At 73.3% G+C, this 57,671-nt stretch carries 34 protein-coding genes (2 of these 34 cut by a window edge); 17 read left to right on the top strand and 17 right to left on the bottom strand.

Annotated elements, in window-relative coordinates:
• The 3 genes in view from H5965_RS12510 to H5965_RS12500 are tightly spaced (at most 30 nt apart) and all read right to left on the bottom strand, a layout consistent with a single transcriptional unit that may run on beyond the window.
• On the bottom strand, nt 1–635 hold the beginning of the coding sequence (locus H5965_RS12510) for an endo-1,4-beta-xylanase (protein WP_310969818.1). 793 nt of this gene lie to the left of the window's left edge; only the first 635 of its 1,428 coding nucleotides appear in the window; it begins with the start codon at nt 633–635; the stop codon falls past the left edge of the window.
• Nucleotides 636–665: 30 nt separating this feature from the next.
• Nucleotides 666–2,108 (bottom strand): arabinofuranosidase catalytic domain-containing protein, encoded by a 1,443-nt coding sequence (locus H5965_RS12505; protein ID WP_396136896.1) that lies wholly within the window; start codon nt 2,106–2,108, stop codon nt 666–668.
• A gap of 24 nt (nt 2,109–2,132) precedes the next feature.
• Nucleotides 2,133–4,511 carry a ricin-type beta-trefoil lectin domain protein gene (locus H5965_RS12500; protein ID WP_310969817.1) on the bottom strand — a complete coding sequence of 793 codons (2,379 nt, stop codon included), beginning with the start codon at nt 4,509–4,511 and terminating at the stop codon, nt 2,133–2,135.
• Between the two features lie 361 nt (nt 4,512–4,872).
• On the opposite strand from H5965_RS12500, the gene H5965_RS12495 reads away from it, so the two are divergent.
• A complete protein-coding gene (locus H5965_RS12495) occupies nt 4,873–6,210 on the top strand; it encodes a glycoside hydrolase family 6 protein (protein ID WP_310970580.1) in 1,338 nt (445 codons plus the stop codon).
• On the opposite strand, the gene H5965_RS12490 is transcribed toward H5965_RS12495, so the two are convergent.
• A complete protein-coding gene (locus H5965_RS12490) occupies nt 6,188–6,745 on the bottom strand; it encodes a hypothetical protein (RefSeq protein ID WP_310969816.1) in 558 nt (185 codons plus the stop codon). The genes H5965_RS12495 and H5965_RS12490 overlap by 23 nt on opposite strands.
• A gap of 119 nt (nt 6,746–6,864) precedes the next feature.
• Between H5965_RS12490 and H5965_RS12485 the strand changes: the two genes are divergently transcribed.
• The gene (locus tag H5965_RS12485; protein WP_310969815.1) at nt 6,865–7,458 is read left to right on the top strand and encodes a TetR/AcrR family transcriptional regulator; all 594 of its coding nucleotides are present in this window, start codon (nt 6,865–6,867) and stop codon (nt 7,456–7,458) included.
• Here H5965_RS12485 and H5965_RS12480 read toward each other — a convergent pair.
• Nucleotides 7,455–7,601 carry a hypothetical protein gene (locus H5965_RS12480; protein ID WP_310969814.1) on the bottom strand — a complete coding sequence of 49 codons (147 nt, stop codon included), beginning with the start codon at nt 7,599–7,601 and terminating at the stop codon, nt 7,455–7,457. The two genes, H5965_RS12485 and H5965_RS12480, sit on opposite strands and share 4 nt — an antisense overlap.
• 175 nt (nt 7,602–7,776) lie before the next feature.
• Here H5965_RS12480 and H5965_RS12475 point away from each other — a divergent pair, with 175 nt between their 5' ends.
• The 6 genes from H5965_RS12475 (at nt 7,777) to H5965_RS12450 (ending at nt 18,075) form a co-directional block, all read left to right on the top strand.
• Nucleotides 7,777–8,328: a DUF4230 domain-containing protein gene (locus tag H5965_RS12475; RefSeq protein WP_310969813.1), complete on the top strand. Its 552-nt coding sequence runs from the start codon at nt 7,777–7,779 to the stop codon at nt 8,326–8,328.
• An 83-nt stretch (nt 8,329–8,411) separates the two neighbouring features.
• The gene (locus H5965_RS12470) at nt 8,412–11,729 is read left to right on the top strand and encodes a DUF4132 domain-containing protein (protein WP_310969812.1); all 3,318 of its coding nucleotides are present in this window, start codon (nt 8,412–8,414) and stop codon (nt 11,727–11,729) included.
• The gene (locus H5965_RS12465; RefSeq protein WP_310969811.1) at nt 11,726–12,796 is read left to right on the top strand and encodes an AAA family ATPase; all 1,071 of its coding nucleotides are present in this window, start codon (nt 11,726–11,728) and stop codon (nt 12,794–12,796) included. The genes H5965_RS12470 and H5965_RS12465 overlap by 4 nt, the downstream gene beginning before the upstream one ends.
• An 11-nt stretch (nt 12,797–12,807) precedes the next feature.
• On the top strand, nt 12,808–15,057 hold the full coding sequence (locus tag H5965_RS12460) for a DUF5682 family protein (RefSeq protein ID WP_310969810.1): 2,250 nt from the start codon (nt 12,808–12,810) through the stop codon (nt 15,055–15,057).
• Nucleotides 15,058–15,097: 40 nt separating this feature from the next.
• Complete coding sequence (locus H5965_RS12455; protein ID WP_310969809.1) at nt 15,098–16,195, top strand: VWA domain-containing protein; 1,098 nt, start codon at nt 15,098–15,100, stop codon at nt 16,193–16,195.
• Complete coding sequence (locus tag H5965_RS12450) at nt 16,195–18,075, top strand: hypothetical protein (protein WP_310969808.1); 1,881 nt, start codon at nt 16,195–16,197, stop codon at nt 18,073–18,075. Before H5965_RS12455 ends, H5965_RS12450 begins: the two co-directional genes overlap by 1 nt.
• Nucleotides 18,076–18,669: 594 nt before the next feature.
• Here H5965_RS12450 and H5965_RS12445 read toward each other — a convergent pair.
• On the bottom strand, nt 18,670–21,009 hold the full coding sequence (locus H5965_RS12445; RefSeq protein WP_310969807.1) for a beta-L-arabinofuranosidase domain-containing protein: 2,340 nt from the start codon (nt 21,007–21,009) through the stop codon (nt 18,670–18,672).
• Nucleotides 21,010–21,275: 266 nt separating this feature from the next.
• Between H5965_RS12445 and H5965_RS12440 the strand changes: the two genes are divergently transcribed.
• The gene (locus tag H5965_RS12440) at nt 21,276–22,628 is read left to right on the top strand and encodes an RICIN domain-containing protein (protein ID WP_310969806.1); all 1,353 of its coding nucleotides are present in this window, start codon (nt 21,276–21,278) and stop codon (nt 22,626–22,628) included.
• 11 nt (nt 22,629–22,639) lie between these two features.
• Nucleotides 22,640–25,486, top strand: a complete 2,847-nt coding sequence (locus H5965_RS12435; protein WP_310969805.1) for a glycosyl hydrolase family 95 catalytic domain-containing protein — start codon at nt 22,640–22,642, stop codon at nt 25,484–25,486.
• On the opposite strand, the gene H5965_RS12430 is transcribed toward H5965_RS12435, so the two are convergent.
• Genes H5965_RS12430 through H5965_RS12420 form a run of 3 tightly spaced genes read right to left on the bottom strand, consistent with a single transcriptional unit; the run spans nt 25,481 to nt 27,421 of the window.
• Nucleotides 25,481–26,062 carry a TetR/AcrR family transcriptional regulator gene (locus H5965_RS12430; RefSeq protein WP_310969804.1) on the bottom strand — a complete coding sequence of 194 codons (582 nt, stop codon included), beginning with the start codon at nt 26,060–26,062 and terminating at the stop codon, nt 25,481–25,483. The two genes, H5965_RS12435 and H5965_RS12430, sit on opposite strands and share 6 nt — an antisense overlap.
• Nucleotides 26,059–26,796, bottom strand: coding sequence for an alpha/beta hydrolase (locus tag H5965_RS12425; RefSeq protein WP_310969803.1), 738 nt, complete (start codon nt 26,794–26,796; stop codon nt 26,059–26,061). Before H5965_RS12425 ends, H5965_RS12430 begins: the two co-directional genes overlap by 4 nt.
• Before the next feature lie 58 nt (nt 26,797–26,854).
• Entirely contained in the window at nt 26,855–27,421 is a 567-nt protein-coding gene (locus H5965_RS12420; RefSeq protein WP_396136905.1) for a TetR/AcrR family transcriptional regulator, read from the bottom strand.
• A 78-nt stretch (nt 27,422–27,499) separates the two neighbouring features.
• Here H5965_RS12420 and H5965_RS12415 point away from each other — a divergent pair, with 78 nt between their 5' ends.
• Nucleotides 27,500–28,453, top strand: coding sequence for a zinc-binding dehydrogenase (locus H5965_RS12415; RefSeq protein WP_310969801.1), 954 nt, complete (start codon nt 27,500–27,502; stop codon nt 28,451–28,453).
• A gap of 2 nt (nt 28,454–28,455) precedes the next feature.
• On the opposite strand, the gene sfnG is transcribed toward H5965_RS12415, so the two are convergent.
• Genes sfnG through H5965_RS12390 form a run of 5 tightly spaced genes read right to left on the bottom strand, consistent with a single transcriptional unit; the run spans nt 28,456 to nt 34,550 of the window.
• The gene (sfnG, locus tag H5965_RS12410) at nt 28,456–29,586 is read right to left on the bottom strand and encodes a dimethylsulfone monooxygenase SfnG (protein WP_310969800.1); all 1,131 of its coding nucleotides are present in this window, start codon (nt 29,584–29,586) and stop codon (nt 28,456–28,458) included.
• Between the two features lie 21 nt (nt 29,587–29,607).
• Nucleotides 29,608–31,179, bottom strand: a complete 1,572-nt coding sequence (locus H5965_RS12405; protein WP_310969799.1) for an ABC transporter ATP-binding protein — start codon at nt 31,177–31,179, stop codon at nt 29,608–29,610.
• Nucleotides 31,176–31,997 (bottom strand): ABC transporter permease, encoded by an 822-nt coding sequence (locus tag H5965_RS12400; protein ID WP_310969798.1) that lies wholly within the window; start codon nt 31,995–31,997, stop codon nt 31,176–31,178. The genes H5965_RS12405 and H5965_RS12400 overlap by 4 nt, the downstream gene beginning before the upstream one ends.
• Nucleotides 31,990–32,943: an ABC transporter permease gene (locus tag H5965_RS12395; RefSeq protein WP_310970579.1), complete on the bottom strand. Its 954-nt coding sequence runs from the start codon at nt 32,941–32,943 to the stop codon at nt 31,990–31,992. The genes H5965_RS12400 and H5965_RS12395 overlap by 8 nt, the downstream gene beginning before the upstream one ends.
• Complete coding sequence (locus H5965_RS12390; RefSeq protein ID WP_310969797.1) at nt 32,940–34,550, bottom strand: ABC transporter substrate-binding protein; 1,611 nt, start codon at nt 34,548–34,550, stop codon at nt 32,940–32,942. Before H5965_RS12390 ends, H5965_RS12395 begins: the two co-directional genes overlap by 4 nt.
• Nucleotides 34,551–34,748: 198 nt before the next feature.
• On the opposite strand from H5965_RS12390, the gene H5965_RS12385 reads away from it, so the two are divergent.
• From H5965_RS12385 to H5965_RS12375, 3 genes are all read left to right on the top strand, one after another.
• On the top strand, nt 34,749–35,723 hold the full coding sequence (locus H5965_RS12385; protein ID WP_310969796.1) for an LLM class flavin-dependent oxidoreductase: 975 nt from the start codon (nt 34,749–34,751) through the stop codon (nt 35,721–35,723).
• Nucleotides 35,720–36,991 (top strand): LLM class flavin-dependent oxidoreductase, encoded by a 1,272-nt coding sequence (locus H5965_RS12380; protein WP_310969795.1) that lies wholly within the window; start codon nt 35,720–35,722, stop codon nt 36,989–36,991. The genes H5965_RS12385 and H5965_RS12380 overlap by 4 nt, the downstream gene beginning before the upstream one ends.
• Nucleotides 36,992–37,183: 192 nt before the next feature.
• Nucleotides 37,184–37,672 (top strand): carbonic anhydrase, encoded by a 489-nt coding sequence (locus H5965_RS12375; RefSeq protein ID WP_310969794.1) that lies wholly within the window; start codon nt 37,184–37,186, stop codon nt 37,670–37,672.
• Here H5965_RS12375 and H5965_RS12370 read toward each other — a convergent pair.
• The 3 genes from H5965_RS12370 to H5965_RS12360 are packed head-to-tail and all read right to left on the bottom strand — an operon-like array spanning nt 37,665 to nt 42,334.
• On the bottom strand, nt 37,665–38,591 hold the full coding sequence (locus H5965_RS12370) for a TIGR03564 family F420-dependent LLM class oxidoreductase (RefSeq protein WP_310969793.1): 927 nt from the start codon (nt 38,589–38,591) through the stop codon (nt 37,665–37,667). The two genes, H5965_RS12375 and H5965_RS12370, sit on opposite strands and share 8 nt — an antisense overlap.
• 40 nt (nt 38,592–38,631) lie before the next feature.
• The gene (locus tag H5965_RS12365) at nt 38,632–41,088 is read right to left on the bottom strand and encodes a BTAD domain-containing putative transcriptional regulator (RefSeq protein WP_310969792.1); all 2,457 of its coding nucleotides are present in this window, start codon (nt 41,086–41,088) and stop codon (nt 38,632–38,634) included.
• 16 nt (nt 41,089–41,104) lie between these two features.
• Entirely contained in the window at nt 41,105–42,334 is a 1,230-nt protein-coding gene (locus tag H5965_RS12360) for a pyridoxal-dependent decarboxylase, exosortase A system-associated (RefSeq protein WP_310969791.1), read from the bottom strand.
• A 484-nt stretch (nt 42,335–42,818) separates the two neighbouring features.
• Between H5965_RS12360 and H5965_RS12355 the strand changes: the two genes are divergently transcribed.
• The 3 genes in view from H5965_RS12355 to H5965_RS12345 are tightly spaced (at most 28 nt apart) and all read left to right on the top strand, a layout consistent with a single transcriptional unit that may run on beyond the window.
• The gene (locus H5965_RS12355) at nt 42,819–50,684 is read left to right on the top strand and encodes a type I polyketide synthase (RefSeq protein WP_310969790.1); all 7,866 of its coding nucleotides are present in this window, start codon (nt 42,819–42,821) and stop codon (nt 50,682–50,684) included.
• A 28-nt stretch (nt 50,685–50,712) separates the two neighbouring features.
• The gene (locus H5965_RS12350; RefSeq protein ID WP_310969789.1) at nt 50,713–55,089 is read left to right on the top strand and encodes an SDR family NAD(P)-dependent oxidoreductase; all 4,377 of its coding nucleotides are present in this window, start codon (nt 50,713–50,715) and stop codon (nt 55,087–55,089) included.
• Nucleotides 55,090–55,097: 8 nt separating this feature from the next.
• Nucleotides 55,098–57,671, top strand: the beginning of a protein-coding gene (locus H5965_RS12345) for an SDR family NAD(P)-dependent oxidoreductase (RefSeq protein ID WP_310969788.1). The gene runs 6,312 nt beyond the window's last position; only the first 2,574 of its 8,886 coding nucleotides appear in the window; the start codon lies at nt 55,098–55,100; the stop codon falls past the right edge of the window.

Below are 57,671 nucleotides of genomic sequence, written 5' to 3'. Positions count from 1 at the left end.
ATGCCGTCGGTGTTGTAGTCGTTGTAGCAGAGCTTCGCGCTGGGGTCGGCCGTGCGGGCCGCGCGGAACGCGTCCTCGATGTAGCCGTCACCGAGCTTCTGCTGGAAGGTCGCCTGCCGGCGGGTGCCGTTCTCCTCGAACGCCTCGTTGACCACGTCCCAGGCGATGACCTGGCCCTTCCAGTGGCCGGCGACGTTGCTGATGTGGTTGAGCATGGCCGAGCGCAGGTTGTTCGCGTCCAGCCCGCCGACCCAGGGCGCCAGCTGCTGGTACCACACCAGCGTGTGCCCGCGGATCTTCATGCCCTGGCTCTTCGCCTGGCTCACGATCCGGTCGGCGGGCGCGAAGTTGAACTGGTTGCGGTTCGGCTCGACCGTGTCCCACTTCATCTCGTTCTCCGGCGTGACGCCGTTGAACTCCGCCGTCCACGTGTTCACGTAGGCGGTTTCACCCAGGTGGCTCGTCGAGATCGCGGCGCCGAAGTACCGGCCGGTCTGCGCCGCCGCGGCGCCGAGTGTGCTCGCCGCCCCGGCGACGCCGGGTGAGAGCACCAGTGCGGTGGCCGACAGACCGGCCGCCGCGAGGACGGTGACGGCGGTCCGCAAACGCCGCCGTGGGGGTGAACCGGTGATCATCGGAAGTCCTCGATTCGTCTCGGGCCGGGGTCAGCCGAACGTCCACTGCTGGTTGCTGCCGCCGTTGCACGTCCACAGCTCGACCGGCGCGCCCTCGGCCGTGGAAGCGCCGGTGACGTCGAGGCAGAGCCCGGATTGGGCCCCGGTGACCGTGCCGTTCGAGTTGACGTTCCACTGCTGGTTGCCCTGCCCGTTGCACGGCCAGGTCACCACCTTCGTGCCCGCGCTGGTGCCCTGGCCGGACGCGTCCAGGCACAGCGTCGCCCCGCCGATCGCGGCCGTCAGGCGGCCGTCCGAAGTGCGCGTCCAGGCCTGGTTCGCCTGGCCGCTGCAGCCCGCGATCTGCAGCTGCGTGCCCTGGGCGGCGCCGGACAGGCACTTGCCCGCGCCGACCGCGTGCACCGGCCCGGTTCCGGTGTTGCTGCCGCCGGTGCCGTACCCGGCCGCGACGATGTTGGCCTGCACCGCGTTCTCGGTGGCGTCCGAGGGATAACCGGACGTCATGACGCCCTCGTAGAACGTGCCGGCCGAGCCGATGCTGTTGTCCCCGCCGGTGCCGAGGATGATGGCGCCTTCCTTGCGCATCGGGTTGTAGCCCGCGACGTTGGGCCGCACGCCGTCGTAGAAGGTGGACACCCCACCGGACTGGGCGTTGCCGCCGCGGATCGCCCACCGGTTGGGCCCACCCTTGACGATCGCCGTCAGGTACCGGTGGCTGATGCTCGGGTCGTTGGCGTTGTAGCGCTGGTTGACCCCGGAGAACAGCCCGTTCTCCAGGTCCGCCATGATCCACGGCCCGTTCCCGGCGCCGTAGCCCCAGACCTTGATGTTGCCGAAGTAGATGGCTTCCATCGTGCCGTTGCCGTTGTCGCGGCTGTTGCGCTCGGCGTTGCCGTAGTCGAAGCAGCAGCCACCGTTGTAGTGCGTGCCGTCGAAGATCGCGTACATGCCTTCGGGCTGGTCACCGGTCGCCGTGCCGGTGGCGTTGTTGTTGCGGTAGCCCGTCCCCGGTGCCACGAACACGCCGTACGCCTTCTGCCCGCCGACGGTGGTCGGCGCGGCCGTCGCGCTGGCCAGGTTGTCGTAGCCGCCGGGCGCCGGGCCGGGGAAGCCGCCCGGCGGGGCCTGGGTCAGGTGGTTGTTCCGGCCGGACTGGTCGTAGATGACCGTGATCAGGCAGGACGTCCCGGCGCAGAACGAGTCCTGGGCCGCGGCGTTCGCGACGCCGCCGGCGCTCAGGACGCCGATGTCCCGCGTCGTGTTGTCCGACGCCCGCCGCACCTGGTACAGCGAGCCGCTGTACGCGCCGTAGAGCGCCCGGGTGGTCGAATGCGCGGCCACACAAGGCGTTCCACCGGCCGCGTAGATGTCACACGGCCCCTGGGCGGCCGCCTCCGACGTCGTCGCCGTTCCGGCCAGCGCGCCCGCGGCGATCACCACGGCCGGCCACATCCTCGTCCAACGCTTCTTCATCGCGAACTCCTCCGTCCGGACGGCCTAGCCCCGGGTCCACTTCTGGGCGTTGCCGCCCGTGCAGGTCTGCAGCGTCACCGGCGTGCTGTTCCCCGTGCCGTTGCCGTTCGGCGTCAGGCACAGTCCCGATTGGACACCGGTGATCGTGCCGTCGGCGGCCGCCGTCCACTGCTGGTTGGCGCCGGTCGAGCAGTCCCAGATGATCGCCCGGGTGCCCGCGGTGGTGCCCGCGCCTTCGGCGTCCAGGCACTTGTTGCCGTACACCAGGAGCTGCTTGCCCGACGTCAGCGTCCACTGCTGGTTGCTGCCGCCGTTGCAGTCCCACAGCGTCACCTGGGTGCCGTTGGTCTGGGACACGTTCGGCACGTCGAGGCACCGCCCGGCGGCGGTGTTGCGCAGCACCGACGTCGACCCGCCGCCCGAACCGGCCACGGCGAAGTTGTCGAACTGCGCGGTTTCGCCGACGCTCGTGCCGATCCCGACCTGGCCGGCCGGGAAGGTGCCGTCGGTGACCGTGCCGAGCACCGTGCCGTCGACGGACGCGGTGATGGTGCTGCCGGAGAAGCCCAGCGACAGCTTGTGCCAGCTGCCGGTGCCGAGCGCGGCCGTCGTGCCGGTGCGCAGCGTCGTGTTCTGCTGGCTGGTGTTGTTGCGCCGGATCGACCAGGCGCCGTTGTCGCCGATCCGGAAGTAGTACGCGTTCAGCGCGCCCTGGTTGCCGGTGTCCTGCGAGCCGGCCCGGCCGAGCAGCTCGACGTAGCCGGACTTCTCCAGCAGCACGTCCGTGCTGAGCGTGTAGTTGCTCCAGGCGACGTTGCCCAGGAGCGCGTACGGGTCGACGAACTTCTTCCAGGGGATCGTCTTCTGCGTCGCGGACTGGCGGACGCAGGTGCCCGCGCGGCCGGCGCCGCAGGGGGCGGTCTCGAACGCGCCCTCCATGTCCATCAGGTACTTGGCTTCCTTGCCCTTCGCGTACGCCTCGAAGTCGTCGCTGTAGGGCAGGTTCAGCGAGCCCTGCGGCGGGCTGGTCGCGGTGCCCTTGCCCTGCCCGGTGGTGGTCGTGATCGTGTACAGGTACCCGGGCTGGACGGTCAGCGAGTAGGCGCCGCCGGACGGCGTGAGGTCGGTGCTGTGGACGAAGTGGTCGGCCGGGTTGTTCGAGTTGAGGTTGGTCGCCCACACGTGCACCTGGCCCGTGGACAGCCCGCCGGTGACGTTCAGGTTCAGCGTCTGGGCCGAGGTCGCGTCCATCGTCTCGATGACCGTGCTGTAGTCGGTGTTGTTCGGCGACTTCAGCGAGACGTAGCTGCCGTTGGACCGGTTGCCGCCCAGGTAGCCGCTGGACGAATCGAGGTACTTCCAGCCGGGCGCGGTGAACTGCGTCGTGTGCGCCAGCGCCCACGCGTCCTTGCCGACCGAGTAGTAACCCGACCACGGCTGGTTGGCGAGGATCAGCCCGACCGTCGGCCACGGGATGTTCGGCGTGGTGGCGGCGATCAGGTCCCAGTTGAGGTACGCGGTCATCTTGCCGTCGAGGTAGACGCGGTTGATCCCGCGGGCCAGCGGCTTGGCGCCGTCGTTGTAGTCCTGTGAGCCGTTTTCACTGGACCACAACGTCTTCCCGGTGTTGACCACGTTCGCCGGCACGCTGCAGGACGTCTGCGCGCTGAGGTAGCCGCAGGTGTAGTGGGCGCTGAGCACGTCGGTGGCGTTGCGGTAGGCCGTGTTCGTCGAGATCGCGCTCGCCGGGCCCCAGTCCCCCGGCCACGAGTCGCCGGAGATGACCTTGACCGCGCTGTACCCGTTGGCGTTGAGGGCGTTGCGCAGGGTCACGGTCCAGTCGGCGCTCCACTGCTTCTCGTTCTGGACGCTGGTGAGGTAGTCGATGGTCAGCCCGTGCTGCTTGGCGCACCCCAGCCACGACAGGTAGTAGTCGGTGAGGTCGTTGGAGAAGAACGTCCCGTTGCCGATCCAGCCCGGCGCGCCCCAGGGCAGGCCCACGAGCTTGATGCCGGGGTTGCGCGCCTTGGCCTGTTCCATGATCCACCACTCGTACCCGCGGTTGCAGTCGAGGTCGCCGCGGAAGTGGGCGTGGCTCGGTTCCGCGCCGCTGGTGGAGTTGGTGTCCCCGCCCATTTCCACCTTGAGGATCTGCAGGGCGGCCCCGTAGCCGGGCTTGAACAGGTAGTCGAGGATCTGGCCGCGCTGCGGCTCGGGGTAGTCGATTAGCAGGCGGCTGTTGCCCCCGCCGCCGCTGACCGCGCCGACGCCGTCGAACGTGCGTCCGCCGGAGCTGCCGTTGATCGTGATCGAGGTGGCGGCCTGGGCCGGCGCCGCGGCGACGACGCTGCCGGCCACGGCCAGGACGACCGCGGTGACCACCGCAATCGCGCTCCGGAACATGGTAGTCCTCACTTCCGACGCAGGGCGGCACCCGGCGAAAGTTCCGGGCTTGCCGGCGAAACAGTCGAACGATCGGCGAAGGGGGAAAACGCCCTCGTCCGGCCGGGAATCGGCCCAGGAGAACCCCATCTTCGTCGATGGCGAACACGCGCTGCGTTAACGCTAACAGTCGCCTTGCCGCCGAACAACTGTCGTTCTTCGCACCGGTGTAATTTTCGCGGCGGCGATCGAAAACGGCGATGCACCCCCTTTCCCGCACCGCTTTCCCCGGCTACAGTCTCGGACTGCTGGGAGCGCTCCCAGTCGACGTTTCCGGCGCCACCCCGTCGTTCGAAGGAGAACGTGCATGCGAAGCAGGACAGTGGCCGCCGGCGGGCTCGCCGCCGTGGTCGTGACCGGCGTCGTCGCCACGACCACGTGGGCCGGCGCGCAGGCCGCCGCCTCGGCGTACTACGTCGACCCGGGCACCAACGCGGCCAAGTGGGTCGCGGCGAACCCCGGCGACTCGCGCGCCGCGGTCATCCGCGACCGGATCGCCGCGGTACCGCAGGCGCGGTGGTTCACCACCACGAACACGTCCACCGTGCGCGGCGAAGTGGACGCCTACGTCGGCGCCGCGGCCGCCGCCGGGAAGATCCCGATCATGGTCGTCTACGACATCCCCAACCGCGACTGCGGCGGGGCGAGCAGCGGCGGCGCGCCGTCCCACGACGCCTACCGGGCCTGGATCGACCAAGTGGCGGCCGGTCTCGCCGGACGTCCGGCGGCGATCGTGCTCGAGCCGGACGTGCTCCCGCAGATGACGAACTGCCAGAACAGCGACCAGCAGCGCCAGACCACGGCGTCGATGGCGTACGCGGGCAAGAAGCTGAAGGCCGGCTCGTCCCAGGCGAAGGTGTACTTCGACATCGGGCACTCCGCGTGGCTCTCCCCCGGTGACGCCGCCTCGCGGCTGCGGGCCGCCGACATCTCCAACAGCGCCGACGGCATCTCCACCAACGTGTCCAACTACCGCTCGACCTCCGACGAGGTCGCCTACGACAAGGCGATCCTCGGCCAGCTCGGCGATTCGCGGCTGAAGGCCGTGGTCGACACGAGCCGCAACGGCAACGGGCCGCAGGGCAGCGAGTGGTGCGACCCCGGCGGGCGCGCCATCGGCACCCCGAGCACCAACCAGACCGGCGACGGCCAGATCGACGCGTTCCTGTGGGTCAAGCCGCCGGGCGAGGCGGACGGCTGCATCGCCACGGCCGGCCAGTTCGTGCCCCAGCGGGCCTACGACCTCGCCATCGCGGCCGGGCCGATCCAGACCACCACCCCGACGACCCCCACCACGCCGACCACCCCGACCACGCCCACGACGCCCACCACGACGACCCCGCAGCCGACCGGCGGCTGCAAGGTCACCCACCGGGTGGTCAGCAGCTGGCCGACCGGGTACACCGGCGAGATCGTCATCGAGAACCGCGGTGCGGCCCTCAGCAGCTGGACGCTGACGTTCTCCGCCCCCGGCGTGACCGTCACCAACGGCTGGAACGGGACCTGGACCGACGGCGGCGACGTCGTCACGGTCGCCAACGCGGCGTGGAACGGCAGCCTGGGCACGAACGCGACGACCACGCTCGGCTACAACGCGAACTACAACGGTGGCACGCCGCCGTTCCAGCAGCCGGCGCTCAACGGGACGTCCTGCTCCTGACCCCCAGCCGCAGCGCGGAGACGAGGAAGAAGATGCCGCCCAGCGTGGCGTAGCCGGCCAGCGCCGTCAGCGACGCACCCTCCATTGTGGCCTGCAGGATGAAGGAAGTACCGGCCACGACGGAGATCGCGCCGCTGAGGATCATCGGCCACTGGCCGCCGAGGCCACGCCGGGCGGCACCGACGACGAGCTGGACGAGGCCGGCCACGATCGCCCAGCTGCCCCACACCCGCAGCACGCCCGGAATCCCGGACGAGGCGGCGAGGGCCAGACCGGCGGCGGCGAGCAGGCTGATCGCGACGTTCACGTAGAGCGCCGTGATCGGCTTGCCCGCCTTCGCCGAACGCGCGTCGAGCACGGCGGCGACGACGTCGAACAGCGGGTACAGCACCAGCAACGCGATGCTGACCGGCCCGAGCGCCTTCGCCGTCGTGAAGAGCAGCCCCGCCCAGACGAGGGCGAACGCGAACCGGACGAAGTAGAGCCGCCGCAAGGCTTGCGCGACGTCGGCGGCCGGAACGGTGTCGGTGGTCATGGACTCTCCCGGTAGATAGAACGATCTGTCTCGTTGCCGACTATGACAGCGCCGACCCGCCGCCGTCAAGACCGACCGTTCTATCTGCTAGGCTGGACGCAGCGAACCGGGAGGTGGACGTGTCCGAAGCACGAGCGCGGCTGCTGAGCTCGGCCAGCCGGCTGTTCTACACCGAGGGGCTGCATTCGGTCGGCATCGACCGGGTCATCGCCGACGCCGGCGTCACCCGCGCCACGCTCTACCGGCACTTCCCCAGCAAGGACGACCTGCTGGTCGCTTACCTGAGCGAAGCGGACAAGGCCATCCGCGCGCAGGTCGCGGCGGCCCGGGAGGCGGGCGGCTCGCCCGAGGACGTCGTCCTGGCCGTGGCCACGACGATCGCGGACGGCATCCGGTCACCCGGCTTCCGCGGTTGCGCGTTCCTCAACGCCGCCGCCGAATACCCGGACCCCGCCCACCCGGTCCACCAGGTCGTCCTCGCGCACCGGCAGTGGTTCCTGGACACCGTCACGGAACTCCTCGCCGCAACCGGGGAGACTGCCGCCGGGCCGGCCGCGCAGCACTTCGTCATGCTCCGCGACGGCGCGATGGCCGCGGGCTGCCTCACCGACCCGGCCCCGATCTGCGCCACGTTCCTCCGTGGCGTGGAAGGCATCCTGCGGTACCGGGACGCCCCGGTGGCGGCCGGGGCCAAGCGGCGCAACCGGGGTTAGGCCGCCCGGCCGGCGACCCAGGACGCCACGGGTGCGACGGGCGCGCCGAGCTTGGTGCCCTTGCGGTAGCCGCCGAAGATCATGCCGAGCACCAAAACGGCGAGGACGACCACCAGGATCCACAGCCACACGGACTTGCGCACGCGGTCTCCCCTCGTCGGAGTCGGTCACACCGTACCGCTCGATTGGCGCGGTGGCCGGTTGGGTATTCCTGCGGGTATGGGTGCTTGGGGCAAAAGGCTCGTCGCGTTGGCTGTGGCCGCGGTGGTTCTGATCGCCGCCGTACTCGTCGCATCGGCCGTGCACGTGTTACCCCAATTGCGCAATCCGTTCGCGGAGCGGACCGAGGAACACTCCGGTCCGGTGCTGCTGCAGTCGATCGTCGAGCTGTCCCGGTACGAGGCGGCCAGCGGTTCGTTCCAGGTCGTCGTCGACATCACCACCAGCTCGGTCCTGCCGAGTTTCCTCGTGGGCAGCGACACCCTGTTCATCGGCGTCGGCACCGACAACGCCTATGTGGACTTCTCGCGGCTGAAGGGCGACGCGGTCCAGGTCTCCGACGACCGCCAGTCCGCGAAGATCACCCTGGGGCACGCACAGCTGGAGCCGGCCACGCTGGACGTGCACGAGTCCCATGTGTACGCGCAACAGCAGGGGCTGTTCACCCGGATCAACGAGTTCCTCAGCGGGAACCCGAACTCGCAGCAGGCGCTCTACGAGCTCGCCCAGAAGCAGATCCAGGCCGCGGCCGCGAAGAGCTCGCTGGTGGCCGACGCGGAGCGCAACACCCGCACGATGCTGACCGGCCTGCTGCAGTCGCTCGGCTTCAAGAACATCACCGTCGAGTACGCCGACACCAACCCCGGCTGACCGGGGCTTTCCCGCCGCGAACGAAAACTGTCGGACCCTCCCCGTAGTCTGCGACCGATCACCCGCAGGAGGGGGAAACACAGGTGAACGACAGCAGACAGCCGAGCGAGACGGCGTTCCGGCCGGACCCGTCCTGGGAGCCGCACGTCCACGTCCGGCGGGGCGGCTGGTTCGTCCAAGAGGTCGAGCTCGGCCAGGAGGCGGCCGGGTACTGGCAATCCGTGCTCGACGAACCCGGTGAACGCGCCGAGGAGGCCTTCGGCAACCCAGGCAGCGACCCGGCGATCCTGGCGGCCATCCGGCGGACGCAGGCCGGCGAGGCCGACGTGGTGGGCGCCGCCGCACTGGCCCGCCTGCGGATGTACGGCCACTACCGGGGCAGCGAGGAGCGGAACCGCTCGGAGCAGGTGGCCGACGCCTGGATCCTGCGCCACGGCCTGGTGTTCGCGGTCCGGGCGGCCGCCGAGGCCACCCGGATCAGCTGCAACGAGACCGGCGGGCCGGCGCTCGTGCGCCCGTGCCCCGGCGCGCAGGTTCCGCTGCACCTGCTGCGGATCCCGCTGTTCCGGCGGCTGCGTTCGGTCCTCGCCGCGGCGCCGCAGGCCGACTACGAAGCCGCGGCCGAGGCGCTCGCGCCGTGCCGCACCCAGGCGGCCACCCGGATCGCCGCCTCCTACCTGGTCCCCACCCGCACCGACTGGAGTGACGAGCTGGTCGCCGAGGTCGCGGGCGTCGACGCCTACAACTTCGACTGGGGCGCGGTGCTGACCTCCCTGAGCACCCCGGAACAGGTCGCCGCGGTGCACAACGAGTACGTGAACTGGCAGTTCAACCAGGACGAGATCCGCTGCACCCTCACCGACGCGCTGGGGCCGGCCGTCGCGCCGTTCGTGGCCCGGGCGATCGACGGTGACCCGAACGGCGGCGACTCGCGTAAGGCACTGCTGCGCTTCCTCGCCGGCCTGCCCACCGACACGGCGTTCGGCCTGCTGGTGGCGCGGCTCGGCCAGAAGCACGTGTCGCCGGTCGTCGCCGGGGCGATGGGCCGCTTCCCCGCCCGCGCGGTCCGGCTGCTGGCCGAGGCCGCCACCGGCCGGTCCAAGACCGCGGACGCCGCCGGCTTCCTGCTGCGGAGCCAGGTCCGCGCGCATCCGGACGTCGCCGCCCGGGTCGCCGGGCAGCTGCCGGCGGAGCAGCGTGCGGTGGTCGAGAAGACGATGGCGGGCGGTGATCGGCTGCCCGAGGTTCCGCGGTCGGCGCTGCCGCGGGTCCTGGTGGACCCACCGTGGACGACGAAGCGCACGGCGGTCAAAACCACCGTCCTCAGTGGACTCGAGGCCGGCGGCGAGCCGGCGCTCGAGTGGGAGCCGGGCGAAGAAGCCGAGTGGGCGAGGCAGGACCTGGAGATCTTCTGGCCGGGCGACGACCCGGACCTGGCGGGCCGGATCGCCGCGTTCGAGGCCGGGAAGCTCCCGCGCTGGGCGGAACCGCGCCTGTTCCTCGCCGCGCCGCAGGAGTGGGTGCTCGAGCACCTCCCCCACTGGGAACCCCAGGACGCCTGGGATGCCGAGGGCTGGGGCCGTCAGCTCCTGGGCCGGCACGGCCTGGCCGCGTACCGGCCGGTCCTCGCGGCGGCGACCGCGCACCCGGGCCACGGCGGGCTGCTCCTGCCGTTGACGAGCCCGGAGATCGCCGAGCTGATGGCGGACTGGTTCGTCCGGCTGAAGTCGGCCCGCTCGATCGCGTCGGCCTGGCTGGCCCGCCACCCGGCCGCGGCCGCGCGGTACCTCGTCCCGCCCGCACTCGGGCCGGCCGGGGCGCGGCGTCGCGCGGCCGAAGCGGCGCTGCGCCACGTCGCGGCGCAGAACGCCGAAGTCGTCGCGCGGGCCGCGGCGGGCCACGGCCCCGAAGCCGCCCAGGCGATCGGCCGGCTGCTCGCCACCGACCCCCTGGACGTCCTGCCCGCGCGGATCCCGGTGGCCGGAGCCTGGGCCGATCCGGTCGTGCTGCCGCAGATCCGGGTGCGCGAGGGCGGTCAAGCGCTGCCGGAGAGCGCGGCCGGGCACGTCGTCACGATGCTCGCGCTGTGCCGCCCCGACGAGGTCTACGCCGGGGTGCCACACGTCCGGGAGGTCTGTGACCCGGCCTCGCTGGCGGAGTTCGCCTGGGCGCTGTTCCGCGGCTGGGAGAGCGAAGGGTTCCCGGCCAAGAACGGCTGGGTGCTGACCGCGCTGGGCCTGCTCGGAGACGACACGGTGGTCCGCGAGCTGAGCCCGCTGATCCGGGCCTGGCCGGGCGAAGGCGGCCACGCCCGGGCGACCGCCGCCCTCGACGTCCTGGCCGGCATCGGCACGGACCTCGCGCTGCTGCACCTGAACTCCATCGCGCAGAAGGTGAAGTTCAAGGGGCTGAAGCTGAAGGCGCAGGAGAAGATCGCCGCCGTCGCCGAGGGGCTCGGCCTGCCGACCGAGCAGCTGGCCGACCGCCTGGTCCCGACACTCGGCCTCGACGAGGCAGCCACGGCAGTGATCGACTACGGCCCCCGCAAGTTCGTCGTCGGCTTCGACGAACAGCTCAAACCGTACGTCACGGACCCGGACGGCAAGCCCCGCAAGGCCTTGCCGAAGCCGGGCGCGAAGGACGACGCCGAACACGCGGCGGCGGAGTACAAGCGCTTCTCGGCGCTGAAGAAGGACGTCCGTGCGGTCGCGGCCGACCAGATCTCCCGGCTGGAGACGGCGATGGTGCTCGGCCGCCGCTGGCCCGCCGCGGAGTTCGAGCAGCTGCTGGCCGGCCACCCGCTGCTCTGGCACCTCGTGCGGCGGCTGGTCTGGCGCACCACGGCGGGCGAAGCGTTCCGGTGCGCGGAGGATCGCACGTACGCCACCGTCGAGGACGACGGTTACCTGCTGCCGCCGGACGCCGAGGTGGGCATCGCGCACCCGCTCGAGCTGGGCGCGGCGCTGGCGGAGTGGTCGGCGGTGTTCGCCGACTACGAGATCCTGCAGCCGTTCCCGCAGCTGGGCCGTCCGGTGGCCACTTTGGACGACGCCGAGAAGGCCGCGACGACGCTGAAGCGGTTCGAGGGCCTCAAGGTGCCGGTCGGCAAGGTGCTCGGCCTGACCCAGCGCGGCTGGGTGCGCGGCGAACCGCAGGACGCCGGCATCGAGTGCTGGATCTCCCGCCCGGCCCCCGGCGGCTTCAGCGTCGTGGTCGACCTCGACCCCGGCATCGCGGCCGGCGACGTGACCTGGGAACCGGAGCAGGCGCTGGGCGCGATCTGGCTGGACGACACCGGAGGTGGCCACTGGCGCCGGCTCGGGTCCACGCGGCCCTTCGGCGACCTGGACCCGGTCACGGCGTCCGAGGTGCTGGCCGACCTCGAAGGGCTGACCCGGTGACCGCGAACCCGCAACGGCCACCGGCCGAAGTCCGCTACGCCGATGAGCTGGCCCGGTTGCGCGAGCAGGACACCGCGCCGCGCCCGCCGGGCTGGGCGCTCAGCCTCGCGGCCGCGCGCCGGTTCATCGTCGGCGACGAGGCCCACGGCATCCGGCGCAAGTTCGTCGGCGATCCGTCGCTGATCGACCGGTCGCTGGTCACGCTGGCCACCAGCCGCGGGCTGATGCTCGTCGGCGAGCCCGGGACGGCGAAATCGCTGCTGTCGGAGCTGATCGCGGCGGCCGTCAGCGGTGACTCGACGCTGACCATCCAGGGCGGCGCGGCCACCACCGAGGACCAGATCAAGTACTCGTGGAACTACGCGCTGCTGGTCGCCGAAGGGCCGTCGGAGCGGTCGCTGGTGCCCGCGCCGATGCTGCGCGGCATGCGCGAGGGCGCGGTGGTGCGGTTCGAGGAGATCACGCGCTGCCCGCTGGAAGTGCAGGATTGCCTGCTGTCGCTGCTGTCCGAGCGGGTGCTGGCGATCCCGGAGCTGCCCGGCGGAGCGGGCATGGTGTTCGCCTCCGAAGGGTTCAACGTCATCGCCACGGCCAACACGCGCGACCGCGGCGTCAACGAGATGAGCGCGGCCCTGAAACGGCGGTTCACCTTCGAGACGGTGTTCCCGATCGCGGACTTCGCCACCGAACTGGACCTGGTCGAGCAGGAGGCGACCGCGCTGCTGGCCCGGTCCGGGGTCGAGGCCCCGCCGCGGCGTGACGTGCTGGAGGTGCTGGTCACCACCTTCCGCGACCTGCGCGGCGGGCCGGCGGGTGATCGCGTGTCGGCCGTGATGAGCACCGCGGAGGCGGTCTCGGTCGCGCACGCGGTCGGGGTGCGGGGCTGGTACCTGCGCGGTGAGCCGGGCACGCCCGCCGACGTCGTGGCGTGCGTGGCCGGCACGGCGGCGAAAGACAACGCGGACGACCTGGCGCGGCTGCGCCGGTACCTCGAACAGCACGCGGCCCGCCGCGGTGCCGATCCGTGGCAGGAGCTGCACCACGCGCGGCACCTGCTGCCGGGCTGAGGGGGCGGGGCATGGGGGCCGTCTTCGTGGGCGTGCGGCACCACAGCCCGGCGTGCAGCCGGGTGGTCGCGTCGGCCGTCGGCGAGCTGCGCCCGGCGTACGTGCTGGTCGAGGGGCCGGCCGACGTCAACGGCCGGCTCGGTGAGCTGCTGCTCGGCCACGAACTGCCGATCGCCATCCACACGAGCTACTCCGGCGAGCAGAGGACGCACTCGTCGTGGTCGCCGTTCTGCGACCACTCCCCCGAGTGGATCGCGCTGACCGCCGGCCGGGCGGCCGGTGCGGAGCTGCGGTTCATCGACCTGCCGGCCTGGCACCCGGCCTTCGACGGCTGGGACAACCGGTACGCCGACGCGGAGCTGCGCTACGCCGAGGTGATCCGCCGGCTGTGCGCGGAGTTCGCGGTGGACAACCCGGACTCGCTCTGGGACCACCTCTTCGAAGCCGCCCCGGACGAGGGCCTGGCGGAACGGTTGACGGCGTACTTCGACCTCTTGCGCGGGGAGGCCGAAGCGAGCGAAAGCGACCGGGTGCGCGAGGAGTACATGGCCTCGTGGGTCCGCGCGGCCGTCGCCGACGCCGGGGAGCGGCCCGTGCTGGTCGTCACCGGCGGGTTCCACACCGCGGCCGTCCGGCGGCTCGCGGCGAGCGGCGGCACGGACTGGCCCGAGGTGCCCCGGCAGCCCGGTGCGGCGAGCTACCTCGTGCCGTACTCGCACCGGCGGCTCGACGCGTTCACCGGCTACCAGTCCGGGATGCCCTCGCCCGGCTACTACCAGCTGCTGTGGGAACGCGGCCTGGCCGGCGCCGGCCAGGGGCTGCTGGAAGCGGTCGCCGGGCGGCTGCGCGCGCGACGTCAGCCGGTGTCGACCGCGGACCTCATCGCCGCCCGCGCCCTCGCCGACGGCCTGGCCAAGCTGCGCGGGCACGACGACCCGGCGCGGGTCGACGTCCTGGACGGCCTGCTCGGCGCCCTGGTCACCGACGACCTGACGCAGCCGCCGCCGTGGACGGTCCGCGGGCCGCTGCAGCCGGGCGCGCACCCGGTGGTGGTCGAGATGGTGGCCGCGCTCGGCGGCGAGCGCACGGGCCGGCTGCACCCGGACACCCCCGCGCCGCCGTTGCCCGGCCGGGTCGAGGCGGAACTGGCGGAGCTGGGCCTCGACGGCGCCGGTCCGGTCCGGCTCGACCTGACCGAAGAGCACGGGCGGCGCCGCAGCCGGGTCCTGCACTGCCTGCGGCTGCTGGGGATTCCCGGGTTCGACCGCCGGTCCGGTCCGGCGGGCGGCGCGGACCCGGTGGTCGTCGAGGTCTGGCGGCTGACTCCCGGCGACACCCGCCTGCCCGCGCTGATCGAGGCGGGGGCGTACGGCGCGACCCTGCCCGAAGCGGCGCTGGCCGTGCTGCGGGAGAGCCTGCCCGGCGCCGACCTGCCGGCGCTGGCGCGAGCGCTGTTCGACGCCGCTCTGTGCGGCGTCCCGGCCCTGCCCGAATCCATTGTGGACACCCTGGTCGCGGAGGCCGGCCACGCGGACGACCTCGGCCCGCTCGGGGACGCCGTGGCGACGGTCCTCGCGCTGTGGCGCCACGACGAGCTGTTCGGCCTCGCGGGCAGCCCGGCGGCCGCGGCCGTGCTGCGGGCGGGGGTGGCGCGGGCGTTGTGGCTGGCCGAAGCCGTCCGCGGTGGCCCGGCTCCCGCCGAGCCGCGCCGGCTCGCGGCGATGGTGGCGGTCCGCGACACGATCCGGCACGCGGCGCCGGTGCTGACGGTGGATCGCGAGACGGCCACCGCGGTCGCCGGGCGGGTGGCCGCCGACGCGGGTGTCCCGCCGGACCTGCGGGGCGCCGCGGCCGGCCTGGCCTGGTCACTCGGCGCCGCCCCGGCTCCGGACCGGACCCGGGCGGCGGTGCGGGACATGGCCGCCCCGGCCACCCTCGGCGATTGGCTGGCCGGGCTGTTCGCGCTGGCCCGCGAGGAGGTGATCGGCGCCGACGGCGTGCTGGACACAATGGACGAGCTGGTGAGCGCGCTGACCGAGGCGCAATTCCTGGCGGCGCTGCCCGCGCTGCGCCTGGCGTTCGCCTACTTCCCGCCCGCGGAACGCGAAAAGATCGCCGAGCGCCTGCTGGCCCGCCACGGCCGCGGCGGCTCGGCCCGCACCCTGACCCGGCCGGTCGCGATCGACCCGGTGGTCATCGCGGAGGCCATGGCCCTCGAGGCCCGCGTGGACGCCCGCCTGACCCGGGAGGGCCTGGCATGACCGCGTTCGAACACCGCCCGTCCCACGGAAAGGCACCCGCGTGACCGACCTCGAGCGCTGGCGCCTCATCCTCGGCGAGCCCGCGCAAGCGGCCTGCGAGCTCACCCGGGAGGGCGCGGGGCGGGACGCGGCCCTGTCCTGGCTCTACGACCGCGGTGACGAGCTGGCCGAGCGGGACGTGCGCGGCGGCACCGGGCCGTCCGTCCTGTCCACAGTAGACTGGCTCGACGACGTGCACCGGCTGTTCCCGCGCGAGACCATCGAGCGCCTGGAACGCGACGCGGTGGAGCGCTACGACATCACCGAAATCGTCACCGACCCGGACGTGCTGGCCCGGATCGAACCGAGCCCGGCGCTGCTGCGGGCGGTGTTGCGCACCAAGCACCTGATGAACCCGGATCTGCTCGCCATGGCGCGGAAACTCGTCGAAGCGGTCGTCCGCGACCTGCTGCGGCGGCTGAAGCCGGAGCTGCGCCGGTCGTTCACCGGCACCCGGTCCCGGCGGCCCAGTCAGCTGAAGCAGGCGCGTGACTTCGACTTCCAGCGCACGATCCGCGCCAACCTCGGCCGCTACCAGCCCGCCGAGCGGCGGGTGCTCATCGACAGCCCGAAGTTCACCTCCCGCACCCGCCGGCACCTCGACCGGTGGCAGCTGGTCCTGCTCGTCGACCAGTCCGGGTCGATGGCCGGCTCGGTGATCCACGCGGCGGTGACGGCGGCCTGCCTGTGGGGCCTGCCGGGCCTGAAGACGCACCTGGTCACGTTCGACACCGCGGTCGTCGACCTCACCGAGGACGTCACCGACCCGGTCGAGCTGCTGATGAAGGTCCAGCTGGGCGGCGGCACCGACATCGCGAAGGCGGTCGCCTACGCCGCCGGGCTCATCGAGAACCCGCGCCGGGCGATCGTGGTGGTGATCAGCGATTTCTTCGAAGGCGGCGACGAACACCGGCTGGTGCACGACGTCCGGAAACTGGCCGAGGCGGGCACGCACGTGCTGGCCCTGGCCGCGCTCGACGAGGAGGCGAACCCGGTGTACGACCGCGCGCTGGCGCAACGGCTGGCCGACGTGGGCGCCCACGTCGGGGCCATGACGCCCGGGATGCTGGCCGAGTTCGTCGCGGAACGGCTCGGCTGATGCGCGCCGACCTCCTCGCGCTCACCCCGGACGCGCTCGCCGCGCTGGCCAACCGCGGCCTGGTCAAGCGCGCGCAGAAAGACATCGACGCCGGCCGCGGCCCGGCCCTCGAAACCGCCGAGGACGGCGAGGTGCGCGGCCGGTTCCCGGACGGCGTCGAGGTCGTGTTCCCGCCGGAAGGCGCACTCGCCGCGGCGGCGTGCACCTGCGGCGCGCCCGGCGTGTGCCGCCACCGGATCGCCGTCGTGCTCGGCTACCAGCACCACCCGGGCGCCGCACCCGAGTTCACCGCGTGGTCGCCGGGCGACATCGACGACGAAGCGCTGACGGCCGAGTTCGGCGCCCGAGCCGTGACAACGGCCCGGCGCGCTTGGCAGGCGGGTCCGGTGGTGCGCCTCCGGCGCCCGACGGCGGCGGACCCGGTGGCGGTGGCCGAACTCCCGGCGGCGACGGTCCGCTTCCTGGTCCCCGCCGAGCTGGGCTACGCCCACACCGACGCGGCCGACCGGGCCCAGCAGGTCGCCATCGCGGTCTGGGCGTTCCGGGAGGCCGACACCCGCGGCCTGACCGACGCGGACACCCGGTTCGCGATCGGCGGCCCAACCCCGGCCCCGGCCCCGGTCCCGTCCGCCCCCGCGCTGGAGGTCGTCGCGCGGGTGCTGCACGACGGCGTGGCGAACGCGAGCCCGGTGCTGCGGGCCTCGATCGGCCGCATCGCCACGGACCTGGCGGAGTCAGGGCTGCGCTGGCCGGCGGCGGCGATGTCAGAGCTCGGCGACCAGTTGGACGCGTACGCCGCCCGCAGCGCCCGCCACCGCGTCGAGCGGTGCGCGGAGCTCCTCGCGGAGATCCCGGCCCGATTCCGGGCGAGCGGCCCGCCGTCCCTGGTGCTGGGAACGGAAGAGCAGGCGGAGACGAAGTTGCGCCGCATCCGCCTGACGGCACTGGGCGTCCGGATATCCGGCAGCCCGGGCGAGCGCCGCGCCCAGGTCTACTTCACGGCCGACGGCTCGGTGCTGGGCCTGACGGCCCGCTGGGAAACCGGCACCGAGCAGGTGACGGGCCACGACCTGGCCGGCCGCCGCATCGCGGGCACGACGCTGGGAGTCCTGGCGGCCGCAAACGTCGTCTCCGAAACCGCGGTCCGCAGCGCAAGCCGAGCCTTGAGACTGGGCACCTCCCGCACGGGCGCAATATCGATAACCCCGATCGGCGCGGCATGGGACGACCTGCCCGCGGTGATCACCGACTTCAAGGCCGAAGCCAATCGGCTGGCGAACCTCCCGCCGAAGCTGATCCGCCCCCGAGTCGAGGCGGAAGACATCGCGGTGGTCCGGATAACAGAGGTGTGCGACCTGGGCTACCACCCCGGAGCCCAACGCCTGGACGCAATCATCGCGGACGCCCAGGGCACCCAGGCGCGAATAACGGCAACCCACAGCAGCGCCTGCCCGGGTCGGCTTGACGCGCTGAACAGCGCGCTGGCGGCAAACCCCACCCAGCTGAGCGGAGCATTGACCCGAACGGCAGGCGAGCTGCGCATAGACCCGGTGGCCATCCGAACGAAGGAGGGCATCCACCTCCCGGACCTGGCCGCCGACGACCGGACCGAGCCACTGGGCCCACCACCTCCGCCAGAGCACGACCCCCTGCGAGAGGCATTGGCGGAGGCGGAATCGGTCCTGGCGGACGCGGCCCACCGAGGCTTGGCCCACGCACCCCCAACCTCGAGAACCCGAACAGACCGAGCGGCAAAGAACCTGAAGTCAACAGGCTTCACCACCACGGCGGCCGAGCTGAGCAAATTCGCGGAGCAATGGACCCCGGAGGCATGGACAAGAGCCCAGATCCGAGTACTGACAGCGGCCGAGCTCCGCTGACCACCACCACAGACCCAGCGGCGCCGAACCCCACCGACACCGGCACCGGCACCAGCCACAACGAAACCCAGACCTCCCCCAACCCCGATCCGAAGCCCCAACACGGCCGGCGGCACCGGGTCAAGGCACGCTTTCCCGCCTTGACGCGGTGCCGCCGGCCGTAGTCACAATCGGGCATCGGGGTTGGCGGAAACCCAAGAGCCGTGGCTCACCGCCCCGCAACCGCCAGCCGCACCACCGCAACGCCGCCCACGGCGCAGCCCGCCCAGCACAGCGCGGCCCAGCCCGGCCCGGCCCGGCAAGCTCGACACGGCCCAGCACGGCGCGGCTCGGCGCGGCTCGGCGCGGCACGGCCCGGCGCCGCCCGGCACGGCACGGCGCCGCACGCGCGGCGCGGCCCAGCACGGCACGGCCCAGCACGGCCCAGCACGGCGCGGCTCGGCGCGGCTCGGCGCGGCACGGCCCGGCGCCGCCCGGCATGGCACGGCGCCGCGCGGCGCGGCGCGGCAACGCACCGAAAGTCGGCACCCCCACGCCGCACCGCCGCACTACCCCGCCAAACCGGAGCAGCCCGCCAACCCCAAACCGCCCGCCTCAGCCGTTGCGCACAATCCGCCACCGATTGGCCGCCGCGCCATTGTCCGGCCCCTGAACCGCATAAGCCCCAGCCGCAGAGGACCCGTTCTCGATAGTCAGCAACTTTCCGCTATTAACGTTCCGGATCTTGGACGTCCCGTCCCCCTGGTCAACCAGAGTCCACCGATGATCCGCAGTCCCGTTGTCCGACCACTGGAGAACCCGCGCACCGTCAGCCGTGGACATGTCCAGCACCCCCAGCACCTTCCCGCTGTTGGCATTCCGGAACCGGACCGCACTCCCGTCGGTGATCATCTCCCAGTTGTGATCAGCCGTACCGCTGTCCGACCACTGCAGAGCCCGCCCACCATCGGCGGTCGACATGTTCTCGACCCCGAGCACCAGCCCGCTGCCCACGTTGACCAACCGATAGGTCACCACACCGGCCCCACCGGTGTTCCAGTACACCGTGTAGCTGAACCCCTGCGCATCATAAAAAGGCACCAAATTGACCGAAGCACCGTTGGCCGTGGCACTGAAGTTCAACGCACTGCTGCTGGTCCGGGTGATCGAACCGACATTGAGCGACGGCAGCGTGCTCCCACCGTAATTGCCCGCCAGAACCACCGGACCATAGGTCACCGCGGCGACGTTCGCGTTGTCGTTGGCCGCCTTCAGAGCGACCTTCATCGGCAGCCGCACCGTGACCGTGTCTCCGGAAGCCCACGACCGCGACAGGGTCGCATAACTGCCCGGCGTGGCCGTCACGTTCTGCGCGACCCCGTTGACACTGATCGTCGCCCCGCTCGTCCACGACGGGATGCGGATCCGCATCGCCCAGGTCCCGCCCACACTCCCCGTCACCGTCAACGTGGACGTGTCACTGACCGGGAACGACGTCGTCTGGGTGACCGTGATCCCCCGCTGGGACCACGTGAGCACCGACGGCAGGAACTGGTTCACGATCAACGTCGTGTCGCTGTAGAAGTAGATCGAATCGGCCAGCTTCGTCTGGGTCTCCAGGCCGCTCCCCTGGCAGCACCAGAACGAGTTGTAGTCGGTGCTCCACGTGCCGCCGCCCCAGGCCGGGCCGAGACCTCGGCGGCCGCCCGGGTTGAGGGAGCTGAAATACGTTATGTGGCCGTGGCTGTCGGCCGGGTTCTGCTGGCCGATCATCTGGTTGAGCAGGGCCCGCTCGTAGTAGTCGGCCAGGTCGGCGCGGTCCGGGTACAGCGCCATCAGCTCGCGGGTCAGCTTGAGCATGTTGTAGGTGTTGCAGCTCTCGCACGTGTCCTGGTTGAGGTAGCCGGCGATGGCGTTGGGCGCGCGGAAGTGCTCGGCCTGGCTGTTGCCGCCGATGGCGTACGTGTGCGCACCGACCGTGATGTTCCACGCGTTCGTGGCGATGTCGCGGTAGCGGGTGGTGCCCGTCGCCTTGTACTCGCGGGCCGCGCCGATCCACTTGGGGATCTGGGTGTTGGCGTGCAGCCCGTTGAGCTGATCCCGCCCGGCGGCCAGGGGGTCGAACACGGCGGCGTGGTCGAACCGCTTGGCCGCGGTCAGCCACCGCGAGTCCCCGGTGAACTGGTACAGGTCGGTGAGCACCGCGTTCATCCCGCCGAATTCGGTGTTCAGCACCGACTGCATCTGCGACGCGCTGAGCCGGGCGGTCCGCCGGTCGACCCAGCCGGCCAGGTTCAGCAGCACGTCACGGGCCTGGGTGCTGTCGGCGTACCGCCAGACGTCGAGCAAGCCGGCCATGGTCTTGTGGATGCAGTAGTAAGGCACGTTGCCGTTCGTCAGCTTGCCGGCTTCGAGATTGTCGAAATCGGCCTCCGGGAAGCCGGACAGGTACCCCGCGGCGAATCCGGCGGCGGCGTTGTTCGCCTGGCACTTGGCGAGCTCGGCCACCATGGTCGTCGCCTTGTCGCGGCACGTCGTGTCGCCGGCGACGGCCCACAGCTGGGCCCACGCGGTCAGGAAGTGCCCCTGGACGTGGCTGCGGAACGGGAAGTTGGGCGCGTCCCAGCCGCCGTTGGTGGCCGCGCCGCCGGTGGAGAGCCGGTGGTTGGCGCGGAAGTTGTACAGCAGCCGGTTGACGTCGACGAACCGCAGGTAGTTCTGCGTCCGGTTCTGGTTGTCCAGCCAGCGGCTCGCGGTCAGCCGCACCTGGCCGAGGTCGAACGGGAACGCGGACACCCCGGCGTCGGGGCGGACCGGGCCGACGGCCGCGGCGGTGGCGGTGGCGGTGGCGGCCGAAGCGGCGGGCGCCCAGCCGACGGCGGACCCGGCCGCGGAGGCGATGGCGGTGGCGCCGGCGGCTTGCAGCAGGCGCCGGCGGCTGAAGGAGGAGGTCACCGGGTGCTCCGTTCGTCGTTGAGCGGACAAGAGGTGGGCGCGGAGCATGTTAGCGCTAACAAAGCCACTTGTCACCACCCCCGCGCAATCCGGCCCGGTGGACGTATTCCGTTCCGCGGCCGGAAATTTCACCGCTCCATTTCCGGAACCGGATCCGGAACTGAAACTTTCATTTCCGGCTGGACGCTCATTCGAAATCCGTGCTACAACCGGGACACCCTTGAGCAGACGCCTCGAGGATTTCCCCGTCGGCCGAAGGGTTTCGCATGCCCACGCTCCGATCGTCGTTCCGGATCTTCGCGACCGCCGCGCTGCTCGTCTTGGCCGTCTGCGGCGCTCCCCCGGGTGCCGTCGCGGCACCGCTGGCGGCGACGCCGAGTGCCGGCTGCGGCAAGAGCCCGACGCTCACGAGCGGCAAACGCACGATCCAGAGCAACGGCAAGAGCCGCAGCTTCATCCTGAAGATCCCCGACACCTACGACAACACCGCCCCGCACCGGCTGGCGTTCGGCTTCCACTGGCTGGGCGGCACCGCCGAGCAGGTCTCCGGCGGCGGCAGCGACGGCTACGCGTGGGCCTACTACGGCATGCAGTCGCAGTCGGGGAACTCCACGATCTTCGTGGCGCCGCAAGGCCTCAACAACGGCTGGGGCAATTCCGGCGGCGAGGACGTGACCTTCACCGACGACATGGTCCGCCTGATCGAGAACGACCTCTGCGTCGACACGACACAGCTGTTCTCCGTGGGCTTCAGCTACGGCGGCGCGATGAGCTACGCCCTCGCCTGCGCCCGGGCGAACGTCTTCCGCGCGGTCGTGGCGATCGCCGCCCCCGGCGCGATCAGCGGGTGCAGCGGCGGCACCCAGCCCATCGCCTACATGGGCATCCACGGCGTCTCGGACAACATCGGCGCCGGCCGCGGGCTGCGGGACACCTTCGTCCGCAACAACGGCTGCACCCCGCAGAACGCCCCCGAACCCGCCGCGGGCAGCAAGACGCACTACCTGACCACCTACTCGGGCTGCCGGACCGGCTACCCGGTGGTCTGGGCCCCGTTCGACGGCGGCCACCAGCAGGGTCCGGTGGACGGCTGCACCGGCTGCGAGAGCGGCGCGCGGAGCTGGACGAAGACCGAGATCTGGAAGTTCTTCAGCCAGTTCGGCGGCAGCGACCCGAACCCGCCGACCTCGCCGGTGCAGGTCGGCGTGAACTACTCCCTGGTCGCCGCGCACAGCGGCAAGTCGGCGGACATCAGCGGCGCGTCCACCGCGGCGGGCGCCGCGCTGATCCAGTGGTCCTCGCACACCGCGGCCAACCAGCAGTTCGACTTCCTCGCCTCGGCCGACGGCTACTACCGCGTCCGCGCCCGGCACAGCGGACTCGTCCTCCAGGTCGCGGGCACGGCCTCCGGCGCGGACATCACCCAGCAACCCGACACCGACGCGACGACCCAGCAGTGGAAGGTCACCGACCAGGGCGGCGGCGCGATCAGCCTGGTCAACCGGGCCAGCGGCCTCGCGATGGACGTCTGGGGCGCCTCGACCGCCGACGGCGCGCGCATCTCGCAATACGCCGTCTCCGGGAACGCCAACCAGCGGTTCCAGCTCCAGCGCTCCTGAGGAGGACGACGATGCCCGACCTGACCCGACGGCAGGCCATCCGGCTCGGCGCCGCACTGGTCCCCCTCGTGTGGACGGCGACCGCCCGGCCCGGCTCGGCCGCACCGGCCGACGTCCGGGCGGTGAACGACCTCGCCCTGTGGTACGACAAGCCGGCCGGCACCGAGTGGCTGCGGGCGTTGCCGATCGGCAACGGCAGGCTGGGCGCCATGGTGTTCGGCAACACCGACACCGAACGCCTGCAGCTCAACGAGGACACGATCTGGGCGGGCGGCCCCCACGACTACAGCAACACCCAGGGCGCGGGGGCACTCGCCCAGATCCGGCAGCTGGTGTTCGCGAACCAGTGGACGCAGGCGCAGTCGCTGATCGACCAGAAGATGCTGGGCACCCCGGCCGCGCAGCAGCCGTACCAGCCGGCCGGCACGCTCAGCCTCGCGCTCCCCGGCGGCAGCGCATCTTCGTACCAGCGGTGGCTCGACCTGACCACCGCCACGACGGTCGTCACCTACGTCGTGAACAACGTGCGCTACCGGCGCGAAGTGTTCGCCAGCGCGGTGGACCAGGTCATCGTCCTGCGGTTGACGGCGGAGACACCCGGCTCGATCTCGTTCTCCGCCTCGTTCGGCACCCCGCAGCGGGCCTCGGCGTCCAGCCCGAACGGGACCACGATCGCCCTCGACGGCGTTTCCGGCGACAGCCGGGGCATCGCCGGCTCGGTCCGGTTCCTCGCCCTCGCCGCCGCCACCGCCGAGGGCGGGAGCACCAGCAGTTCCGGCGGCACGCTGCGGGTGTCCGGGGCCAACGCCGTGACGCTGCTGATCTCGATCGGCACCAGCTACGTCGACTACCGCACGGTGAACGGGGACTACCAGGGCAGCGCGCGGTCGAGGCTGGCCGCCGCGCAGACGCTTTCCTACGACACCCTGCGCAGCCGGCACGTCGCCGACTACCAGAAGCTGTTCAACCGCACGACGCTCGACCTGGGCCGGACCTCGGCCGCCGACCAGCCGACCGACGTCCGGATCGCGCAGCACAACAGCGTCAGCGACCCGCAGTTCGCCGCCCTGCTCTTCCAGTTCGGGCGCTACCTGCTGATCTCCTCGTCGCGGCCGGGCACCCAGCCGGCCAACCTGCAGGGCATCTGGAACGACAGCCTCAACCCGTCGTGGGAATCGAAGTACACGCTCAACGCCAACCTGCCGATGAACTACTGGCCGGCCGACGTCACCAACCTCCCCGAGTGCTACGAACCGGTGTTCGCCATGATCGCCGACCTCGCGGTCACCGGCGCCCGCACCGCGCAGGTCGAGTACGGCGCCCGCGGCTGGGTCACCCACCACAACACCGACGGGTGGCGCGGATCCTCCATTGTGGACTTCGCGCAGGCCGGCATGTGGCAGACCGGCGGCGCCTGGCTCGCCACCATGATCTGGGACCACTACCGGTTCACCGGCGACGTCGCCTTCCTGCGCGCCCGCTACCCGCTGCTGAAGGGCGCCGCCCAGTTCTTCCTCGACAGCCTGGTGACCGAACCCTCCCTGGGCTACCTGGTCACCAACCCGGCGAACTCCCCCGAGCTCAACCACCACGCGAACGCGTCCGTGTGCGCGGGACCGACGATGGACATGCAGATCCTGCGCGACCTGTTCGACGGCTGCGCGGGCGCGTGCCAGGTGCTCGGCGTGGACGCCGCGTTCGCCGACCAGGTCAAGGCGGCCCGGCAGCGGCTGGCGCCGATGAAGGTCGGCTCGCGCGGCAACATCCAGGAGTGGCTCTACGACTGGGTGGAGACCGAACAGACCCACCGGCACATCTCGCACCTCTACGGCCTCTACCCGAGCAACCAGATCACCAAGCGCGGCACGCCGTCGCTGTTCACCGCCGCCCGCAGGACACTCCAATTGCGCGGGGACGATGGCACCGGGTGGTCACTGGCGTGGAAGATCAACTACTGGGCGCGCATGGAAGAGGGCGCCAAGGCGCACGACCTGCTCCGGCTGCTCGTGCGGACGGACCGGCTGGCGCCCAACATGTTCGACCTGCACCCGCCGTTCCAGATCGACGGCAACTTCGGTGCGACCTCCGGCATCGCCGAACTGCTGCTGCACAGCCACAACGGCGAGTTGCACCTGCTGCCCGCGCTGCCACCCGCCTGGCCGGCCGGCAGCGTCACGGGCCTGCGCGGCCGCGGCGGCTACACGGTCGGCGCGACCTGGAGCGGGGGCGCCGCGACGCAGCTGACCATCACGCCCGACCGCGACGGCGACGTCAACGTCCGCAGCCGGCTGTTCACCACGACCTACGAGGTGCTCGACACCACCGGCGGCGCCAAGGTCCAGCCGACGACCGTCGAGTCCGATCTGGTCCGGTTCCCCGGTCAGGCCGGGCACACCTACCAGGTCACTTCCCTCGGCGGGCCGCCGCCGGTGGTCGAACCCGGGGTCAACTACCGGCTCGTCGCCCAGCACAGCGGCAAGTCGGCCGACATCAGCGGCGGCTCGACGGCGGCCGGCGCGGCGCTGATCCAGTGGCAGGCCACCAGCGGCCTGAACCAGCAGTTCGACTTCCTCGCCTCCGACGCCGGCTACCACCGCATCCGGTCTCGCAACAGCGGCCTGGTCCTGCAGGTCGCGAGTTCGGCCTCCGGCGCGGACATCACCCAGCAGCCCGACACCGGCGCGACGACGCAGCAGTGGCGGGTGACCGATCAGGGCGGCGGAGTGGTGAGCCTGGTCAACCGGGCCAGCGGCCTCGCCATGGACGTCTGGGGCGCCTCGACCGCCGACGGGGCCCGGATCTCCCAGTACGCGGCCGGCAGTGGCGCCAACCAGCGGTTCCTGCTCCAGCGCCTATGACCGGCGCAGGCCGTTGACCAGGAGGTTCACCAGGTGCCGCGCGTCGTAGTGCGCCGCGGACCCCGCGCCGGCGCAGAGGCTGCCGACGCCGCGCATCAGCTCGTAGGCGTCCTGGCCGGGGACGATCTCGCCGGCCTCCGCGGCCGCCTCGAGCAGCTGCGTGCACACCGGACCGAGGCGTTCGAGGAAGTAGGCGTGCAGCGGGTCGTAGCAGGCTTCGTCGGACTGCAGCACCGACGCCAGGCCCTGTTTGGTGATGACGAAGTCGACGAACCGGTCGATCCACTCGACCAGGGCCCGGTGCGGCCCGAGGTCGCCGGCGAGCAGCGCGGGACCGGCCTCGGCCAGGGCTTCGACCTGCCGCCGGTACACCGCGAGGATCAGGTCGGCCCGGGTCGGGTAGTGGCGGTAGATGGTGGCCGTGCCCACCCCGGCCCGGGCGGCGATCTCCCGGATCGGCGCTTCGACGCCGGAGGTCACGAACACCGCGGCGGCGGCTTCGAGGACGTTCCCGGCGTTGCGCCGCGCGTCGGCGCGCCGCGGCGGTTTCCCCGCCGCCGTCCGGGCATCGCTCACGACCGCATGCTACCGGCCCCCACCGGCTCCCCGACGTCCAGTAGCAGCCCGGCCAGCTCGGCCGGCGCGGTGATCATGCAGTCGTGCCCGGCGGCCAGCTCGCGCACGTCCGCGGGCTCGCCGTTCGGCTGCACGGCGGGCACCGGGCGCCGGTCGAACCCCTCCGGCTTGACCGTGCAGTGGATGTGCGTGCGCGGGATCGCCGCCGCGGCCGGGTTGTCCAGCTCGACCGGCTCTTCGAGGCACCGGAGCGGCTGGTCGGACAGCATGGTCCGCAGCCAGGCGACGTCCCCGGGGTCGGTCACCCCGAACAGGCCGAAGGGCGCGGGCAGTTCGGGCAGCGGCGGGACCCGCCAGCCGGTGCCGAGCATGCTCCGGGTGACCGGCATGACGTCGAGCCCGTTCTCGCCGTGGACGGGCACCATCGCGTCGAGGTACACCAGCCGCGCGATCCGCTCCGGCACCTCGTTGGCCACCGCGGAGATCACCAGGCCGGCGTAGCTGTGCCCGACCAGGACGACGTCGTGCAGGTCCGCTTCGACCAGCAGCCGCACGACGTCGGCGGCGTGCGTGCGCAGCCCGACGTCCGGGGCCAGCAGGTGCCGCGTTTCGCCGTAGCCGGTGAGCGTCGGGGTGAACACCGGCCGTCCGCTCGCCGCCAGCCGCGGTACGACCCGCGCCCAGCACTGGCCGGTGTGCCAGGCGCCGTGGACCAGCACGTACGTGATCGCCATGTGACTCGACTCCTCAAGTGGGACAGTGTCCCGGTTACCATACGGGACAGTGTCCCACTTAGTCGCGGCGGGCTCGCAGCCCGTTGCTCGCGATCGTGGTGTACCGCCGGACGGCCGCGGCCCGGTTCGCCGGCGTCGACGCCTGGATCCCGCCGGCCGCCATCAGGAGGATCACGACGTCGTCCAGGGTCGTTTCGGGGCGCAGCTCGCCCGCCTCCTTGGCCCGGCGCACCAGCTCGGCGAGCGATTTCAGGGCCCGTTCGCGGTCGGCGGTGAAGTCGAGCGCGCCGGGGTAGGCCGACACCAGCGCCGCGGTGGTGGCCCGGTCGCGGGCGTACAGCTCGCCCAGGCGCTCGATCACGGTGCGCAGGCCACGCCAGGGATCCGCGTCGGCGAGACCGTCCTCGACGACGGCGTAGCACGCACGCATCCGCTCCGCGAACGCCTCGGCGAACAGCTGCTCCTTGGTCGGGAAGTGGCGGTAGAGCGTCGCCGGGCCGACCCCGGCGTGGCGGGCGATCTCCCGCATCGGGGCCGCGAGCCCCTCGGCGGCGAAGACGGCCCGGGCGGCTTCGAGGAGGCGCTCGCGGTTGTCGCGGGCGTCCGAACGCCGGATCCGAGGCAACTGGCCGGTCACCGTCTCACTTTAGCCCAACCGGACGGGTGCGTCCGTTACCGTCGCGGCCGCCTCGACCTCAAGGAGATGACAGTGAAAGCAGTTGCGGTGCAGAGTTTCGGCGAGCCCGGCGGGCTGGCCGTCGTGGACCTCCCCGACCCGCGGCCGGCCGCCGGCGAGGTGGTGATCACCACCGAGGCGATCGGGGTCGGCGGGGTCGACGTGCTGATCCGCCGGGGTGCGCTCGCCGCGTTCGGCTTCGAACCCGGTCACGTCCTGGGCGGCGAGGTCGCCGGCGTGGTGACCGCACTCGGCGCGGACGTCGACGAGTCGTGGGCCGGCGCGCGGGTCTGGGCCCCCACCGACGGGGGCGGCGGGTACGTCGAGCAGGCGGTGGTCCCCGCCGCGACGCTGGTGCGGCTGCCGCCGGGTGTGTCGCCGGTCGACGCGGTGACCGTCGCGGGCTCCGGCGTGGTCGCCCACTTCGGCCTCCGGCACGCCCGCTTCGCCGACGGCGAGTCGGTGCTGGTCCGCGGCGCGGCGGGCGGGATCGGCGTGCTGGCGGTCCAGCTCGCGGCCCGCACCGGCACGGTCGCGGTCACGACGTCGTCGGCCGAACGCGGCGCCCGCCTGCGCGCACTGGGCGCCACCGAGGTGCTCGACCGCACCGGCGAGGGCGCGACCGGCTTCGACGTCGTCCTCGACATCGTCGCCGGGGACGAACTGCCGTCGTTCTTCGCCAAGATGAACCCGAACGGCCGGCTGGTGGCGGTGGGCGCGATCGCGGGGCCACCACCGGCCCGGCTCGCCGCGGAGATGTTCACCGCGTTCCGGAAGTCGCTGACGTTCGGCGTCTTCAGCGCCGACTCGGTGTCCACGGAGGACCGTCGGGCGGTGGCCGCCGGGCTGCTGGCCGCCGTGGGCCGCGGCGAGCTGGCCGCCGTCGTCCACGACGTGCTGCCGTTGGGGCAGGCCGTGGCCGCCCACCGGCAGCTCGACGCCGGCACCGTGTTCGGCCGGCTCGCGCTCGTCCCGGCCTGACCTCAGGCCCGGCCCGCCACGGGTTCGGGCGTCGCGGCACTGTGGTCGATGTCCTTCTCGAGTTCGCGGATGATCGGCAGCACGTGCTTGCCGAAGTACTCGACCTCCTCCTGGAAGTGCAGGAACCCGAGCAGCAGCAGGCTCGCGCCGCGGCGCTTGTACTCGACGGCGCGCTCGGCGATCTGTTCCGGGGTGCCGATGAGCCGGGTGCGGAAGCCGTCGTTGTACTGGACGAGATCGGCGAACTCCGAGTCGGCCCACATGCCCTTCTTGTCCGCCGTGGCGTGGCCGGCCTGCTTCACCGCCGAGCGGAAGCCCTCCACCGCCTGCACATTGGCCTTCGCGACGATTTCGCGCAGCACGTCCCGCGCTTCGGCTTCGGTCTCGCGGGCGATCACGAACCCGTTCAACCCGAAGCGAACGGCGTGGTCGTTTTCGGCGGCGTACCCGCGGACCTCGGTCACCTGCTCGCTGAAGCCGTCGTAATCCTTGCCGTTGCTGAAGTACCAGTCCGAAACGCGGCCGGCGAGCCTGCGGGCGGCCGTGGAGTTGCCGCCCTGGAAGATTTCCGGGTGCGGGCGCCCCTCCGCGGCCAGGGGTTTGGGCTTGATGTCGAAATCGTGGATCCGGTAGAAGTCGCCGGAGAATTCGGCGTGGTCGTCGGTCCACAATTCCTTGAGCACCCGGATGAACTCTTCGGACCGGCGGTAGCGCTCGTCGTGCTCCAGCCAGGGTTCGCCGAGCCCGGTGAACTCGTCCTTGAACCAGCCGCTGACGACGTTCACCGCGGCCCGGCCGCCGGACAGGACGTCCGCGCTGGCGAGGAACTTCGCGAGCACGCCGGGCTGCCACAGTCCGGGGTGGACGGCCGCGATCACCTTCAGCCGCTGCGTCGCCAGCAGCAGCGCAAGGCTGAACCCGGTCGATTCGTGCTGGTAGGCGGCGCCGTAGCTGGCGGTGTAGCGCACCTGCGTGAGCGCGTATTCGAAGCCGTTGTTCTCGGCGATGACCGCAAGATCCCGGTTGTATTCGTACCCCCAATCGGTGCGCTGCTCGATGTCGCTGGTGACGAGCCCGCCGCTGACGTTCGGTACCCAATAGGCGAATTTCAAGGGTTCGTGAAGCTGGGTCATGGTCGGAGAGTGAGGCATCGGTCAGGTCTCGGCAAAAGCATCCACGTGCTGGGAAGCCACGCGGCGGCCGGGGATCGCGGCCAGGAGTTCCTTCGTGTACTCCGCCTGCGGGTCCTCCAGCACCCGCGCCGCCGGGCCCAGCTCGACCAGCTCGCCCGCCCGCATCACGCCCACCTGATCCGCCAGCTGCCGGACCACGGCCAAGTCGTGCGAAATGAACAAGTACGACAATCCCAGCGAGGACTGCAGGTCCGCCAGCAGCGCCAGGATCTGCGCTTGCACCGAGACGTCCAGCGCCGACACCGGTTCGTCGCACACCACCAGGTCCGGGCGCAGCGCCAGCGCCCGGGCGATCGCCACCCGCTGGCGCTGGCCGCCCGACAGTTCGGCCGGCTTCCGGCGCGCCACCGACGCCGGCAACGCGACCTGGTCGAGCAGCGCCGGGACCCGGGTGCGCGGCAGCTTGAACGCCCGCAGCGGCTCCGCCACGACGTCCTCGATCGAAAACTTCGGGTTCAGCGACGCGTACGGGTTCTGGTACACGATCTGCATCCGCCGCCGCAGCCGGCGCAGTTCCTCGCCGCCGAGCGCAGTGATGTCCTGGCCGTCGAACGACACCGAGCCGGACGTCGGGGTCTCCAGCCGCAGCAGGAGCCGGGCCGTCGTCGACTTGCCCGAGCCGGATTCGCCCACCAGGGCCAGGGTCTGCCCGCGCGGGATGTCGAACGAAACGCCGTCCACCGCCCGGATCCCGCCCTCGAACGTCTTCGCGAGGTCCCGCACCGAAACCAGCGGTGGCGCGAGCGGCGCGGCGGGCCGCACCGCGCTCGACATGCTCGGCGCCGCCGCGATCAGCTGCCGCGTGTAGGGATGCGTCGGCGCGCTGACGACCGACGAACCCTCCTCGACGACCGAACCCTGGGACAGCACCACGATCCGCGACGCGCGGTCGGCCGCGACGCCGAGGTCGTGCGTGATCAGCAGGATCGCCGTGCCCGATTCCCGGGCCAGGGACGTCAGGTGGTCGAGGATCCGGCGCTGGACCGTGACGTCGAGTGCCGACGTCGGCTCGTCCGCGATGATCAGCTTCGGCTGCCCGGCCAGCGCCGCCGCGATCAGCACGCGCTGCCGCAGCCCGCCCGACAGCTGGTGCGGGTACTGCCGTGCCCGCACCGCCGGGTCCGGGACGCCCGCGCGTTCCAGCAAGGAGATCGCCTCCCGGGAGGCGGTGCGCCGGTCCGCGAGGCCGTGGATCTTCAGCACCTCCGCGACCTGGTCGCCGATCCGGTGCACCGGGTTCAGCGACACCGCCGGGTCCTGCGGTACCAGTGCGATCTCGCGGCCGCGCACCGAGCGCCACTGCCGGGACGACAGCGCAAGCAGGTCCCGCCCGGCGAAGGTGATCGAGCCGCCGTCGACGCGGCCGCCGCGTGGGAGCAGGCCGATCACCGCGTGCGCGGTCGTCGACTTGCCGGAGCCCGATTCGCCGACGACGGCGACCACTTCGCCCTCGCCGACGTCGAACCCGACGTCCCGCACGGCCGGGACGCCCCGGTACGACACGGCCAGGTCCGAGAGGCGCAGCAGGGTCATCGGTCTCCTCCGTCCAGCGCCCGCGACAGCCGGTTGGCGGCGAGGACCACCGCCGCGACCGTCAGTCCCGGGAACGTCGTCATCCACCAGGCCGTGGCCAGGAAACTGCGCCCGCCCGCGACGAGCGCACCCCACTCCGGGGTGGGCGGGGTCGCGCCGAAGCCGAGGAAGCTCAGCGCGGACACCTCGAGCACGGCCGTGCCGAGGGTGAGCGTCGCCAGCGCGAGCACCGGGCCCGCCGCGTTGGGCAGGACGTGCCGGAGCAGCACCCCCGACCACCGCACCCCGGCGGCACGGGCGGCTTCGACGAACACTCCGGTGCGCACGCGCAGCACCTCCGCGCGCATGACCCGCGCGAAGGACGCGAGGTTCGCGATGCCGACGGCGATCGCCACGTTCGTCGTGCCGAAGCCCAGCGCGGTGACCAGCGCCAGCGACAGCAGGATCGGCGGGACGGCGAGGAAGACGTCGACGATCCGCATGATCACGGTGTCCGCCCAGCCGCCGCGGAACCCGGCGAGCAGGCCGAGCGCCGAGCCGGCCACCAGCGCCACCAGCACCGCGATCGCGGTGGCCCGCAGCGAGAGCGACGCGCCGTGGACGACCCGCGCGTAGACGTCCCGGCCGGTCTCGTCGGTGCCGAACAGGTGCCGCACCGACGGCCCGTGCAGCCGCTCGGCCGGGACGCCGGTGATCGGGTCGTACCCGGTCAGCAGCGCCGGCGCGAAGGCCGCCAGCAGTACGAACGCCAGCACGGCGATCGCGAGCACGAGACCCGGGCGGCGCACCACCCGGGCCGGGGCGGCGAGATCAACCACGGGCCACCTCCGGCGTCCGCGCGATGCGCGGGTCGAGCAGCGGGTACAGCAGGTCGACGACCAGGTTGAGGACCACGAACACCAGTGCCGCCAGGACGATCACCGCCTGCACCACCGGGACGTCCTGCGCGGTGACGGCCGCCGCGGTGATGCGGCCGACGCCGTCGCGGGAGAACACCGTCTCGGTGATCACCGAGCCCGCGACGAGGTTGCCCGCCACCACCCCGGCGACGGTCAGCGCGGGTACCGCGGCGTTGCGCAGCAGGTGTCCGAAGTGGACGCGCCAGCGGCTCGCGCCCTTGGCCGCCGCGATCTCCGCGTACGGCTGCTGCTGTTGTGTGGCCAGGCTCTTCGCCAGCACCTGCCCGATGATCGCGCCGGTCGGCAGGGCCAGCGTGAGCGCGGGCAGGATCAGCGCGGCGAAGCCCTGCGTGCCCAGCGCCGGCAGCAGGCGCAGCCGGAAGGAGAAGAACTGGATCAGCAGCAGCCCGACCCAGAACGGCGGCAGCGAGATCGCCAGCGACGGCAGGGACAGCAGCGCCTGCCGCAGCCAGCGGAACTGCGTGAACGTGCCGAGGAACGCCGAGCCGCCCCCGAACAGCACCGCGAAGACCAGCGCGAGGCCGGTCACGGCGAGCGTCGGCGGCAGCGCCGTGACGACCATGTGCGTCGCGTCGTCGCCGGTGGCGATGCTGCGGCCGAAGTCGCCGTGCAGCGCCGACGCCAGGCGTTTCAGGTACTGCACCGGCAACGGCGAGTCGAGGCCGTACTCCGCGCGGGCGGCGGCGAGCTGCTCGGGCGTCGCCGACGAGCCCGCCTCGCCACTGGCGAGCTTCGCCGAGACGGCGTCACCCGGCAGCAGGTAGAGGATCAGGAACGACAGCGTGAACGCCGCCCACAGCACGAACACCGCCTGCCCGACGCGGCGCAGGAGATAGCGCCTCACGACAGCCACGCGTCGAACAGCTGCAGCCGTGACGACGCCTCGAAGTCGACGGCGTGCGCCTTCGAGCTCAGCGCGACGACCTGGGTCAGCTCGAACACCGGGACGGCGTAGGCGTGCTCGACGATGAGCTTCTGCGCCTCGTCGGCCGAGGGCTTGCGCTTGGCGACGTCCACAGTGGACGACTGGGCGTCCAGAGCGGCGTCCAGGGGGTTGCCCGGGGCGAGCTTGCTGCGGTTACCGGCCTTGGTGGAGAACTGGCCGCGCAGGATGTCCGGGTCGGCGCGGGTCACGTTGTACCAGAGGAAGTCGTAGTTCCCGGACAGCTGGATCTGCGTGGTCTCGGCCGTGGTGTGCTGCTCGATCCGCAGGTCGAAGCCGATCTTGCGGAGCTGCTGCTGGATCAGCTCCAGCACGCTGCGGTTCTGGTTGAACACCGGGGAGAACACGACCGCCGCGCTCAGCTTCTGCCCGTTCTTGACGCGGATCCCGTCGGGGCCGGGCACCCAGCCGTCGCCGTCCAGCAGCGCGGCCGCACCCTTCTGGTCGTACGCGAGCTGCCGGGAGAGGTCGCTGACCAGCGGCGTCGCCGACCCGAGGATGCTCGTGGCGGCCTTGTAGCTGGGCGTCAGCACGGTGTTCACGACCTCGGTGCGATCGACGCCCTTGAGCACGGCCTGGCGCACCTTCTCGTCGGTGAGCACACCGCGGGTGGTGTTGGCGTGCAGGTTGAACACGACGCCGGGGTTGGGCCGGATGTTCTCGGTGAAGCCGTTGCCGGTGAACTGCGGCTCGTCGACCGGCTGGATGTCGGTGGCCGCGTCGAGCTGGCCGGAGGCGAGGCTGCCGGTGCGGACGCCGGGTTCGGGCACGATCTTGTAGTCGATCTTGTCCAGGTAGGCCTCGCCCTGGTGCTTGAACAGCGACGAGCCCCAGGTGTAGCCCTTGCGCTTGGCCAGCACGATCTCCTGGTTCTGCTTCAGGCTCTCGAACACGAACGGCCCGGAGCCGATCAGGCCGGCGCCCTGGCAGCGCTGCTCCGGCGTCTTGCGGTACGCCGCCGGCGCGAGGACGCCGAGCGAAACCGTCGAGCTGGCCTGCAGGAACTGCGCGCTGGGCGCGGAGAACTCGAGGCGGACGATCCGCGGGTCGACGACCGCCGCCGTCTTGTAGGCGGCGAGGTAGCCGTAGCCGAGCTGGGCCTTCGTGGCGAGGGCCTTGATGCCGTCGAAGCTGGCCTTCACCGCGGCCGCGTCGACCTGGCTGCCGTCGGAGAAGGTCGCGCCGGGGCGCAGGTGGAAGGTGAACGCCGTCGAATCGGCGTTGACGTCCCACTTTTCGGCCAGCCACGGCTTGATCTCGCCGGTCTTCGGGTCCTGGTCGGTCAGCGAGTCGACCAGCTGGCGGGCGACGTTGATCGACGCGTTCGTGGCGGTCTGCTGCGGGTCGATGCAGTCGGGCGCGGACGAGATGCCGAGCCGCAGGACGCCGCCGGGTTTCGGCGGGCCCGCGTCGGCCGCGGGTTCGCCGCCCGCCGCGGAGCAGGCGGTCAGCAGCACGGGCAGGGCGAGCAGGGCCGCGGCGTAGCGGGCACGGGGAAAGGGGGACACCGGACGGCCTCCAGCGGGGAGCGGTTGCGGCTTTCGGAACGCGACGCTAGCCATGCGCCGAACCCCGTCCCACTGTGCGAACCGGCGTCCCAGTCCCTGGCACCGCGGCGGGACGCCCTTGACACACAACGTTTTTGTGCTGTGTCCACATCCTGAACGCACGTGCGCCGCCACGGTGGCACGGGATAGCTGTGGAGCATGACTTCTCGCAGCCTGCACGTCGCCGTGGAGCTGGACGGCGAGCCGGCCCCCGGCGCTCTGGCGGGCACCGTCACGGCCGCCGAGCGGGCCGGGTTCACCTTCGCCACGTTCGACGACTCGCCGCTCGGCGGCCCGCGGCTCGACGCCACCACCCGCGCGGCGTACGTCGCCACGCTGACCGACCGGCTCGGGCTGGCGCCGGCCGTGAACGTCACCACGGCCGAGCCGTTCCACCTGGCCGCGCAGCTCGCCAGTCTGGACCACGCTTCGCACGGGCGCGCCGCCTGGGTGGTCGGCGCCGACGGCTCGGCCGAGGCACTGGCGACCGTCGGCAGCTCCCGGCTGGACCCCGACGCGCTGCACCACGAAGTCGCCGAGGTCGTCGAAGTCGTGCGCCGGCTGTGGGATTCCTGGGACGACGACGCCGTGCTCAAGGACGTCGCCACCGGCCGCTACCTCGACCCGGACAAGGTCCACCACGTCGACTTCACGGGGACGCGGTTCTCGGTCAAAGGCCCCCTGATCACCCCGCGGCCCCCGCAAGGGCGGCCGCCGGTGCTCGCGTCCGACGCGCTGGTCGAGGCCGCCCGCCCGGACGTCGTGCTGGTGGGCGGCGCCGGTCTCGACGACGTCCGCAACCGCGCCCGGCGCGCCCGCGAGACCGGGGCACCGCTGGTCTTCGCCGAGGTGGACGTGGTCCTCGACGGCTCGGCCGGGCGACGGCCGCGGCAGGACCGGCTGCGCTACACCGGATCCGCGCCCGGCCTCACCGAGCTGCTGGGCTGGCTGGCGACCAGCGTCGACGGCGTCCGGCTGCACGCGGGCGTCCCGGCCGCCCTGCCGGTGCTGGCCGGCAAGGTCCTGCCGGCGTTGCGCAGCGAAGGCCTGCTCGTCCCGCCGGAGCCGGGCGCCACCCTGCGGGAGTCGCTCGGGCTCGCCCGCCCGGCGAGCCTGTTCGGGGGTGTGGCATGAGCGCGCGGCTGCACCTGGGCGTGTTCTACACCGGTGTCGGCCCGCAGTTCCTCTGGGACGACCCGTCGAACGCCGACCACACCGCGATCGAGACGTACGTGTCGGTGGCGCGGACGCTCGAACGCGGGCTGTTCGATGCGTTCTTCCTCGGCGAAGGCCTGCGGGTGCGGGAGAACCGCGGCCGCGTCCACGCCCTCGACGTCGCCGGCCGCCCGGACGCGATCACGCAGCTGAGCGCGCTGGCCGCCGCGACCACCCGGATCGGGCTGGTCGCCACCCAGAACACCACCTACAACTTCCCGGCCGACCTCGCCCGCCGGCTGTCCTCTTTGGACTACCTGTCCGGTGGCCGGGCGGGCTGGAACATCGTCACCACCGACAACGCCTGGACGGGCGCCAACTTCCGCCGCGGCGGCTGGCTGGCCCACGAACGCCGTTACGAACGGGCTTCGCAGTTCGTCGAAGCCGCGCTGGCGCTCTGGGCCGGCACCGGGCGGGTGGACCGGCACACCGATCTGGTGAACCTGCGGGCGGCCCCGACCGTGCCGCCGAGCCCGCAGGGCCGTCCGGTGCTGTTCCAGGCCGGCGACTCCCCCGGCGGCCGTGAGCTGGCGGCGAAGTACGCGGACGTCGTCTTCTCGGCCAACACCGCCTACGACAAAGCGGTCGCCTACGCCACGGACCTGCGCGAGCGGCTGGCCCGTCACGGCCGGCCGGCGGACGCCGTCCGCATCCTGCCCGGCGCAACGGTGGTCCTCGGCGACACGCCGGCCGACGCGGCCGAGCGCGCGGAGGACGTCCGGCGGCGCCAGATCACCCCGCAGCGGGCGCTGGCGTTCCTCGAGCAGTACTGGGGCCGGGATCTGTCGGCGTACGACCCGCACGGCCCGTTGCCGGACCTCGAGCCCGTCGAAGGCGAACTGGACCCGTCCCGCGGGACGATCTCGATCGCCGACCGCACCGGCAAGCGCGAGCGGATCCAGCGGTGGCGGGAGCTGGCGGAGGCGAAGAAGCTGTCGATCCACCAGCTGGTCCTCAAAGTCCAGCCGCGCCAGCACGGCTTCGTGGGCACGCCGGGCCAGGTCGCCGACGAGTGGGCCAGGTACGTCCGCACGCGCGCGGTGGACGGGTTCAACATCAGCCCCCACCTGGTCCCGGCGGCCCTCGACGACATCGTCGACCGGCTGGTCCCGGAGCTGCAGGACCGCGGCGTCTACCGGACGTCGTACGAAGGCACGACGCTGCGGGAGCACCTGGAGCTGCCGTAGGGCGTGTCCGGCGAGGCCGGGCGCCGGTCAGGTCCGTTTGCGGCTCGCGATCTCGTCGGCGAGCTGGTCTGCCCTGGGGCGAGCCGGGTCGGACACGCCATCGCCGCGTCCAGGTCGTGGGCACGCTTGCGCCGGCACCGCGGGGCGAGTCCACTGCGAAGGCAGCCCGTTCGCCCTTCGGAAGGACCCGGCATGTCCGTCACCGACGAACTCCTGGCCAACAACGCCGCCTACGCCGCCCGGTTTTCCGGGCCGCTGCCGCTGCCGCCCGCCAAGCACGTCGCCGTGCTCGCCTGCATGGATGCGCGCCTCAACGTCTACGGTGTCCTCGGTCTCGAGGAGGGCGAGGCCCACGTCATCCGCAACGCCGGCGGTGTGGTCACCGAGGACGAGATCCGGTCCCTCGCCATCAGCCAGCGGCTGCTGGGCACCGAGGAGATCATCCTCATCCACCACACCGACTGCGGCATGCTCACCTTCACCGACGACGGCTTCAAGAAGTCCATCGAGGACGAAGTCGGGATCAAGCCGCCCTGGGCCGCCGAAGCCTTCACCGACCTCGACGACGACGTCCGCCAGTCGATCGCACGGATCCGGAACAGCCCGTTCATCCCGAAGAAGGACTCGATCCGCGGCTTCGTCTTCGACGTCGCGACGGGCAAGCTCAACGAAGTCAGCTGAGCGATCCGGCGAGCTGCCAGGTGCGCAGCCGTTCGCGGGCGGACCGCATCCCGGACTGGATCAGGACGACCTCGGTCGCCCCGGCGTCGAAGTAGCGGCGCAGGCCCGCCTCGACCGTGCGCTCGTCGCCGATCAGGGCGAGGTCGGCCGCGTGGGTGGCGCCCTCGGCGTCGAGGATGCGGCGGTAGGAGGGGATGTCGCCGTAATAGCCGAGGTGGACCGCGGCGATCTGCCGGACCGTCTCGGCGTCGTCGGTCACCACCGCCGGGACGGCGGCGATCACCCGGGGTTCGGGCCGGCCGGCGTCGGCGGCGGCCTTGGTGAGCGCGGGCACCACGTGCTCGGCGAGCGCGCGCGGGCCGGCCAGGAACGGGAGGGTGCCGTCGGCCAGTTCGCCGGCCACGCGCAGCGCCTGCCGTCCCATCGCGGCGACGACGATCGGGACGCCGCCACCCCCGGGCACGGCGGTGGGCAGCGGCGGGCAGGCGGTGAAGGTCTCGCCGTCGAAGAGCGGGCGGCGGCCGTCGAAGATGTCGCGCAGGACGGTGAGCGATTCGCGCAGCGACGTGATGGGCGGCGGGTATTCGAAGCCGAAGGCGGGCTCCAGCAGGCTTTGCACGCCGAGGCCGAGCCCGAGGGTGAACCGGCCCCCGGCCGCGGCTTGCGCGGTCTGCGCCTGGGCGGCGAGGTGGAGCGGGTGCCGCGGGTAGAGCGGGACGACGGCGGTCCCGACGGCGATGCCGGGCACCTCGCGTCCGGCGAGGGCGGCGAGGGTGAGGGCATCGTGGTCGAACAGCTGCGAGAACCAGACCGACCGCAGGCCGGCCCCGGCGGCCTCGCGGGTCTGGGCGAGCAGGGTTTCGACGCTGTTGGCGGCCCCGGACAGGTCGCCGGCGGGCAGGGCGGCACCGATGGTCATGACGTTCCTTTCGGGACAGGCTGGGGAGGGACAGAGCGGCTCAGGCTTCTTCGGGGTACTCCGACTCCCGCCGCCACGAGATCGGCCGCGGGCGGGGCAACCGGCGGTGTCCGGCGCGGCCCGCCGACCTGGGTGACCCGTCCCCCTGCGCCCGGTCCGCCGCCAGCTCGAACTGGTTGCGCCCCAACGCGATCCGCGGCGACGCCGTCCGATTGCCTGCCCCCGGCTCGCCCGAGGGCAAGCCCGGCACCGCGGGCGCGGCCACCACCGCCGAGCGGGCGCGGTCGACCCCCGCCAGGACCTCGCGGACCAGGTCGTCCCAGCTCACGCCCCCGGCCTCGTCGCCGGCGGTGAGCGCCCGGGTGATCCGGCCCGCGGCGTCGGCGAACCGGCTTTCGCGGACCGCCAGCTCCCCGAGCGACCGCTCGAGCGCCGCCTCGGCGTGCCGGTCGCCCGAACGGACCGCCGCGCGCACCGCCGTCTCGCCGCTCTCGCGCCAGTCCGCGTACCGGCCCCGCGCGCCCGCCAGCTCGGCCACCGCCAGCGCCAGTTCCGCGCAGTACCCCGGCTCCCCCACCTCGGCCGCTTGGCGCACCGCGGCCAGCAGGCCCGCGCACTCGCGCTCGTACCACGTGCCCGGGTCGCCGAGGTCGGCCACCACCGGCGTCCGCGGGGCCTTCCCCGCCTCGACGCCCCGGACTTCGTCCGTCAGCGCCAGCCAGGCTCCGAACAATCGCCGGGACACCACCTGAAGGGGTTGAGCGGCAAGGAGTTCCAGCGCCAGCAGGCGGGTCAGCGACGGTAGCCGGTACCGAGCACCGGCGACGTCGACCAGCCGCGCGTCCACCAGCGACTCCAGCATGTCGGCCGCTTCGGCCGGGCCCACGTCCGCCAGCGCGGAAGCCGCCCACCCCGCCCAGCTCCCCGCGGGCAGCAGAGCCAGCCGCGCGAACAGGTCCCGGGCCGGGCCGGGCAACTCCTCCAGGCCACGCCCGACGGCCGCCCGGACACCCGCGCCGAGGCGGCCGAGCCGGTCGTCCTCGGCCCGCAGCCGGGCCACCGCCTGGGCGAGGGTCCGCCCCGGCCGGGCCGCGACGTGGGTGGCCGCCGCCGTCACCGCCAGCGGCAGGCCGCCGCACAGCTCGACCAGCTCCACCGCGTCCGACAGCTCCGCCGTCACCCGGTCCTCGCCGACCAGGGCCGAGAGCAGCTCGACCCCTTCCGCGCCGTCCAGGACGTCGAGCTCGGCCACCGTCACGCCGGGCAGCGACGGGACGCGGGCGGTGGTCGTGACGAGCAGCCGGCAGCCCCGGGCGTCGGCGACGAACGGCGTGACGCGCGCCAGGCCGGCGGCGTCCTCCAGGACGGTCAGCACCCGGCGTCCGGCGAGCACACTGCGGTACAGCGCGGCGCGGCCGTCCAGCTCATCGGGGATCTCCGCCGCGGGCACGCCGAGTGCGTGCAGGAACCGGGCCAGCACCTCGCCGGCGTCCTCCTCGGCGAGGCGCGCGTAGAGCACCCCGTCGGGGAACGCCGGTGCGGCGCGGTGCGCGGCTTCGGCCGCCACGGCGGACTTGCCCGATCCGCCGCGTCCGGTGAGGACGGTGACCACCGCGGCGCCCGGTCCGTCGTCGGTCAGGCCGCGCCGCAGCCCGGCCAGCAGCCGCTCGTGCCCGGTGAAGTACGGCAGGCGCGCGGGCAGCATCCGCGGGACCGCACGGCCGCTCGCGGGTGCCTCGCTCGACCCCGCGAGGATGTCCTGGTGCAGCTCGCGCAGCGCGGCGCCGGGCTCCAGGCCCAGTTCGTCGACGAAGCGGCGGCGCACGGCCCGGTAGGCGGCGAGCGCCTCGACCCGGCGGCCGCACCGGTGCAGCGCGGTCATCAGCTGCAGCACGAACCGCTCGCGCAGCGGGTATTCCTCGGTCAGCACCGAGATCTCGCCGACAACCTCGCGGTGCAGGCCCAGCTCGAGCTCGGCGTCGAGGCAGTCCTCGAGCACCTCCACCCGCCGCTCGGCGATGCGGACCTGGTGGGCGCGCACGACCCCGCTGTCGATCCCGGTGAGCGGTTCCCCGCGCCACAGCGCCAGCGCGTCGCGGAACGCCGCGCGCGCCTCCTCCGGCCGCCGGGCGGCCCGCCCGCGCGCCACCAGCGTCTCGAACTCGTGCAGGTCCAGTTCCCCGGGGGCGAGGTCGAGACAGTAGCCGCTGCCGCGCGCGGAGATCCGCTCGCCCAGCCCCGCCTTCGCCAGCGCCCGCCGCAGGGCCGACACACAGGTCTGGACCTGCGCCCGGGCCGTCGCGGGCGGAGCGGCGCCCCACAGAGCGTCGAGCAGCACCTCCAGCGGTACCACGCGGTTGCCGTTGAGCAGCAGCAGCGCGAGCACCACCTGCTGGCGGCGGGCGGTCACGACGACCGGCTCGTGGCCGCGGACCTGCAGGAGGCCGAGGACGCGGAAGCTGGTCACGGGCACGGACTGGAGCGCGGTGGTCTGCACGGTGTTCCCTCCGGGATCAGACGAGGACTTCGGGCGGCGCCGGGTGCCCGAGGAAGGCGGTGGGGCTGGCGGTCAGGCCGTAGGCGCCGGCCTGGAAGATCGCGATCAGGTCGCCGATCGCCGCACCGGGCAGGGAAACCTTGTCGCCGAGGAGGTCGAGCGGGGTGCACAGGCAGCCGACCACCGTCACCGTCTCTTCGGGACCGCCGGGTGCGGACGCCAGGGCCAGGGGGTAGTTGCGGCGGATGGCCTGGCCGAAGTTGCCGGACGCGGCCAGCTGGTGGTGCAGGCCGCCGTCGACGACGAGGAACGTCGTGCCGCGCGAGACCTTCCGGTCGACCACGCGGGTGAGGTACACCCCGGCCTCGCCGACGAGGTAGCGGCCGAGCTCGATCACCACGCGCGCGTCCGGCAGCGCGGGCCGCAGCGAGACGTCCAGCAGCTTCGCCAGGTTCTCGCCGACCTCGTCGAGGTCCAGCGCCGTGTCGCGGGCGGTGTAGGGGATGCCGAAGCCGCCGCCCAGGTTCACCGACCGCACCGGGCCGGGCGCCGCCTCGGCGAGCTGCAGCACCAGGTCGACCGTCGCACGCTGGGCCTCGCACAGGCTTTCCGCGCGCAGGTTCTGGGAGCCGGCGAAGACGTGGAAACCCTGGAAGTCCAGGCCCGCGGCGCCGACTTCGGCCAGCACGGCGGGGACGCGCTCGGCGTCGATGCCGAACTGCTGCGGGCCACCGCCCAGGCGCATGCCGGACCCGCGCACGGCGAAGTCCGGGTTCACCCGCAGCGCCACGCGCGGGGTGAGGCCGAGGCGGTCGCCGGCTTCCCGCACGCGGGCCAGCTCGGTGGTGGACTCGAGCTCGACGGTGACCCCGGCGGCGACCGCGCGGGCCAGCTCGGCCGGGGTCTTGCCCGGCCCGGCGAAGCTGATCCGCTCCGGCGGGACGGTCGTGTCGAGGGCCTGCCGCAGTTCACCGGCGGAGGCGACGTCGAGGCCGTCGACGAGGCCGCTGAGGTGGTGCAGCAGCGCGGGCATCGGGTTGGCCTTGACCGCGTAACTGAGTTCGACGTCGCCGGGCAGCGCGGCCCGCACCCGCTCGACGCGGGTGGTGACGAGCGAGCGGTCGTAGGCGAAGAAGGGGGTGGTGCCGACCCGCGCCGCGAGCCGGTCCACGGGCACGCCGCCCACGGTGAGCACACCGCCGGCGCGGCCGAACGGGGCCGCCGCGGCTTCCGTCGTGTTCGCCATCGCTTTCCTTTTCTTCGAGCACGGGGAAATAGCAACCGGAAAAGGCACCGCCGTCGGTCACGGGCGGCACTGCGAACACTGAAGCAACTACCCACCCACCCGGACATGGGTAGTCCTCACCCAGATTCGGCACCCGGGTGGGGACCCGGGCACCCAGGTGTACCTGCTGTGTCCACCCGGTCACTTGAGGACACCATCCACACCGGACCGGACAGACATTTCCGCAGTTCAGAGCGATTGACCACACCGTTCGGCGCAGTCACCCACCCGCACTGCTCCAGCCGGGTGGCCCGCTCCGGTGGCAACTTCCTGCCGTCGCCTGCCTGCCACCGCGGGCCCCGGGAACGCCCCTTGACGAACGGGGTGCGCAGCCCGCACGATCGGAATCCACCAGCACCGCCGGGAAATTCCCGGGAACCGGTGCAATTCGGACAGCATCACGCATTCCCCGATTTCCGGTATCCCTTCCGACGATGGGTGAACTATGTCTTCCCTGCCTGCTCCCGGTGAGCCGATCGCGGTGGTCGGCATGGCCTGCCGGCTGCCCGGCGCCCCGTCCCCGGCGTGGCTGCGCCGGCTGCTGGCCGAGGGCCGCGAGGCCGTCGGCGCGGTCCCGCACGGCCGGTGGACCGACGGCGACGACCCGGGACGCGGCGGCTTCGTGTCCGATGTGGACGGTTTCGACGCACCCTTCTTCGGGGTCTCCCCGCGCGAGGCCGCGGCGATGGACCCGCAGCAGCGGCTGGTGCTGGAGCTGGCGTGGGAAGCCTGTGAGGACGCCCGGATCGCGCCCGGCACGCTGCGCGGCAGCGGCACCGCCGTCGTCGTCGGCGCGATCAACGGCGACTACGCGCTGCTGCACGACCGCCTCGGCGCCGGGCCGCACACCCTGACCGGCACCCACCGCAGCCTCATCGCGAACCGCGTCTCCTACGTGCTCGGGCTGCGCGGCCCGAGCCTGACCGTCGACTCGGGCCAGTCGTCGTCGCTGGTGGCGGTGCACCTGGCGGCCGAGCAGCTGCGCCGCGGCAGCGCGGCCGTCGCGCTCGCCGGCGGGGTGAACCTCAACCTGCTGAAAGCGGGCACCGAAGTCGTGGACCGCTTCGGGGCGCTGTCCCCGCAGGGCCGGTGCCACACCTTCGACAGCCGCGCCGACGGGTACGTCCGCGGCGAGGGCGGCGGCCTGGTCGTCCTGAAGCCGCTGAGCGTCGCACTCGCCGACGGCGACCGCGTCCACGCGGTCCTGCTGGGCGGCGCCGTGAACAACGACGGCGGCGGCGACGGCCTCACCGTGCCGCGGGCCGAGGCGCAGACCGAGGTGATCCGGCTGGCCTGCGCCGACGCCGGCGTCGCCCCGGCCGACGTCCAGTACGTCGAGCTGCACGGCACCGGCACGCCGGTCGGCGACCCGATCGAGGCCGAAGCCCTCGGGGCCGCGTTCGCCGGGGACCGCCCGGAGCCCCTGCAGGTCGGCTCGGTCAAGACCGTCGTCGGCCACCTCGAAGGCGCCGCGGGCATCGCCGGGCTGCTGAAAGTGCTGGTGTGCCTGTCCGAACGCCGCCTGAGCCCGAGCCTGAACTTCGCCACGCCGAACCCGGCCATCCCGTTCGGGACGCTGAACCTCGAGGTGGTGACCGAGGACCGGGACTGGCCGCGGCCGCAGGACCGGCTCGTCGCCGGGGTCAGCTCGTTCGGCGTCGGCGGCACCAACTGCCACCTCGTCCTGGCCGAGGCGCCGGCGGTTCCCCAGCCCGAGGACGTCGCCGACGACGACGTCCCGCTGGTGCTGTCGGCCCGGTCGGCCGCCGCCCTGCCCGCCCAGGCCCGCGCGCTCGCCGGCCACCTCGCCGACCACCCCGGGCCCGCGCACGGCGACGTCGCCCGGTCGCTGCTGCGCACCCGGGAGCTCTTCGAGCACCGCGCGGTCGTGTTCGACGACCTCGCGTCGCTGGCCGCCGGTACGCCGTCGGAGAACGTCGTGACCGGGCGGACCGTCGACGGCGCCGACGTCCTCGTGTTCCCGGGGCAGGGTTCGCAGTGGCCAGAGATGGCCGGTGCGCTGCTGCGCGACTCCCCTGTGTTCGCCCGCCGGCTGGCGGAGTGCTCGGCCGCGCTGGCGCCCTTCCTCGGCTACGAACTCCTCGACGACCTGCGCGCCGGCACCGCCGACCTCGACCGCGTCGACGTCGTCCAGCCCGCCCTCTGGGCCGTCATGGTGTCACTGGCGGAGGTCTGGCGCGCCGCGGGACTCACGCCGTCCATCGTCGTCGGGCACTCCCAAGGCGAGATCGCCGCGGCCACCGCGATCGGCGCGCTGTCGCTGGCCGACGGCGCCCGCGTGGTGGCCTTGCGCAGCCGGGTGATCGCCGGGATGCCGCGCGGCGGCGGGATGATGTCGGCCGGCGCGCCCGAAGACGTCGTCCGGCCACTGCTGCCCGCCGGCGTGTCGGTGGCCGCGGTGAACGGCACCCGGTCGGTGGTCCTGTCCGGACCGGCCGACGCGCTGGCGGCGTTGCACACCACCCTCACCGAGGACGGGTACCGCGCGAAGATCCTGCCGGTCGACTACGCGTCGCACTCGGCGGCCGTGGACCCGCTGCGGGACGAGATCCTGTGGCTCCTGGCCCCGGTGCGCCCGGTGTCCACTTCGGTCACTTTCGTTTCGGCCCTCACCGGCGAACCGTTCGACACCGCCGGGCTCGACGCCGGGTACTGGTTCGAAAGCCTCCGGCGTCCGGTCCGGTTCGCCGCGGCGACCGCCGGAGCGCTGGCCGCCGGGGGCGCGCGGTTCGTCGAGTGCAGCCCGCACCCGGTGCTGCTGGGCAGCATCGAGGAGACCGCCGAAGCGAACGACCGCACGGTGGCCGTCGCCGGGACGCTGCGACGGGACGACGGTGGCGGCGAACGCCTGCGGCGCAGCCTCGCCGAGGCGTTCGTGGCCGGAGCCGGGGTGCGGTGGGAGGTGCCGGGCACGCGCCTGGTGGACCTGCCGACCTACGCGTTCCAGCGGACCCGGTACTGGCTCGGCGAAGAGGTGGCCGCCGCGCCGGTCGCCGTCGACCCCACGCAGGTGGCGGACCTCGTCCTGGCCACCGCCGCGGCCGTCCTGGGCCACGCCGACGCCGACGGCATCGACCCCGCGAGCACGTTCAAGGACCTCGGCTTCGACTCGGTGAGCGTGGTGGAACTGCGCACCCGGCTGCAGGCCGCCACCGGGCTCAAGCTGCCGACGACGTTGCTGTTCGACTTCCCGACGCCTGCTCACCTCATCACGCACCTGCGGGCCCGGCCGGCCGACGATACGGTGGAAGTCGTTGCACCGCAACAGGATGACCCGATCGCGATCGTCGCCATGGGCTGCCGCTTCCCCGGCGGCATCACCTCGCCGGCCGAGCTGTGGGACCTGGTCGCCGCGGGCGGCGAGGCCGTCACCGAGCTGCCCGCGAACCGCGGCTGGGACCTCGACACGCTCCTCGGCGACACCGGCCCCGGCTCGTGCGCCACCCGGTTCGGCGGGTTCCTCCACGACGCCGACCGGTTCGACCCGGCGTTCTTCGGCCTGAGCCCCCGCGAAGCCCTGGCCATGGACCCGCAGCAGCGCGTCCTGCTGGAGATCAGCCACGAGGCGATCGAGCGCGCCGGGCTCGAGCCGGACGCCCTGGCCGGGACCGACACCGGGGTGTTCGTCGGCGCGATGGCCATGGACTACGGCCCGCGGCTGCACGAACCGACCGGGCTCGTCGACGGCCACCGCCTGACCGGCACCTCCCCGAGCGTCGCGTCCGGCCGGATCGCCTACACCTACGGCCTGCGCGGGCCGGCGCTCACCATCGACACGGCGTGCTCGTCGTCGCTGGTCGCGATCCAGCTGGCCGCCGACGCCCTGCACCGCGGCGACTGCTCGCTCGCCCTGGCCGGCGGGGTCACGGTGATGGCCGCCCCCGGCAACCTCGTGGACTTCACCCGCCAGAACGGCCTTTCCGCCGACGGCCGCGCGAAGGCGTTCTCCGCCGACGCCGACGGCACGGCGTTCGCCGAAGGCGCGGGGATGCTGGTGCTGGAGCGGCTGTCCGATGCCCGCCGCCACGGCCACCCCGTGCTGGCTCTGCTGCGCGGCGGCGCGACCGGTTCCGACGGGGCCAGCAACGGACTCACCGCACCCAACGGCCAGGCCCAGCAACAGGTCATCCGCCGCGCGCTGCACGCCTCCGGACTGTCCACAAAGGACGTGGACGTGGTCGAGGCGCACGGCACCGGGACGGCCCTGGGCGACCCGATCGAGGCGCACGCGCTCCTGGCCACCTACGGGCAGGACCGCGAAACGCCGCTGTGGCTCGGGTCGCTGAAGTCGAACATCGGCCACACCCAGGCCGCGGCCGGGGTGGCCGGGGTGATCAAGATGGTCGAAGCCCTGCGGCACGAGACGATCCCACGCACCCTGCACGCCGAGGTGCCGAGCCCGCACGTGGACTGGGCGAGCGGCCGGGTCGAGGTGCTGTCGGCGGCCCGGGCGTGGCCCGAGCACGGCCGCCCGCGGCGGGCCGCGGTGTCGAGCTTCGGGATCAGCGGGACCAACGCGCACGTCGTGCTGGAATCGGTGCCCGCCGAAGAGTCCGCGCCGGCGCCCGCCGGGCCGCTCGTCTGGTCCCTGCACGCCCACACCGGCACCGCCCTGCGCGCCCACGCCGCCCGGCTGCGGACCTACGCCGGAACCGCGGCCGACGAGGACCTCACCGCCACTGCCGCGGTCCTCGCCCGCCGGCGTCCCGGCTCCTGCCGCGCGGTCGTCGTCGCCGGGGACCGGGCCGAACTCGTCGCCGCCCTCGGTGCCCTGGCCGAAGGTGCCCCGCACCCCGCGCTCGTCAGCGGCACCGCGGCCGGCGACGTCCAGCCGGTGTTCGTCTTCCCCGGCCAGGGCGCCCAATGGCCCGGCATGGCCGCCGAACTGCTCGCCGCCGACCCGGACTTCGCCCGGCTGCTCACCGACGCCGCCGAGGCCCTGCGCCCGCACACCGGCTGGTCCGTGCTCGACGTGCTCACCGGCGCCGACGGCGCGCCGGACCTGGAGGGGACCGAGGTCGTGCAGCCGGTGCTGTTCGCCGTCATGGTCGCCCTCGCCGGACTGTGGCAGGCCGCCGGGGTCGCTCCGGCCGCGGTGGTCGGCCACTCCCAAGGCGAGCTGGCCGCGGCCGTCGTCGCCGGAGCCCTGCCGCTGGCCGACGCCGCCCGGATCATCGCCGTCCGGAGCCGGCTCCTCACCGCCGAACTCGACGGCACCGGCGGCATCCTCGCCGTCGGCCTGCCCGTGGCGCAGGTGCGGGAACGGCTGGAGCCGTGGGCCGGGCGGCTGTGGCCGGCCGTCGACAACGGCCCGGCCGGCACCGTCGTCGGCGGCGAGCTGGCCGCGATCGAGGAGTTCGCCGCCGCCTGCGCCGACGTCCAGATCCGGCGCACGCCGGTGGCGTACGCGGCGCACACCCCGCACGTCGAGGCCGTCCGCGACGCCCTGATCGCCGAAATCGGCGCGCTGGCGCCGGCCGACACCGCGACCACGATCTGCTCCTCCTGCACCGGCGGCTTCCTGCCGGGCTCGGAACTCACCCCCGGCTACTGGTACCGCAACCTGGCCGAGCCGGTGCGGTTCGACGCGGCCGTCCGCGCCTTCGCCGGCTACCGGCGGCCGCTGTTCGTCGAGGTCAGCCCGCACCCCATCCTCGCCGGGGCGGTGCAGGAGATCCTGACCGACGCCGGCATCGACGGCACCGCCGTCGGCACCCTGCGCCGCGGGGAAGGCGGGCGCCGCCGGTTCCTGCTCGCCCTCGCCGCGGCGCACGTCCGGGGCGCGGCCGTGGACTGGCCGCGGCTGCTCGGCCCGGTCACCCGCCACCCGGACGTCCCGACCTCGGCGTTCGACCGGCAGCGCTACTGGCTCACCGGCCACTCCGGCGGCCTGCTCGGCGCCCCCACCCCGGTCGCCGACGGCGACGGTTCCGTGGCCACCGGACGGCTTTCGCTGACCTCGCTGCCGTGGCTGGCCGGGCACGCCGTCCGCGGCACGGTCCTGTTCCCCGGCACCGGGTTCGCCGAACTGGCCTTGGAAGCGGCGGACGGCGGGAGCGTCGAGGACCTGACGCTCGAAGCGCCGCTGGTGTTGCCCGCCTCCGGCGCGGTCGAGGTCCAGGTCGGCCTCGGCCGCGCGGACGACCACGGCCGGCGGCCGCTGACCGTCCACACGCGACTCGGCGACGGGCCGTGGACGCGGCACGCCACCGGCACGGTGAGCCCGGAGCAGGCACCCGGCACTCCCCTGCCGGTCTGGCCGCCCGTCGGAGCGGTGCCGGTCGACCTCGACGGCGCCTACGCGCGGCTGGCCGAACGCGGCTACGAGTACGGGCCGGCGTTCCAAGGCCTCACCGCGCTGTGGCGCGACGGCGACGACCGGTACGTCGAGGTGGAACTGCCCGCCGAAGGCGAGTTCACCGCCCACCCCGCGGTGCTCGACGCGGTGCTGCACGCCCTGGTCCTCGACGGCACCGAACTGCTGCTCCCGTTCTCCTTCGGCGGCCTGCGGGTCACCTCGCCCCTGCCGGGTGCGGTGCGGGCCCGGCTGTCCGGTTCGGCCGCCACCGGCGTCGAAATCGCCCTCTACGACACCGCCGGCACCCCGCTCGGCGGGGTCGAGTCGCTGCTGCTGCGGCCTGCCGCCGAGACGAAGGCGGCCGCGGAGCTCTACCGCGTGGAATGGACGCCCGCCCCGGTGGGGGACGGCACCGACCGGGAGTGGACCGTGATCGGCACGGAGCTGCCGGAGGTCGTCCCGCCGGTCGTGCTCACCACCGCGCACGAACTGCCCGCCGTGCTGGACCTCGTGCAGCGCTGGCTGCTCGACGAGCGCTGCGACGGCGCGAAACTGGTGTTCCTGCAGGACCCGGGCTCGCCCGACGGCGCGCCGGTGTGGGGCCTGGTGCGTTCGGCGATCGCCGAACACCCCGGCCGCTTCGCCCTCGCCGGTGCCCGCCCCGGTGCCCCGCTGGCCGCGGCGCTCGACGCCGACGAGCCGCAGTTCGCCGTGCGCGACGGCGCGGTCCTCGTGCCTCGCCTGGCGCGGTACCCGGCCGATCCGTCCAGTGTGGACTTCGGCGGCGGCACGGTCCTGGTGACCGGCGGCACGGGCGGGCTCGGTGCCCTGGTCGCCGAGCGGCTGGTGACCACGCACGGCGTCCGGGACCTGCTGCTGGTCTCTCGCCGCGGCGGCGACGTCCCGGCGCGGCTGGCCGGGCTGGACGCCCGCGTCCGGGTGGTGGCCGCCGACGTCGCCGACCGGGCCGCTCTGTCCGCGCTCCTGGCCGGCGAGACGCTCACCGGGGTGGTGCACGCGGCCGGCGTCCTCGACGACTCGACCGTCACCGGGCTCACGCGAGCGCACCTGGACACCGTCCTGCGGCCCAAGCGCGACGCCGCCTGGCTGCTGCACGAGCTCACCGAAGACCAGCCGCTCGCCGCGTTCGTGCTGTTCTCCTCGGTCGCCGGGGTGCTCGGCAACCGCGGGCAGGCGAACTACGCCGCCGCGAACGCCTCGCTCGACGCGCTGGCGGAGTACCGGGCGGCGCGGGGGCTGCCGGGCGTGTCGATCGCGTGGGGCCTGTGGGACACGGCGACCGGCATGACCGCCGCGATGACCTCGACGGACCGCTCGCGCCTCACCGGCGTCCGGCCGATCACCGAGGCGCAGGGGCTCGCCGCCTTCGACGCCGCACTCGGGCTGTCGGGCACGGTCGTGGCGTCCGCTTGGGACACCGCGGCGCTGCGGGCGGCCGACGAGGTTCCCGCCGTCCTGCGGAGTCTCGTGCCGGTGCGCCGCGCGGCCGCGGCCGCTCCGGTGGCGGCCGGACTGGCCGGGCAGCTCGCCGGGCTGGACCGCGAAACCGCGGCCGCGACGGTGACCGGCTTCGTCCGCACGGAGGTCGCCACGGCGCTCGGGCACCGCTCGCCGGCGTCGGTCGAGGCGGCGAAGCCGTTCAGCGAACTGGGGATCGACTCGCTGACGTCGGTGGAGCTGCGCAACCGCATCGGCGCCGGGACCGGGCTGCGGCTGCCCGCGTCGCTGCTGTTCAACCACCCGACCGTCGAGCTGCTGGCCGCGCACCTGCTCGGTGAGCTGCTCCCGCCCCCGCCGGACCCCGCGCAGCGGCTGCGCGAGGCCCTCGGCGAAGTCCTACCGGGTGCGGACGCCGAGGAGCGCGTCCGGCTGGCGGAGGTGCTGCGGGCGGCCCTGGCCGAACTCGGCTGCGAGCCCGCGCTCGACCTCGCCACGGACGACGAGCTCTTCGCCTTCATCGACAAGCGCTGACCTTTTGCGAACGGATAGGGGTTCGGTTATGACCGGCGAAGACAAGCTTCGCGACTACCTGAAGCGGGCGACGGTCGAGCTCGCGGGCGCGCGCCGCCGGCTGGCCGAGTACGAGGCCCGCGAGAGCGAGCCCATCGCCGTGATCGGCATGTCCTGCCGGTTCCCCGGCGCTCCCGACGTCGACTCGTACTGGAAGCTGCTGCGCGAAGGCCGGGCCGCCGAAGTCAGCGACGTCCCGGACGGCCGGTTCGACCACGTGCCCGGCGTCCGGCGCCGCGGCGCCTTCCTGTCCGAAGTGGACGGCTGGGACGCCGGGTTCTTCGGCTACGCCCCGCAGGAAGCACTGCGGATGGACCCCCAGCAGCGGCTGCTGATGGAGCTGGCGTGGGAGGCGATGGACGACGCGGGCACCCCGGCGCCGCGGTTGCGGGGCAGCCGCACCGGCGTGCTGCTCGGGTTTTCCGACGCGTTCCAGTACGGCCAGGTCGAGGCGGAGCGCGAAGGCACGGGCGTGTACGCCGACCCGTACATGGGCCAGGGCAGCCTGGCCAGCGTCGTCGCCGGGCGGCTGGCGTACCACTTCGACCTGCGCGGGCCGGCGTTCTCGCTGGACACGGCGTGCTCGTCGACGCTGGTGGCGGTGCACCTCGCGGCCCGCGCGCTGCGGGCGGGCGAGTGCGATTACGCCCTGGCCGGCGGCGGATTCCTGGCGCTGCACCCGTTCCTGTACGTCTACAGCAGCCGCAACGCGCTGCTGTCGCCGACCGACCGCTGCCACACGTTCGACACGAGCGCGGACGGCTACATGATGGGCGAGGGCGGCGGCATGGTGGTGCTGGCCCGCCTGTCGGACGCGCTGCGCGACGGCCACCGCATCCGCGCGGTGATCCGCGGGTCGGCGGTGAACCAGGACGGCCGCAGCAACGGCCTGACCGCCCCCAACCGCGGTGCCCAGGTCGACGTGATCCGCCGGGCCCTGTCCGACGCCGCGGCCGAGCCGGGGGACGTCGACTTCCTGGAGGCACACGGCTCGGGCACGCCGCTGGGCGACGAGATCGAGCTGGGTGCGCTCGGCGACGTGTTCGGCGGGCGGCCGGCCGACCGCCCGCTCACGGTCGGGGCGGTGAAGACCAACATCGGCCACACCCACACCGCGGCGGGCATCGCGGGGCTGATCAAGACGGTGCTGGTGCTGGAGAACGGTGAGGTGCCACCGAACCTGCACATGGACGACCCGGCCGAGCAGGTGCTGGCGAACTCGGCGGTGACGCCGTCCACGGGGCTGGCACCGCTGCCGGACCGCGGCCGCCCGGCGGTGGCGGGGGTGAGCTCGTTCGGCTGGTCGGGCACGAACGCCCACCTGGTCCTCGAGGCCGCACCGCCGCAGCCGGTCGTGAGTGAAAAAGAGGGTTCTCACCTGCCTTTCCACTCACGACCGTCCGCGGCGCCGCCGGTTGCCGAGCTGCTCCCGGTTTCGGCCGCCTCGGCCGCCGCGCTGAGCGCGCAGCTCACGCGGCTCGGCGGGAGCACGGGTGTGTCCCTCGCCGACCTCGCGCACACCCTGCGCGAAGGCCGGGCCCACCTCGACCACCGACGGGCCGTCGTGGCCACCAGCCTCGACGACGCCGTCCGGCAGCTCACCGCCGCCGCCCAGGCCCCCGGCGTCCACCGCAAGCCCGGCGCCCCGAAGATCGCCTTCCTCCTCCCCGGCGTCGGGGACCAGTACCGCGGCCTGGCCGCCCAGCTCCACCGGGACGAGCCCGTCTTCGCCGCCGCCGTCGACGCGTGCTGTGCCATCGCCGCCGACCGGTGCGGGGTCGACCTGAAGGGCGCCTTCTTCGCCGAACCGCGCGCCGTCGAGACGTCGTTCTTCGGCGCCGGCCAGGGCGATGACCTCCTCGACCGCGCCGAGGTCGCGCACCCCCTCCTCTTCACCGTCGAGTACGCGCTCGCCCAGCTGCTCGCCGATCGCGGTGTCCGGCCGGACCTGCTCGTCGGTTACAGCCTCGGCGAGTACGTCGCCGCCTGTCTCGCCGGGGTCTTCACCCTCGCCGACGCCCTGCACGTCGTCACCGGGCGGGCGCGGCTGATCGGGCGCGCTCCGGCCGGGCGGATGCTCGCCGTGGCCGCTTCGGCGAGTCAGATCGCCGACGCGCTCTCCCCCATGCGGGTCGACGTCGCCGCGTTGAACGGCCCGCAGATGACCGTCCTCAGTGGATCGCCCGAAGACGTCGAAGCCGCTGCCGCGCACCTGAAAGCCGCCGGGCTCGCCGCCCGCACGCTGCGCTCGGCCCACCCGTTCCACTCCAGCCTGCTGGAGCCCGCCCGCGACGAGCTCGCCGAACTGGTCGCGTCCGTGCCCCGGCAGGCGCCGCGGATCCCGATCGTCTCGAACGCGACCGGCACCGTCCTCACCGACGCCGAAGCCGTCGACCCGCGGTACTGGGCCGGCCACCTCTGCCGCCCGGTGCGGTTCGCCGACGGCGTCCGGCACTGTGCCGGGCAGGACGTCGACGCCTACATCGAGCTCGGCCCGGGCCAGACGCTCGGCGGCCTGGTCCGCCAGAACCAGACCGGCGCCGCCCGCCCCGCCGTGCTCGGCACCCTGCCCGCGCCCTGGCCCGTCGAGGACCGCCCCGCCGAAGGCATCGCGCTGCTGGAGACGCTCGCCCGGCTGTGGGAGCTCGGCGTCGGCATCACGACCCGGCACCACGGCGGCCGTACCGTCAGCCTGCCCGGCTATCCCTTCCAGCGCACGAAGTTCTGGCCCCAGGCGACCCGCACCCAAGCCGGACCCGCCTCCGAAGCCGGCCGGCTCTACACCCCGGTGTGGCGTCTCGACCCCACCCGTCCCACGGTCACGCCGCAGGGCTCGCTGATCACCACGAACCGCGCACTCGCCACGCTGGCCGCGGAAGCGGGGATGACCGTCGGCACCGACCCGCAAGCACTCCCCCAGCCCCTGCACGTCGTCCACGACGGCGGGTTCGACGACCTCCTCCGGACCGTCCAGGCCCTCGACGGCCACGACGTCCGGCTGCTCACCGTCACCACCGGCGCGGCCGAGATCACCGGCGGCGACCTGACCGACCCGGACGCCGCCGCGGTGCACGGGCTCGGCCGTGGCGTCCGGGCCGAGTACCCGGGCCTGCGGTGGCGCGGGGTCGACGTCGAACCCGGGACCCCGGCCGAGTGCCTCCTCGACGAGCTGGCCCGCCCCTGGACCGACGATGCCGCCGGGGAACCGGTGCTCGCCGGCTGGCGGGGCGGCCGCCGCCGTCTGCAGGAGTACACCGAGATCACGCTCGGCGACGGCACGCCGGACTGGGGCGGCACGCACGTGATCACCGGCGGCACCCGCGGGCTCGGCATGATCGTGGCGAAGCACCTCGTCGGTCACGGCGCCCGCCGGCTCGCCCTGATCAGCCGCACCGGCGACGCCGACGCCGCCGACCTCGCGGCGCTGGAGCCCGCCGAGGTGCTGGTGCTCAAGGCCGACACCGGCGTCCCGGAACAGCTGGCCGAAGCCCTGGTGGAGGCCAAGCTGCGGTTCGGCGAGCTCGACTCGATCGTGCACGCCGCCGGCCTGCCGGGCGGCGGGCTCACGCAGCGCCGCACCGCCGAGGACCTGCACCGCACGCTCGCCCCGAAGGTCCACGCGGTCCGCCCGCTCCTGGCCGCCCGGCCCCGGCGCCTGGTCCTGTTCTCCTCGATCGTCACGGTCGTCGGCGGGATCGGCGAAGCCGACTACTGCGCGGCCAACAGCGTCCTCGACGCCCACGGCGCCGCACTGTCCACAGCGGACACCCAGGTGGTGACCGTCGCCTGGGGGCACTGGCAGCACGACTCCTGGGCCGACGAGGCCACCGGGGAAGCCCGCCTCGCCTACCGCCGCCGCTACGGCTTCAGCGCCGAAGCCGGCTGCGCGGTGCTCGACCAGCTCGCCGGCCACGGTTTCCGCGGCACGGTCGTCGCGCTGCGCCAGGACCTGCCGTCGGCCCGCCGCGAGCTGGCCGAGCTCAACGACCTCGGCGGGCTCCTGGACGCCGCGCCGACGCCGAAAGCACGCTATCCGCGGCCGCCGCTGCGGACCGAGTACGCCGCCCCGCGCGGCGAGCTCGAGACCGACATCGCCGGCGTCTGGGGCGAGTTCCTGGGCATCGACGCGGTGGGCGTGCACGACCCGTTCTTCGACCTCGGCGGCAACTCACTGGTCGGCATGGCCATGGTGGCGGCGCTGGAGAAGCGCCTCGGCTTGCCGATCGCCCCCGCCGTCCTCTTCGGCCACCCCACCGTGGCCGCGTTCGCCGCCGCACTGACCGACACCGACTCGCCCGCCCCGCGGGCGGCGACCACCGGATCCGCGCGGGGCCGGCGCCGCCGCCTGGCCGGCACCCGGAAATGAGGGACACCGTGACCGACACCAGCATCTCGCCCGCGGACATCGCCGTCGTCGGCATGGCCGGCCGCTTCCCGGGCGCCGACGACGTCGGCGCGCTCTGGGAGACCATCCGCGCCGGCCGCTCCGGCATCACCCGCTTCACCGACGAAGAGCTCCTGGCCGCGGGCGTCCCCGCCGACCGGCTCGGCGACCCGGCCTACGTCAAGGCGGGCGCGGTCGTGCGCGGGGTCGAGGACTTCGACGCGGGCTTCTTCGGGATTAACCCGAAGGAAGCCCAGATCCTCGACCCGCAGCACCGGCTCTTCCTGGAGCACAGCCAGCACGCCCTGGAGGACGCGGCCTGCGACCCGGCGCGCTTCGACGGCGCGATCGGCGTGTTCGCCGGCTGCGCGTGGAGCACCTACCTGACCCACAACCTCACCCCGGCGAACGCGGCCGGCGAGATGGGCGAGATCGCCATCGCCCTCGGCAACGACAAGGACACGCTGGCCACCCGGGTTTCGCACACGCTCGGCCTGTCGGGACCCGCGTTCAGCATCCAGAGCGCCTGCTCGACGTCGCTGGTCGCGGTGTGCGTCGCGGCGAGCAGCCTGGCGAACTTCGAATGCGACGTCGCCCTCGCGGGCGGCGTGTCGATCGGGGTGCCGCACCGCGTCGGCTACCTCTACCAGCAGGGCGGCATCGCACCGCCGGACGGCGAGTGCCGCGCGTTCGACGCCGCGGGCCTGGGCGCCCCGCTCGGCGGCGGCGTCGGCGTGGTCGCGCTGCGCCGTCTCGAGGACGCGCTCGCCGACGGCGACCGGGTGTACGCGGTGCTGCGCGGCTGGGCGGTCAACAACGACGCCGGCCGCAAGGTCGGCTTCACCGCCCCCGGCGTCGAAGGCCAGGCCACGGTGATCGCCGAGGCGCTGGCCGCGGCCGGGCTGGAGCCGTCCGACATCGGGTACGTCGAGGCCCACGGGACCGGCACCGCCCTGGGGGACGCGGCCGAGATCGCCGCGCTGCAGCAGGTCTTCGCCGGCCAGTCGCTGCGGATCGGCTCGGTGAAGACGAACGTCGGGCACCTCGACCGCGCCGCCGGCGTGACCAACCTGATCAAGGCGGCCCTGTCCCTGCACCACGAGGAGATCCCGCCGACGCGCAACCTCGGCACGCCGAACCCGCAGCTCACCGCGGGCGACGCCGAGCTGACCGTGGTCACCGGGCGCACGCCGTGGCCGCGCACGGACACCCCGCGCCGGGCCGGCGTCAGCGCGTTCGGCATCGGCGGCACGAACGCCCACGTCGTGCTGGAGGAAGCGCCGCTGCCTGCTCCGACCACGGCGACCGGCCCGGAGCTGCTCGTGTGGTCGGCCCGCTCGGCCGCCGCCGCGGACGCGGCCACCGCCAACCTCGCCGCCCACCTGGCGACGTCCGGCGACGCGCTCGCCGACGTCGCCCACACCCTCCAAAGTGGACGCACGACGTTCGGGCACCGGCGGATGCTGGTGGCCGGTTCGCCGTCCGAAGCGGCGCAGGCGCTCCGCGAAGGAGCCGTGTCGGCCTCGAGCGACGCCGGGACCGGCCGCCGCGTCGGGTTCCTCATCGCGGGCACCGGCGAGCAGTACCCGGGCCTGGCCGCGGAGCTGTACGCGACGGCGCCGGTGTTCCGGGCCGAGCTGGACCGCTGCCGCGCGCTGCTGGATTCGCCCGTGCTGGACGAGATGCTCGGCTCACGCGAAGGCTCCGGCGGGCTGGCCGCGTTGCTCGGCCGCACCGAGGGCGGGTCGCGGGCGGGCGACCGCACGGAGGTGCTGCACCCGGCGCTGTTCGCCGTCGAGTACGCGCTGGCGCAGCTGGTGCGCTCGTGGGGCGTCTCACCGAGCGTCCTGGTCGGGTACAGCCTCGGGGAGTACGTGGCCGCGTGCCTGGCGGGGGTGCTCTCCCTGGAGGACGCCCTCGCGCTGGTGGCGCACCGCGCGAAGCTGATCGCCGCGCTGCCCGGCGGGGCGATGGCCGCCGTGCCGCTGCCGGCCGACGACGTGCGGGCCCGGATCGGCGGCCTGGACCTCGACATCGCGGCGGTGAACGGGCCGCACCTGACCGTCGTGTCCGGGACGTCCGAGGCCATCGCCGCCCTTCGGGAGTCGCTGGGTGAGGTGCCGTGCCGGCCCCTGGCCACCACGCACGCCTTCCACTCCCGGCAGCTCGCCTCGTTGCGCGACGAGCTGACCGCGTGGGTCGCGGCCCACGTCACGCTGTCCGCGCCCACGATCCCGTACGTCTCCAACGTGACCGGCGAGCTGGTCACCGAGGCACCCGAACCGGGGTACTGGGCCGAGCACATGTGCGCTCCGGTCCGGTTCGACGACGCGCTGGCGACGCTGCTGGCCGACGAGGACACGGTGCTCCTGGAGCTCGGCCCGGGCCGCTCGCTGGGCGCGATGGTGCGCGGGCACCGGGCGTGCGCGCCGTCGCGCTGGGCGTCGGTGATCCCGACGCTGCCGGGCGCGGACGACCCGGCGTCGGCTTCGGTCGCGCTGGCCGAAGCGGCCGGCCGGCTGTGGCTGGCCGGGGTGGACCTCGACTGGACCGGTGTCCGCGGC

Origin of the sequence: Amycolatopsis sp. 505 (assembly GCF_031625235.1) — a bacterium.
GTDB lineage: Bacteria > Actinomycetota > Actinomycetes > Mycobacteriales > Pseudonocardiaceae > Amycolatopsis.
The sequence above is the reverse complement of the archived record's forward strand: the minus strand, read 5'-3'. Positions and strand labels throughout refer to the sequence as shown.

Coding starts and splice junctions, on each gene's coding strand:
- H5965_RS12505 (WP_396136896.1), bottom strand. CDS start 2,108: ATGAAGAAGCGTTGGACGAGGATGTGGCCGGCCGTGGTGATCGCCGCG.
- H5965_RS12500 (WP_310969817.1), bottom strand. CDS start 4,511: ATGTTCCGGAGCGCGATTGCGGTGGTCACCGCGGTCGTCCTGGCCGTG.
- H5965_RS12490 (WP_310969816.1), bottom strand. CDS start 6,745: ATGACCACCGACACCGTTCCGGCCGCCGACGTCGCGCAAGCCTTGCGG.
- H5965_RS12460 (WP_310969810.1), top strand. CDS start 12,808: ATGGGGGCCGTCTTCGTGGGCGTGCGGCACCACAGCCCGGCGTGCAGC.
- H5965_RS12450 (WP_310969808.1), top strand. CDS start 16,195: ATGCGCGCCGACCTCCTCGCGCTCACCCCGGACGCGCTCGCCGCGCTG.
- H5965_RS12440 (WP_310969806.1), top strand. CDS start 21,276: ATGCCCACGCTCCGATCGTCGTTCCGGATCTTCGCGACCGCCGCGCTG.
- H5965_RS12435 (WP_310969805.1), top strand. CDS start 22,640: ATGCCCGACCTGACCCGACGGCAGGCCATCCGGCTCGGCGCCGCACTG.
- H5965_RS12425 (WP_310969803.1), bottom strand. CDS start 26,796: ATGGCGATCACGTACGTGCTGGTCCACGGCGCCTGGCACACCGGCCAG.
- H5965_RS12415 (WP_310969801.1), top strand. CDS start 27,500: ATGACAGTGAAAGCAGTTGCGGTGCAGAGTTTCGGCGAGCCCGGCGGG.
- sfnG (WP_310969800.1), bottom strand. CDS start 29,586: ATGACCCAGCTTCACGAACCCTTGAAATTCGCCTATTGGGTACCGAAC.
- H5965_RS12405 (WP_310969799.1), bottom strand. CDS start 31,179: ATGACCCTGCTGCGCCTCTCGGACCTGGCCGTGTCGTACCGGGGCGTC.
- H5965_RS12385 (WP_310969796.1), top strand. CDS start 34,749: ATGACTTCTCGCAGCCTGCACGTCGCCGTGGAGCTGGACGGCGAGCCG.
- H5965_RS12380 (WP_310969795.1), top strand. CDS start 35,720: ATGAGCGCGCGGCTGCACCTGGGCGTGTTCTACACCGGTGTCGGCCCG.
- H5965_RS12375 (WP_310969794.1), top strand. CDS start 37,184: ATGTCCGTCACCGACGAACTCCTGGCCAACAACGCCGCCTACGCCGCC.
- H5965_RS12370 (WP_310969793.1), bottom strand. CDS start 38,591: ATGACCATCGGTGCCGCCCTGCCCGCCGGCGACCTGTCCGGGGCCGCC.
- H5965_RS12360 (WP_310969791.1), bottom strand. CDS start 42,334: ATGGCGAACACGACGGAAGCCGCGGCGGCCCCGTTCGGCCGCGCCGGC.
- H5965_RS12355 (WP_310969790.1), top strand. CDS start 42,819: ATGTCTTCCCTGCCTGCTCCCGGTGAGCCGATCGCGGTGGTCGGCATG.
- H5965_RS12350 (WP_310969789.1), top strand. CDS start 50,713: ATGACCGGCGAAGACAAGCTTCGCGACTACCTGAAGCGGGCGACGGTC.